Consider the following 57,671-nt stretch of genomic DNA (forward strand, 5'->3'; position numbering starts at 1 on the left):
TGAGGTCGGGTGACCAGGGCCCGGCCCAGGTAAACCCGGCGGAGTTCACCGCCTGAGAGGTCTCTGCCGCCGGGACCGACAGGGGTCCTGGCCGTCGAGAACCTCGTGGACGGTGCGGCACACGATCTGTGGTCCGTCGATGTCGAGCAGGAGTACCACGCGGAGAGACGGCCAAGTGCCAGCGCAATGGCCGGGGCCGGCAGGGGCGGCCCCCGTGATCGCCGACATCCGGAAGGCTGGATGACAGGCGCGGGGACGAGAGGTCGCCTGCGTGCCATCTCTGAACGTCATCTTCTACGTCGACCGCACCGGCATTCCCTTGCGGTATCTGCCGCACGAGTAGACTTGTATCGCCGCGACACGCTGGGGCGCGTTGGTCATCGACGAAGCTGCCCGGCATATGGCATGGTTCACAATAGCACTGACAGTCACATGAAAAGGCTACGTCACTTCGTGTGGGCCGACAGGACGGCGGTTCCACTTGCCTGGGACAGGGTCCGAATGGACGTTCTGGGCCGGTGAGCTGATATTCGCCACGGCGCCTCCCTGTAGTTCGAGCAGGGCGATTGGGTCGTTGGCTGCTTTCCCTCCGCTGCTGTATGGCGGTAGGTTTGGCCGCCGGCCTCGCCACCGCAAATATGAATCAAGTCAGAGGTGTGTCTCCGTATGCAGGCTCATGCGTGCCAGTTGGTCAAGCCGACATCATCTCTCGTCCTTTGCCGAACCATGTCATTTCACGCTTCCTCTTCCCTGCTCGTGAAGCGCGAGGGAGCCATTGGGCCCCACGCGGCCAGTTACTCATGCAGGAGAGGACATGCTACTTGACGAAGCAGTAGGCATCACGGAGACTCGAGCCTTCTGTATTCCATCCGATATCCTCGGACGGAATCCGATAGACACCCATGTGCCGTCGAACGCCGGGTACCTCAGTGGCAAGCGAGTGCTGGTAACAGGCGCAGGTGGCTCAATAGGATCCGAATTGTGCCGGCAGCTTCATCGGCTTGGCCAAAGTCAGCTCGTCATGCTCGATCACGACGATTCGGCGCTGCATGCGGTGAGCCTGTCGATCAGTGGCCGAGGAACGCATGACGGCTCAGGGTTGGTTCTCACAGACATTCGTGACAGCGACAGCCTGATGTCGGTCTTCGTCAAGTATCAACCCCAGGTTGTGTTTCATGTGGCTGCGCTGAAGCATTTGCCCATGCTGGAGCGGTTTCCACACGAGGCGTGGAAGACGAATGTCCTGGGTACGCTCAACGTGCTCGCCGCGGCCGAGGTGGTCGGAGTCGAGCGATTCATTAACATCTCGACCGACAAGGCGGCCAACCCGACGAGTGTCCTTGGTGTTTCCAAGCGACTGGCGGAGAGGCTTACTGCGTGGAAGGCGCGCAACGCTGTTTGCGGCGCACACGTATCGGTACGGTTTGGCAACGTGCTGGGATCCCGGGGGTCAGTTCTTCACGCCTTTACGGCACAGATTTCGGCTGGCGGGCCGGTACGAGTCACGCATCCAGACGTGACTCGGTTCTTGATGACGATCCACGAGGCCTGCCGGCTCGTCATTCACGCGGGCGCGATCGTTCGGAACGGTGAGGGCGTGGCTCTGGTCCTCGATGTAGGCAAACCAGTGCGGATAGCCGATATAGCGCGCCAGATGATCGAAGCCTCGGGAAAACCGATCGAAATCGTCTACACCGGTCTGCAACCTGGTGAGAAGCTCCATGAGGACCTCCTCGGCAAAGACGAGCGCGACGAGCGGCCCTCCCACCCGTTGATCATCCAAGTCGCCGTGCCCCCCATGGCCCCCGATGAGCTCGACCCCATTGCGTGGTACTTGAGCGACGAACTTCCGGAGCTCGTCTGCCATACCTGAGCCGATCTGCAGAGGCGGAATGCCAGGTGGACGGGCCGAAGCCGGAAAGGCGCGCCATGGCGGTGAGATGAGCGGGGGCGGTGGGCGATGAACTGGGGGAACACTCCTGGGACACCGACGTCGAAGGAGACGATGGAGTCCGGCACCACTGGGAAGGCCGTTCGGCGGTCTGCACAGGGGATGCGTTCGAAAGATCGCGAGCCCGGTGGACAGAGGGAACGGCGGGAGGTGAGGCCGGAACCCGCTCATACTGGCCGCATCCACCTTTCAGCTCCACGCATCGGCGATCTCGAGGAGAAGTATGTTCTCGAGGCAATGCGATCGGGATGGGTTGCACCGGCAGGTCCCGATGTGGAGGCCTTCGAGCAAGAGGTCGCGACGTGGGTGGGAGTCCGGCATGGGATTGCCCTCAACTCGGGCACGGCGGCGCTGCACCTCGCGCTGGTGTCGTGGGGCATAGGTCCCGGCGATGTGGTCGTGACTTCCACGATGACGTTCGCCGCGACGGCGAATGCGATCGTCTATACCGGCGCGGAGCCGTACTTCGTTGATTGCGAGGCCGAAAGCGGCAATATCGCTCCTGATCTGCTCGAGACCGCTCTGCGGTCTCTGCGGTCTGCCGGCGAGCGCGTGGTGGCGATCGTCCCGGTGGATTTGTTCGGAAGATGTGCCGACTACGGGGCGGTCGAGGCGCTTGCTGCCGAATATGAGATGCCGGTGTTGGCGGACGCGACCGAAGCACTGGGCTCCTCCTATCGCGGGCGGCAGGCCGGTTCCTTTGGGCACGCGGCTGCACTGTCGTTCAACGGCAACAAGATCATGACGACATCTGCCGGCGGAATGCTCTTGACTGACGATCGGGAAATGGCCGAGCGCGTCCATTACCTGGCATCGCAGGCGCGTCAGCCCGTGCTGCACTACGAACACACCGACGTTGGCTACAACTACCGCCTGTCCAACCTGCTGGCCGCGCTGGGCAGGGCACAGTTGCTGAGACTCGACGAGATGCTGGCCTGGCGTCGGCAGTGGCGAGAGCTGTATCGCGAACTATTCGCGGATCTCGATGGGGTCAGCATCCTTGGCGGTGCCGACGATCGTGCGGACAACTGCTGGCTGACGGCGGTCGTCGTCGACCCCGACCGAGCAGGTTGGGCGGTGGCTGATCTCCTCGGGAGGCTGAAGGCAGATGATATCGAAGCTCGCCCGATGTGGAAGCCGATGCATCTGCAACCGGTCTTTGCGGGGCGAAGAGCTCAGACGGACGGAACCGCGCAGCGGCTCTTCGAAACCGGACTCGTCCTGCCAAGCGGATCGGGAGCCCTGGCGGGGGAGAGGGCGAGGGTTGCCACGTGCATTCGCCGGCTTCTTGCGGAACGCAAGCAGTGAGGCGTTTCCGCGAGTCGTGCCGCGACGCCGTCAAGCGGACGATCGACGTGCTCGTCGCTCTGACGGCCTTGTTGCTCACGGCTCCGCTGCTCTTGCTGACTGCTGTACTGGTCGCCCGATGGCTAGGACGACCAGTGTTGTTCCGGCAAGCACGGTCCGGTCTTGGCGACAGACCATTCACGCTGATCAAGTTCCGTACGATGTGTGATCCTGACCCTGCTCGGGGCCTGGTGTGCGACGCGGACCGGTTGACATCATTCGGCCAGAAGCTGCGTAGGAGCAGCCTGGACGAGCTGCCGAATCTGTGGAACGTGCTCAAGGGCGATATGAGTGTGGTTGGTCCTCGTCCACTGCCCGTTCGCTACCTGGATTTGTATACCCCCGAGCAGGCAAGACGACACGAGGTGCGGCCGGGCCTGACCGGGCTGGCTCAGGTACGGGGCCGGAACTTGCTGTCGTGGGAACAGAAGTTGGCCTACGACGTGGAATATGTGCAGCGCCGCTCCATTGCGATGGACCTGTGGATCATATTCGCAACCGTGGCCGTCATCCTGCGGCGGGACGGCGTTTCGGCCCCGGACGAGGCGACCGTGCCAGAGTTCACAGGCACCGAGGTAACAGGGAGGACGCAGTGAAAAGGCCGTTGGTGGTCGTCGGCGCTGGTGGGCTCGGCAGGCCAACCATCGACGTCGTCGAGGCCGTGAATGCCGCATGTGGGATGACGCGCCACGATCTGCTCGGCGTGGTTGACGACGGACCAAGCGAGGTCAATCTCAAACGGCTGGCACGTCGGCAGATTGCTTGTCTCGGAACGGTCGATGAGTGGCTGGCTCGGGGGCAGGACGCGGACTATGTGCTCGGCATCGGGGCCCCGAGTGTTCGTGCACAGCTTGGCCGGCGATTCGCCGATGCAGGGTATCGTGCCGCGACGCTGGTGCACCCGCGTGCCACGGTGGGCTCCATGGTGTCGATCGCCGAGGGCAGCGTGATCTGCGCTGGTGTGATCATGACCACGAACATCTCGCTCGGTCGACATGTGTGCCTCAACCTCAACGTCACGGTTGGCCACGACTCCTCGATCGAAGATCATGTGGTGGTCAATCCCGCGGCGGCGATCTCCGGGGACTGCCGGATAGGGCAAGGTGCTCTGATCGGGACAGGGGCAGTGGTGCTGCAGGGGCTGACCGTGGGCGAGAGCAGCATCGTGGGGGCGTCGGCCTGCGTTGTCCGCGACGTGCCACCCGGCACCGTCGTGAAAGGGGTACCAGCACGGTGAGGACGAATCTGTGAGCGCGGGTGGTGTAATCGACGTCCCACACTTGGGGGTCGATTTCGCCACCTACTCAAGAAGGAACAGGTAACGGTCCTGCGAACCATCCCTCCAGCACTTCTGAGGGTGGGCGATATCGCAACCCAGGGTGAAGCCCCGCCGGTTATAGAATCCCTCGATACATTTGATCGCTTCGCACCGCGCCTCGGCATGCGTGGCAAACGCCCGGTGATGCACCATCTCCGTCTTCAACTTACCGAAGAACGATTCCGTCATCGCATCCTCGAAAAAACTCCTGGTGCGCCCGATGGATTGCCTGATGTAGTACTTGCCGAGTGTCTCACCGAACTCGATCGACGTGTATTGCTTGGGTTAGAATGAAAGATCGCCCCATCGGACATCTCAATGCGGGCCGCGGCCATATCGATGGCCGCACACACCAAGCTCGCCGGATATCGTGCGTTCAGCGCCCAGCCAATCACGCTCTTGCTGAAACAGTCGATAACCGAAAGCGCACCCTCACCCGTATCGATCTGCGTGATGTCACCGATCATCTTCTGGCCGGGCACGTCAGCGCTGAAGTTGCGTCGTACCAGGTCGGAACCGACGTCGTCGCGGTAGTACGCCGAGTCGGCGAGCTGCGGCAGCACGTCCGCTGCCCGGGAGCGGCCGGCGGTGTGAACAGTGCCGTAGCCAGCACGTTCAGCGAATCGGAGTTAGACGGGGCGTGCACGCCGTCGAAGAACTTGTCCATTCCACCGCGGCGCAGCAGGCCCAGGTCGTCGACGCTGCTGTCGCCGCACGTCATCGCGGCCGCGTTGGGGGCGAACTTCGCCGCCGCGTTCGCCCCTCGCCGTCGGCGAGGGCCACATACTTAGCGACCAGGCCGTCCAGCCTGCTCCGCTCGGCCAAGCGCATCGCTGACACCAGCCCGACATGACCGATCATGTGCTCAACGTCGAAGATCGCATCGGTCTTGCGCGAGGCGTGAAAGAGCAGCACCTGCGAGGTGCCTTTCCGAACCGGATGATTGGATCGTGAAGAACTCCAATCATCCCAGCCCAGAGGGCATCTCGCTGCTCTTCCCGGCACCCGCATCAGGTTTCAAGCCATGGATTCGGGCTCAGCGATCAGAAAGATATAACAAACCTTGCCTTCGGAGTTATCCATTAAAAGTCGAGGATATGGTAATGGCGACCCGACGGTGCTCGCGTTGACCATCGCATATGTAGTGGAGTGTGTCGACAAGGAACTCGGAGCGATTCTGGGCAGACCGGCAGTCGCCTGCAAGAGAGGTCGGTATATCTGTATATCGATATCTACTTCCTTCCAGCAGGCTGAAGTCGGTGCAATGCCGACTGGCGGAGACCGCCAGGAGATGACACTCGTAAGGCCTCTCCTTCGAATTCGACACAGTCGTCTGGTTCCCACTGATGTGCACTATCCCGGTCCGGGTGACCAGCAATCCGCAGTGACCGGCAGCCTGGACTGTGCCGGGCTCCCGATGGCGGACTATTGGCCTGTGAAAGCGATGCGGACAATCTACGGAGATAACTGTGAAGATTGACGTCCTTGCACCATCATGTAATCTATCTACCATTCGAGACGGGCGGGGTGGCATTTTCACTTGGGTGCCGCCCGAGCCCATCGTGGAGATCAATCTCCTGGTGATGCATCCGGGAAAAGTGCGAGGACTGCACTATCACCCGCATTTCGTGGAGTATCTACTGTTCATTGATGGCCAAGGTGCCCTGGTGACCAAGGACGACTTCGACGATCCCGACTGTCCTGAGGAATTCATCCATGTATCGCGTGGGGTGTGCACGCGAACTCCTGCCGGGGTCATGCACACCGTCTATGCCGTCACGACTCTCACCTTCGTCGCGATGCTGACCCGGCAGTGGGACCTGTGTGATCCGCCGTTGGTTCAGGTCGAGCCGTTGCCGCACACCCTCGAAGAGAGGAGGTGAGCCGATGGCACGGATTGCCGTGCTCGGTGCACGCGGCTTCGTAGGCGCGGCGCTCACTACCGCTCTACGTGGCGTCGGCCACGAGGTGGCGGCGGTGACTCGGAGCACCTACGCGGACCATCACCGGACGGGGTCGTACGACGTACTGGTCAACGCCGCCTGCCCGTCGCGACGGTACTGGGCCGAGCACAATCCACTGGACGATCACGACGAGACTGTGCGCAAGACTCAGGAACTCCTCCAAGACTGGAGTTGGACATTGTTTGTCCAGGTCAGCAGCATGTCAGCGAGGGTGCAGCCAGATACCGTCTATGGCCGCAACCGGGCGCTCGCCGAGCAGGCGTGCGAGACGGCGGGGGCACTGATCGTACGACTCGGCCCGATGTACGGCGCCGGGCTTACCAAGGGCTCTCTCATCGACATGCTGCATGACCAGCCGGTGTACGCACGCGGGGATTCGCTGCAAAGCTTCGCTCCGGTGGAGTGGTGTGCGAAGTGGATAGCGGACCACCTCGACCAGAAAGGCGTGTGGGAAATCGGCGCCCGGACCTCGATCACACTGCGCGAGGTCCGGGACGCGATCGGCTCCCGGTCCGTCTTCGCCACGAACAGGCGGGACGATCAGTATCCCGCGCTGAACCCTGCCGAGCCCGACTGGCCAGTGGCCGCCGATGTGGTGCCCTGGCTGCGTGCGAAGCTCACCGGCGGATCCGGAGGCGGCCAGGAGTCAGCATCTTCCGGCCCAACAGGAAGAACAGAAAGCGCACGCTGGTAGCCACCTCGCGCGAGTCCATCTTCGAGGCTCCGAAGGTACGGCCAGGCAGGTGGATCGGGATCTGGCGGATGGGGAAGCGGTTGACATGCAGGACGAAGAGACTCTCGAAGAAGAACGAGTAGCCCTGGGAACGCACCAGAGCGAAAGTCTCCCGCGGGATGTCGCCGAGCCGGTAGAAGCGGAACGCGGTGGTGGCGTCGTACGGCATGCCGAGCAACGCGACCGTGACGGCATGACCCAGATGGGTCAGCATCTTCCGGCCGGCGCTCCAGCCTGGAAGGCTGCCCCGCTTGAGATAGCGCGAGCCGACCACCACGGTTGCGTCCTCGCAAGTAACTTCAAGAAGTTTCGAGAGGTACTCGGGCGGGTGGGCGAAGTCCGCGTCCATCGTGATCAGCCATTCGTATCCACGTTCGTAAGCCCAGGCGATACCGGCCTGGTGCGCGGAGCCGATGCCGGCCTTGCCCTTTCTATGGAGCACCATGATCCGGGGGTGTCGCTCGGCAAGTTTGTCGAGCACGCTGCCGGTGCCGTCGGGAGAGTCGTCGTCCAGGAAGAGCAGATCGCAGTCGAGTCCTTGCTCGAGGATGGCGTTCGTGAGCGGCTCGACGTTCTCTCGCTCGTTATAGGTGGGAATGAAGATCAGGCAGCTTACTGGATTCACCTTCATAGCTCTCACTTTGCCGGGTCTATACAATAAGCATGAATTGTTGGAAAGAAAATGAAAAAGGCTCTGATTACCGGAATTACTGGTCAAGACGGATCATATCTCGCAGAACTACTCGTAGAGCAAGGCTATGAAGTACATGGAATAGTACGGCGTGCGTCAAATTTCAATACCCATAGAATTGATCACATATACCATGATTCGGACAAGAGTCGGATTTTGCGCCTGTACTACGGTGATCTGACCGACTCGAGCAGCCTCAACCGGATCCTGGAACAAGCCGCTCCGGACGAGATATACAACCTAGGCGCTCAATCCCACGTCCATATTTCCTTTCAGATGCCGGACTTCACCACTGAGGCGAATGCAGTAGGCACGCTTCGGATCCTGGATGCCATCAAGGAAGTGGGAATATCGCCGCGTTTCTATCAGGCATCATCCTCCGAGCTCTTCGGCGGGCTGGGCAACACCATGCAATCCGAGAGCACACCCTTCTATCCGCGTTCCCCGTATGCGTGCGCCAAGCTGTACGCGTACTGGATCACCGTGAACTACCGTGAGGCGTACGGATTGTTCGCCTGCAACGGCATCCTGTTCAATCATGAGTCGCCGCGTCGCGGCGAGGTCTTCATCACCCGCAAGGTCAGCCGGGCGGTAGCGAGGGTCACCCGCGGAAAGCAGGACCGGCTCTACGTCGGCAACCTGAACGCGCGCCGCGATTGGGGTTACGCCAAAGAGTACGTCCATGCCATGTGGCTCATGCTCCAGCAACCTGCGCCGGACGACTACGTCGTGGCCACCGGTGAGACCCACTCGGTTCGCGAGCTGTGTGAGGCCGCCTTCGCGCATGTCGGCATCGACCTCGTGTGGAGGGGCGAGGGCGTCGATGAGCGGGGGATCGACCGCCGGACCGGCAAGGTCCTCGTCGAGGTCGATCCGAAATATTTCCGCCCCACCGAAGTGGACTTCCTCGCGGGGGACGCGAGCAAGGCACGCAAGAAGCTCAACTGGGAGCCCAAGACTCGCTTCAACGAGCTGGTCAGTCTGATGGTGGAACACGATTTGAGGCAAGAATGACACACAACGCAATCGATCAGTGCCGCATCTGCGGCAACGGGGAACTGGTGCCGGTACTCGACCTGGGCTGGCAGGCCCTTACCGGGGCTTTTCCCCGCACCAGGGGCGAGCACGTACCGGCGGTTCCCCTCGAATTGATCGTCTGCTCGCCGGCGGGTTGTGGCCTGGTCCAGCTCCGGCACACCACTGACCTCGGACTCATGTATGGCGAGCAATACGGCTACAGGTCCGGCTTGAACCAGTCGATGGTGCAGCACCTGCACCAGAAGGTCGCCGAGATCACCTCGATGGTCGCGCTCGGCTCCGGCGACCTGGTGCTCGACATCGGCAGTAACGACTCCACTCTGCTACGCGCATACCCGGAGGACGGTCCAGAGCTCGTGGGGATCGACCCGACGGGCATCAAATTCCGCCCGTGGTACCCCCCGCATGTGGGGCTGATCACCGAATTCTTCACCAAGGATGTCTTCAACCGCGCGTACGGTTCCCGGCGCGCCAAGGTGGTCACCTCGATCGCGATGTTCTACGACCTGCCGGACCCTCTCCGCTTCATGCGCGATGTGAGAGACGTGCTGGCCGAGGACGGCATTTGGCTGACGGAGCAGAGCTATTTGCCCGCGATGCTGGCGAGTACCGCCTACGACGTGGTGTGCCACGAGCATCTGAACTATTACGCCCTGCGCCAGATCGAGTGGATGGCCGAACGGGCCGGGCTGACGGTGGTGCATGGCGAGATCACCGACATTTACGGGGGAAGCCTCAGCCTCATCCTCACTCCGAGCCCGTCCCGCTATCCAGTGGACGAATCCGGGCTGGCTCGCATTCGCGCGAGCGAGGCCGAACTCGGCCTTGGCACTCTGGCTCCGTACCAGGACTTCGCACGTCGCGCTCGCGACCATCGCGACGTGCTGCGCGACTTCCTCGATGCCTCCCGCAAGGACGACAAGCTGACCCTCGGATACGGCGCATCCACCAAGGGCAACGTAGTTCTGCAGTTCTGCGGTCTGAGCGAGGCGGACCTGCCCTGCATAGCGGAGGTCAACGACGACAAATACGGCCGCTTCACGCCGGGCACCGCAATCCCCATCGTCTCGGAGAGCGAGGCCCGAGCTCGACGCCCCGACCAGTTCCTGGTCCTTCCATGGATCTACCGCGCCAATATCGTCGAGCGGGAGCGTGACTTCTTGGCTAGTGGTGGGCGATTGGTGTTCCCGTTGCCCGAGTTGACGGTGGTGTGATCCATGTCAAGGTCGGTCGTCATCGGAGCAGGAGGGCAAGACGGCACGCTCTTGTGCAAGTTGCTCGCGGCACGCGGCGACGATGTCACTCCGGTCGGCCGTCAGGGCCCCGATATCACCTCCCCGGAGGAGGTGACCGACCTGGTACGCAAGGCACGGCCGGACGAGATTTACCTGCTGGCGGCAGTGCAGCACTCCTCGCAAGGAGTTCCGGGCGACCCCGCCGGGCTCGCCCGGCGATCGTACGAGGTCAACGCCTTGCCTGTGGTGTTCTTCGCCGAGGCGATCCGCCGGCAATCGCCGCACACCCGGCTCTTCTATGCCGCCTCGTCGCACGTGTTCGGCGAGCCGACGCAGCCGATACAGGACGAGTCCACCCCGTTGCGGCCGACATCGGTGTACGGGATCACCAAGGCCGCAGGCCTGCTGCATTGCCGCGCCTACCGGGAGAGCGGGTTGTTCATCTCCGCGGGGATCCTCTATAACCATGAGTCGCCACTGCGGCGCCCAGGGTTCGTGACCCGCAAGATCGTGCAAGCGGCCGCCCGGATCCAGCGCGAGGGCGACGGCCAGGTGACGCTGGGTCGGCTTTCTGCGGTTGTGGACTGGGGGTACGCCCCCGACTATGTGGCAGCGATGGCCGAGATTCTGGCAGCCTCGGAGCCCGGTGACTTCATTGTCGCCTCCGGCCAGGGCCACACGGTGGCTCAGTTCGCCCAGACCGCGTTCGCGCTGGCTGGGCTCGACTGGTCGCGGCACGTGCGCGAAGACCCCAGTGTGCTCACGCGCGGCGGCACAACACTGATCGGCAATCCAGCGAAGCTCCGCCAGGTCACCGGCTGGCGCCCGACCGTCGACTTCACCGGAATGATCCGTAAGCTGCTCGACGCGGAGGGAGTGACTCACGCCTTATCGGACACCTGACCTTAAGCGGGAGCCACCGGCACGTGATGCCGGGACTCCAGGGGCAGGTTCCTGTAGCGGCAGCGATGTTCAATGCCGGAGACGAGAAGGCTCTCCCGTTGTGGATAGCCGGCTTCGGCAAGCGCGAATGGGCGCGTCCATGAAGACAAAAGTTGTGGATCAAATTATGCGTAGTCGTCTCGTGAATCGAGTGCGTCGGGGGAAATCGTCGGGTGACTTGAGAGCCGATAGCTCTGCCATCGCCCCTCCTCAATCACTCCTGCTTACTGCTGTATGTGCACCGATCGTCCTCGTGGTCACCGCCGCCGTGCTGATACGTGTGGCGGTCATGCTTGGTTATCAACGAGCATTCTGGTACGGAGATTCAGCCGACTACGTGCACCATGCACTGCAGATCGTTCCTAACCCCATAAGACCTCTGGGCTATTCAGCCTTCCTTCGGATGCTGTTGCCCTTTCATAGCAATGTTCTCGTAGCAGCGACCCAACATGCCATGGGAATCGGTATCGGCATCTTGGTCTATGTCTTGCTCCGCCGATGGCAGGTGCGCCCGATGCTGGCAGTGGTGGCTGCCCTTCCGGTTCTCTTCGATGCTCGCCAGCTTGGGTTGGAGCATTCCCTGCTCAGCGAAACGCTGTTCACAGGCTGTTTGATCGGTGCTGTCGCCGCCGCCCTTTGGCGGCATCGACCTACAGCGCCAACGGCAGCATTGGCGGGAGTGCTACTCGGCGCCGCTACGCTCACCAGATCGATAGCGCTGCCACTGGTGGCGCTTTACCTGCTGATCCTACTAGTGCAGAGAGCCAGGCTCCGCACGTTGCTTGTGGCCATGGCGAGTTGCCTCGCACCGCTCTTTGCCTATGGTCTGTGGTTTCAGGCACACCACGGTGCGTTCGCCGTCACCACGAGCGACGGGCTAATCCTCTGGTCGCGCACCATGTCGTTCGCCGACTGCGCCAAGATACGTCCCCCGGCCGATCTCGTCCCACTATGCCCACCGGAATCACTCCGCGCCATAGATGCCTGGCCAGGAGTTTACATAACACGTCCTAATGCCTGGTTGTACGCCACGGAAGGCCATCCGTTCAGCCCGGACAACAATTCCCTTGCGCGACAGTTCGCCCTGCGCGCCATCGTTGCTCAGCCTGTGGACTACGCCCTGACAGTGGCACGCGACTTGGCGACCCACATCTTTCTCATGGGGCATCCGCCTGCCGCCTTCCTGACTGCCGGCTCCGGAGGTGAGGGAGTCCCACCGCAGGCTATGGACATTGCGGCAACGTATGGTTATGGGGGTGCGCCCGCCGAGATCCCAGCTTTCACCAGGTTTCTCGAATGGTACGAGCATCGGATCTACCTGTCCGGGCCGGTCCTGCTCGCGTTGATTGCGATACCCGTGGTGTTCGCACTGCGCTACAAACGTCTACCAGTACGGTTGCTACTACCGTGGACGGCGGCAGTTGCACTCGTGGTGCTCGCGACAGGTATGAACCAGGCCGACTACCGCTATGTTCAACCCGCAATCCCCCTAGCGTGCGTGGCAATGGCCTACGCTGTGGCCCGCGCCAAAGCCCTGCGCACCGCGCCAACCAGCCGCACGACGCCTGGCACTCGCACTCATGCAGAGGCCACTTCTTGACCCTCTGCTCTGAACCGTGGGTTCGTGAACCGGTATTTCTGTGTCATAGGCAATGCTCGCTCATGACCCTGTTAGAGAATGGCAAGGACTCTGCCCAGTGGCGGGCGCCTGAACTCATGATGATCGCTAGTAGAGCCAGACTCAGTCTATGTCAATTTCTCAACAAGGATATGCGCGTGGATCGCTGAGGAACATTAGACCGATCTCGCTTCTCGGGCGGAGGCAATATTCCGTCCGCTCGTGGACACGGCGTGCGTTCGCATGGCTGCCGGGAGTGCTAACAGCTGGCTTCACCGCGGCCGTGCTCAATCGTTATGGCGTTTCCGTCTCAGATCTGGCTTTCTACAGCGCGTATCTTATGCTGTGCCTCGCGCTTCCGGGCCTCCTGCTGATCCGTGCTCTCTACAGCGGCACGCGCACCCTGGCAGAGGAGTTGGCGCTGGGCCTGACGCTCGGACTCGCTGTGGAATTGGCGGCCTACATTGCGGCGAGGGCGGCGGGATTCCCGTATCTCGTCCTGGCGTGGCCGATTGCCGCATTCGCCAGCTTCCTCGTCGTGCCCCGGCTCCGTGTGCACTGGAAGGCCAACCCCAGGCCGTCCGCACCAGTTTGGTGGTCATGGGCGCTCGCGCTGATCGTCTGCTATCTGGTCGCCAACAGTGCCCACAACCACTTCAGCGCCGGACCGCTCACCTGGCCTGCACTGACGAAGTATCCTGTCGACGCGCCTTTTCACCTGAGCCTCATCGGTGAATTGAAACATCACATGCCACCGATGGGCGCCGCGGTTGCCGGCGAACCGCTTTCCTACCACTGGTTCGTCTACGCGCACTTGGCCGCCGCCAGCTGGATCAGCGGATTGGAACCGCTGGTACTGCTGCTCCGTCTGGGCATGCTTCCCATGCTGGCCGCGTTCGTCGTCCTGGTCGCGATGCTCGCACGGCGGATAATGGACTCGTGGAAGGGCGCCGTGCTCGCCGTCGCGGTCACGCTCGCCCTGGGTGCCCCCCGCTTGTTTCTCGGTTCGTTCGCGACTTTCACCTGGGGCGGGATCCACGATGCCGCGTGGGGAAGCCCGACGTTCACCTTTGCGGCGCTACTGTTCGCGCCGGTTGTGCTTATCGCGCTCGACCTGCACGGGCCGCACAGGCACGACCCTGCGATATGGCTCCTCCTGGGAGTTTTTCTCATGGCGGTGATGGGTGCCAAAGCCACGTGTCTCCCCATGCTCGTCGCCGGACTGGTGGCGGTGGCAGCAGTGGCGCGGTGGAGACGGCGCCGACTGGTGTGGCCCACGCTCGCCGCGCTCCTCATGGCCGGCGTGTGCCTCCTCTTCGCGCAGTTCATGCTGTTCGGCGGGGCTCGACAGGGGCTGCTCATCGCGCCTTTCTCATACATGGGCACGATTTGGCGAGACCTGACCGACACGCCAGCGGACTCTTATCCGCCTCCGCTGTCTTTGCTCGGGGTCGCAGCGGTATACCTACTGGCGTGGGCTGTCACATGGAGCCCGGTCCTCGGCCTGTTGAGTCGTCCGAGACTGCTCATCCGCACCGATGTGGTGTTCATGCTCGGCATAGCCGCCGCGGGCCTCGGTTCCGTGGTCATGTTCGATCATCCGGGCAGGAGCCAGGTCTACTTCCTGTGGGCGTCCTATCCCTACCTCGCGATCGTGGCCGTGTTCGGGGGCCTCGTCATTCTGCGGCGAGCACGTGTGCCGATCCGCACGGCCCTGTACGCCATGGGGATAGGACTGGTCGGTGCCTACGCCATTCCCATCCTGTGGGGCGTTCGATCGCCGCTCGATCCTGGCCGACTGGCCATCGTCCTCTACTGGCCGTACCTCACGCTGGCGGTTCTCGTCGGAATAGGGGCCACCGTCCTGGTGGCTGCGGGGTGGGGGTTGCGCGGATGGGCTCTGGTGATCTCGGCGATGGCCGCCATCGGTCTGCCTGCTGCCCACCACGCACGTGTTCTCTCCCACTTGTCACGCAGTGGCGAGGAGTCGTCCGCCTCGGCGGCGCAGGCTGCGGCGATTCCGCAAGGCGCGCTCTCAGTGGCACGATGGGTGCGCAGCCACTCGGCGCCTGATGATCTGGTGGCCACGAACGTGCACTGCCGCTGGGGCTTCGAGAAGCCGTGCGACAGCCACCACACCTGGATGTCTGCGCTGGCCGAGCGGCGCATGCTCGTCGAAGGGTGGGCATACACGGCGAAGAATTTGGATCGCTGGAAGCAAGGACAGTTGGCGAAGCACCAGCCCTTCTGGGATCGGGAACGATTCGGGGCGAATGAAGCGGCCTTCCTGGCGCCGTCACAGGCTACGATCCAGCGGTTGCGAGAGCAGTACGGGGTGCGGTGGCTCCTCGTGGACGAACGCCGCCTGCCCCCTTCCTCCCGGCTTGGGGAGTTCGCTGAGCTGAAGTACCGTGCCGGCGACTACGCCGCTTTCCGGCTCCCCGCACCAGCCTGAGTAGTCGTGCGAGCCACGACGTTGCAGTGACATTTCGGTTCACGGCGTTCATCATGGACGCGCTAGACGAGATGAGCCTGACGCAGCCGCACGACTGAGACCAGGTTTGCGGCGATCGGGTCAGAGCCGTTCGACATTGGGCCCCCGGCAGCGGTTGCGCGTGTCGAAGACGAACGGGCTCACGTGCTCGATCATCTCGTAGTCGAAGCAGTCGTGGTCGGTGAGGACGACGACAGCGTCAGCCTGCTCGAATTCGCGGCGACTTGCCTCGATGAGCTTGATGTTCGGCGGGGCCAAGAAGCCTTTCACGTACGGGTCGGCGGCTCGTACTTGGGCGCCCAGCTTGGAGAGCGACCTGGCCACCTCCATCGCGGGGGACTCACGGCAGTCTCCTGCGTTCTTCTTGTAGGCGAGTCCGAGCAGGACCAGCCGGCTGCCCTTGATCGGCTTGGCACGTCTGTTCAGCGCCATGGCCAGCCGCCGTATGACATGCTCCGGCATGCCCCTATTGATGTCGTTGGCCAGCTCAACGAACCGGAAATTGTGTCCCAGGCCGCGCTTGACCGCCCACGACAGGTACGACGGGTCGATCGGCAGGCAGTGCCCGCCGACGCCGGGGCCCGGTGTGAAACGCATGAAACCGAATGGTTTGGTGGAGGCGGCGTCGATCGCCTCCCAGACGTCGATCCCGAGCTGCTGCGCGAAGATGGACAGCTCATTCACCAGGGCGATGTTGACGTGTCTGAAGGTGTTCTCCAAGAGCTTGCACAGCTCGGCCACCTGGGGGGAGGAGACGGGAACGACGTCCCGGACGATCTGCCGGTAGAACGTCTCGATCTTCTTGAGCGAATATTCGTCGATGCCCGATACGACCTTCGGCGTGTTCTCCAGCCGCCACCGTGAGTTCCCCGGGTCGATGCGCTCCGGGCTGTAGCCAAGAAAGAAGCCATCGGGCGCGCGCAGTCCGGAGCCCTTCTCCAGGATCGGGAGAAGATACTCCTCGGTGGTGCCGGGGTAGGTGGTGGACTCCAGGACCACTGTGGATCCTCGCTTGATCAGCGGCGCGATGGAACGACCTGCCGAGGCGATATGACGCAGATCCGGAGCTTCCTCGAGCAGAGGAGTCGGAACAGTGATCAGGCAGATGTCGAAGTCCTTGGCATCGGCGTAGTCGGTGCTGGCCATGTAACGGCCCCAGCGCAGAGCGGCCTTCACCTGGTCGTCAACGATGTCCTCGACATAGGACTCGCCGGCGTTCAACCGCTTGACGCGCCACTCGTCCACGTCGATCCCTACGACGTCGAATCCCGCATCGACGCCACGCATCGCCAGCGGCAGGCCAACGTAACCTTGGCCGACGACCACCAGTTTTTCTCTCATATCGGACCCCCGTCACCTCGAGATGAGATATCACTGACTGTAAGCGCAAGGTGTCCTCATATCGCCCATTTCAGCGCCACCTTTTGCGTGTCGATTCCAAACCGCCCCAACGAGCAGACCAATACGCAGGGGTGGCACAAGTACACGATTCGCGCCTCGCTCGGCGCCAGTGGGGCAATTCGCCCTTGCTGCCTGAGACCGAGTTGGCCAGCGAAGTGAGATCGGGGAGCTGCGGGGATCCCGCTCATACACGGTCCTCAATCGGGGAACCCGTGGAAGACCGATGAGCCCGGGCGAACCGAATGAACTGGGCAAGCGACAGCAACCCATAGGACACGGTCGACGACAACGCGGCTCCGACGGCGCCCCACCGGGGAATGCACACGAGATTGAGAGCAACGTTGATGGCGAGCGCTCCCAGACAAACCCCCGCCATAGACAGTGGCCGTTGGAGCCGTATCAGATATTGCTCCATCAGGCGGACCACGGAGAGTGCGGCTATTCCGGGCGCCAGCACCAGGAGGACTGCGATGCTGCCCCCATACGCGTCGCCGTACATCAGGGGGACGACGATCGGCGAGGCAGCGGCCAGCATTCCTACGCAGGCCAATGAGGACGGCATGGTCCATCGAAGTGCTCGGACAGTGGCGGACCGGGAGTTCGTCATGTCGGGAGCGGCCTGCCGCGGGAGGACGACCTGCATGATGGCGTCCGTGGGTACATTCGCGAGGGACAGGACTGACACCGCCACGGTGTAGATCCCGACCTCTGCCGATGACGTCATGGCGTTGAGCAGGAGGACATCAATCGTCATCAACAGGTGCAGGGAGATCAGCCCGATGTGATAGCGGTACGACATGCTGAGCTGTCGTTGGGCGAGTTCCCGGTCGGCGTGAGCGACGGCGGGGCGGAGCTTCCAGACGTACAGGCCCAGCGGAAGGACCGTGGATGCGCACCACAGAACGATCACGGTCGCGATGGTCACATGACCCGTCGCCGCCAGCACTGCGGTCGGGACGCATTGGGCCAGGGCCGAGAGGAGGACGCCGTGGTTGGAGGTGGCCACATGAGCTTCGAGCAGAAGGACGCGCTGCAAGTTCACCGCGGCAACGCCCAAAGGTGCCGCCACCAGTACAGCCGCCGCGAGGAGCCCTGCTTCATGGGGAAGGATCAACGGTGTCAAGGCGACAGTGCAGATAGCGGCTACGGATCCTGAGACCAGGCCGAGGATGAGGCCGTTCGCGGTAAGGGCGCGGTTCAGCAGGCGGTCGCCCCAGAACGCGATCTGTGAGTGCGGAACCGATAGATGTCCGATGATGATCGCTGTCGTGGCTGTGGTAGTAATCACTGCGTACACACCGCGGCCGTCGGGCTGGAGAGTGCGGGCGAGAATGGCACCAGTCGTCGCGGCCAATACCACCCGGAGGACTTGGGCGGCAGCGGTCAAGGCGACATTTGCTCGGTCGGACGTCACGGCACGGAGCACCTGGGTGCCGTCGTCAGATGGGCGCGGTGCCACAGTTCGAGCTGGAGGAGCGCCCAGATCTGCCGGCTGTGATCGGCGCCCCGCTGATGGCTCTGAAGGAGTTGGAGGACGGCCTCCGGCCGGAAGTAGCCCCGGCTGCGTGCGGAATGGTCGGTAAGGGTGTCGAAGGCGAGTTCTCGCAGCTCACCGCGGAGCCACGTGGCCAGTGGGACACCAAAGCCCTGCTTCGGGCGAGTGACGAGCTTGTCCGGTAGCCATGGCGCTACCGCCCGCCGAAAGATCCGCTTTGTTTCCTTTCCGCAGATCTTGAGCCCTATGGGCAGTCCGGCAGCCCACTCCATCAGCTTGTGATCGAGCAGCGGCGACCGTGCTTCCAGCGAGTGCGCCATTGTGGTGATGTCGACCTTCACGAGAAGGTCCCCGGGAAGGTACGTGCTGACATCGGCTTGCAAGATCCGCCCCAGGCCGGTGTCGGCATTCGAGGCCAGATAAGCGTCGTCGAGGAGACTGAAGCTGTCGATCTCTCTCAACTGTGCCCGAAGAGCATCGGTATAGACCCATGTCTTCTGCTCCGGAGTGAAGTACGACATCATGACCGCGTGGCGCCGGGATTGGGGCTGGGTTACGTACTGGAGAGCCCTTCCCGCCCGCCGCAAGAAGGTGCGTGAGTCCCGTCGGATGAGCATGGTGCCGAGGCGTGACAACCCGGGTGCGAGAAAAGATGGAAAGACCGGGATCTTCGAGAGTCGAGCGGCGAGGACGTAGCGCAGGTAGCCGCCGAAGCACTCGTCGCCGCCGTCGCCGTTCAGAGCGACTGTCACATGCTGCCGGCTGAGCTGGGCGACGTAATAACTCGGGATGGCGGAGGAGTCGGCGAACGGTTCGTCGAAGCACCACGCGATTCGCGGAAGCACGTCGAGAAGGGCGGGCGTGACCACCAGTTCATGGTGGTCGGTGTCGTAGCGCTGGGCCACGAGCCGGGCATGACTGCGCTCGTCGAAGCGAGCGTCCTCGAAGCCGATGCTGAACGTCCTGACGCGCTCACTCGTCTGCATCGCCATCGCCGCCACCACGGCGGACGAGTCGATCCCTCCGGAGAGAAACGCCCCGAGGGGGCGCTCGCTCGTCATGCGGATCCGGGTGGCCTCGAGCAGCAACTCCCGCAGACGATCCTCCTCGTCATACTCGTTGAGGACGGTACGCGGCATCGAATCCAGCTGCCAGTACTGACGTACGGACTCGACTCCCCGTTCCCAGACGAGCAGGTGTCCGGGCGGGAGTTTCCGGACGTTCTGGATGATCGACCAGGGGGCGGGGACGTATTGGTAGGTCAGGTAGTGATGCAGGGCAACCAGGTCCACTTCTCGGGGAATGGTCTGGTCCCGCATGAGCGACTTCAGTTCCGACGCGAAACGGATGGACTGGTGGTCGCGGCACCAGTAAAGAGGCTTCTTCCCCACGCGGTCCCGGGCGAGGAGGAGGCGCTGCCTGGATCGATCCCAGATGGCGAAGGCGAACATCCCCCTGAGCCGATGGACGAGATCGTCACCGTATTCCTCATAGAGATGGACCAGGCATTCCGAGTCGCCCTCAGACTTCAATAGGTGACCGCGGTCCAGGAGATGTCGGCGTAGCTCGGGAAAGTTGTAGATCTCCCCGTTGAAGACCGCGACGACAGAGCCGTCCTCGTTGGAGACGGGTTGCTCCCCGCCGTCGACATCGATGATCGCCAAGCGGCGCATCCCCAGGACAGCGCTGGCCTCGACGTGGTAACCCTCACCATCCGGGCCTCTGTGGCGGATGACCTGACACATGTCCCGTACCAGGTCGGGATCGACGCCGGCTGATGAGATGACGCCCGCTATGCCACACATCGTCTCTCCATTAGCCGCAGATAAAGGTCGACGTGCTGGTCGACCATGGTGTCGAGATCCAGGTTCTTCATCGCCCAGGACCTGGCGGCCATCCCCAGTTCCGCGGCCCACTTCCGGTCCTGCAGCAGGCGATCGAGGGCCGCGGCGAGAGCGTCCGGGTCTCTGGGAGGTACCAGTAGCCCGCGTCCCTCCAGCAGTTCGACGTTTCCTCCCACCGCGGTGGCGACGATGGGCCGGGCCGCGGCCATCGCCTCCATGATCGCGTTGCTCATCCCCTCGTGCAGCGAGGGAAGCGCGACGACGTCCGCGCTGAAGAGATAGGGGGTCACGTCCGATCGGTAGCCGAGCAACTCGACGTGCACCCCCAGGCGGGAGGCGTGCTGGGCGATTTGATCACGCCTGGGACCGCTGCCGACCAGGGCCAACGTAAGCGGTGTCTTTGCCCTGGCGGCTGCTTCGACAAGGTACTCGTGGCCTTTGTCGGGCTTGAGGTTCGCCAGGCAGAGCACGATCGGCCTTGGGGCAGCCAGGCATGTCGTGGTCGGCTGTACGAATGCGGAGCGCGTCAGGCCGTTGTAGATCACGCTGATCTTGTCGTGAGGAACCCCCTCGACCGTCCGCGCATCCTCCGCCACCGCGATCGCGTTGGCGACGATGTGGTGCGTGATCCTGGTGGCCGCCCGCTCCAGTGCGAAGACCCAGCGCCGCCCTCGTTTGAAGTCGCTCAAGCTTCGGCGGCCCGCGACGACCACAGGAACCCGAGCGATGTACGCCGCTGGAGCGCCTAGGACATAGCTGTGATAGAGGAATGCGTGAACGACGTGAGGCTGGATTCTTCGGAACAGGCCGATCAGGCGCCCGAAGGCCATCAGGTTGTGCACAACCGAGTTCCCGCGGCGCAAATGCAGGTGGTGGACGGGAATCCCGGCCGACACCAGGTCGTCCTCCAGCGGTCCGCCCTCGAAGAGGAGGGCAACGTGTACGAGGAAGCCTCGTGAACGTAGCCCCTGAGCGAGCAAAATGACCTGTTTCTCCGTGCCGCCGACTCTCAGCTGGCCCAGGACGAGGAGGACACGCCGATCTCGCAATGTCAGGCTGTCTGCCGCTACCTCACCTTGGTCACAATTCACGCATGAGATCTTACGTTCGGTGTTCGCCGCGCTACCTCATTGAAAGGGGTGTGTCTTTCGGCGATTGCCCTTGCTGGTTAGCTAGATCCTGCCAGGTCGGGTGGATTCGCCGGTGAGGCGGCGGATCATGAGGTCGATCATGGCAATGTGGATCATTGCTTCGGAGCGGACAGGCAGAGCCTCGTAGTCGCGGGCCAGGCGGCGGTGAGACATCAATCAGCCGAGGGTGCGTTCGGTTACCCCGGGCTGGGCAGGGCGGGGCAGCCCCTGGTGGCGATTGCGCCGGACGACAGCCGCCGCGCTCCCCGCCCGGCTGGCCGACCCGCCCGCCGGATCCCGCCACGGCGATTCGGAAAAGAGTCGCACACCGGGCTCGCGGAACCCGGCGCCCCCGCAGCGTCAGGCGACAGCCTGCATCAACCGCGCAGGGACATTACAGGCAAACCGCGGAACCACTCATGCAACACAACCCGCTGACGACTCTAGGCCAAGGAGCTGGTGTCTTCGAATGGCGATCACTGCTGGCCGCTCACGTATTCCGCAAATATATCAGACGTGTTGCCGATCGAATGGTCAACGGGGCAAGGCGAAGACGTATTCGTTGCAGCCCAGGCCGCCACGACAGGTCTTCAGGAACCTTAGTTCGTAGCCTCGTTCGCGCAGAAGATTGAAGATTGCTTCGGGCGTCGCGAACTCGAATGGGAAACCGCCGATCCAGTCCACGAGGTCATGCCGAGACGACATGCCGCGGGGGCGGGCAGTTCGGACGACGGGTTGGCCGCACATCCGCTTCGCGGCGGCGGCCGCGATTCGGCGCGTGTCGAAATACAGACCACCGGCCAGGACGAGTGCGCGCCGTCCGAGTGGTCCTGAACGCACGTAGCGCCGTTTCACTCGCCACCACAGCTGGCTGGCCAGGCCCTGGTCGTTGTAGATGGAGATGAACAGAAATCCCCCGGATGTGACCAGAGTGGACGTGGTGATGATTGCCTGTCGCATCGCGCCGGTGTGGTGCAGAACCCCCCACGAATACACAATGTCGTGCACTCCCAGCCCCGCTACGTAGGCCTCATCGAGTATCGACCCCTGTTCGATTTTCCAGTCACTGTCCGGCGCGAATCTATGTCGCAACTCTGTGGCCGCGGCGACCGACTTCGGGTCGTAGTCAAAGGAATGAACCGTGGCACCAAGCAGGTGTGCGGCCAGTGAGAACAGCCCGCTGCCGCATCCGACATCGAGGAACGAGCGACCGGTAAGGTCGTCCAACCCCAGTGTTTCGGTCAGCGACTTCTTTGCCATCTCGACACGTGATTCATTCACAACGTCGAGGTAGTCCTGCCAGTTGGCACCGAACGCGAAGCGATCCTCGTTCCGCTGCTCAACGGTTTTCTTTGTCATTTTTGCTCCCATCTACATAATGCTGCGGCGGCGAGGTGTCCGGAGTTGTGCGAGGGGAATAGTGCGCACCCATCGCGAGGCGGTGAAAAATGGATAAATCCGCTAGGCGCTAACCTGCTTCATCGGCCTTTCCAGTACGAGAGTTATCGAAGGCGCGTGACGCTTGCCTGCGGTTCGGTGTTCACTGTGGACAGGAGCTGCTGGGAGGTGAGGCTCTTCGGCCGAAGCCTGACACCTTTGGCAGGGTAGATCACGCTCATCGTTGCGTCCTGGATGGGATGTATGGTGGTTCAAAGGAAAAAGGATGAGCTCGACAATTGCCGTCCTATGCATCTTCATGCACATCTTTTGCAGTGGGAACTACTCAACAGGATCTCAGATCGGTCGTGGCCTTTTGCGGCGACACGCCCAGATCGGGCCCTGGCTGTATATATTCGACTGCTTCTGCCGATGCATGAATGCCGTGATTGGCTGACGTTGGCGATTTATTTTCCGCCTCATTAAGAGACCTTGTGGCTACTAGGCACCCGAGCGAAAGCCAGAACGGCACGCTGACAATCGGGTTCGTGAGAACATTGGCGAAGACAAGCACTGTCATGTACGTGATCACGATCCCTCGGAGTATCGCGAACTCGTCGGTCCTTCGGCCTCTGATGCCCAGCCATATCAAGACCAGGAAGACCGCCAAGGTGATGATGCCGGACTCCGCGGCCAGGCGGAGGTAGTCGTTGTGTGTGGCCATGTAGATGCCGAAGTTCAAGGATTCTGCCGCGTGTGAGGCGAACAGGCCATCTCCGATGCCTCTGACGGGATGCTCGGCGATCACCTGAATGGCGAACCCGGCGACGGCTATCCGAGCGGCCGAGTTGTGGCTCAACTCGGGTTCAGAGCGGCCACCCACCACGATATCTGCCAAGCTGTCGATGGTTCCGGGAAGGACGATTGCGATCGCGATGGTGGAGACGGTGAGGAGCGCCTGCGCCAGACGAGAACGAGATTGGACGAAGATGATGAAGATGCCTACTGATGTGGCGAGGAATGCTCCACGGGACTGCGTTTCGAAGATGGCTATGAGACATGCTCCAGCAGGAATGAGCCATGCTGCCTTCCGTCTGGCAATGGCGACGGCTGCGACGCATGGAATCGCGAGCATTGCCCCCAAATAGTTGCAATTTACCCCGAGGCCCTCAAGCCGCCCGGACGCGTAGTCGCCTGCGATCATGACGTATATGGCGGTTATCCCCCCGGCCAACGCGATTACGTTGATGAGCCTCCGGGGTGACGGGGGTGATGCGATTGCTGCTGCGAGCAGACCCAGCCCCGCAAGAATTTCCGCGAGAGCGGGCAGCCGGGAAGCCGGCATGAGCGGTGTCACGGAGGGAAACGCGTAGCTGAAGACGAGTAGGCAGGCCAGCAAGCCGACCCAGTAATGGGGCGGTCGGAGCACGCGGGTTCCTACGGCAACCTGCGCCGCCACGAAGAGCGTGACCGAAACTGCAGCCCAGAGCGCGGGACGCGGACTCCCCGTCAAGGCCGCCCCCAGCTGGCCGATAGGTATCACTAGGAGTGCCGCCGGGAAATGCACTGCGCTGGTTGATCTGCTACTGGTCACGTGACGAAGATCTGTTGCTATCTTGTCCAAAGTGTGCCGCTTCGTGATGAAGAATAACGTTAAAAGAATCGTGTAGCGATAGCATCAATACTGTGCCGGTTTGCGTACGACGCCATGAGTCATCATCGGCTGTTGGGCCGTATCGACGAAGCGTAATCACGGATGGAGATTTTGTCCGGCATCAGAGCGTTGGAAGCCCTGGGGTGTCACATCTGGCCGCATCCGTTCATCCTTCAAGGAGGGCCGCCTTGAGACGGCAATCCCCCTGGCAGTTCGATCTCGCAGTGAGGGTTGCGGCGACGCGCAGCAGCGAGCCCAGCGTGCAGCCATATGGCTGGGGCGGGCTCAGCCCGTCGAGCCGGTCCGGTCTCCGGGACTCGAAGATATCGGCGCAACGCTTGGGCCTCTACCGATCTTGGCCAGCGGCGCACAGACCTCATCTGCAAGTCCGCCCTTCAGGCAGGCGGCCCATTTGCGGTGTTCTCGAGCAGCAGAGATGGAGACGATCTCTGGCCATGTACAGGTAGGGAATGAGGAAACATTTCGCCGCCATAGCGACGTGATGAGTGGAGTGCCGCGAACGCCGGGTTAGCTTCTCCAACGTCGGCCAGGACAGTTGGTGAGGAGCCCGCATGAAACCGGACGGCCGGATCCGTGTCATGGAGGTCATTGCTCGGTTGAACGTGGGTGGCCCCGCCACACAGGTGACGGGACTGTGTGAGCGTCTGAACCAGGCCGAGTTCGACCATCGGCTCTACACGGGGCATGTGGACGCCGAAGAGGGGGATCACCTCGATCTGAAGGCTTCGGCGGTGCGGGTTCGCCGAGTGGTGGGTCTGGGCCGCGCGGTCAAGCCCTTGGACGACTATCGCGCTCTCCGTGGGTTGATGGCCGCCATGCGTGACTTCCGGCCACACGTTGTTCACACGCGGACGGCCAAGGCCGGCGCTCTAGGGCGGCTGGCGTCGCTCCTGTCCGGTGTCGGCGCTGCCCGGGTGCATGTGTTTCACGGGCATCTTCTCCACGGCTATTTCTCACCAGTGAAGCGCTTTCTCTACGTGCGCTCAGAACGGTTCCTCGCTTCCAGGTCCGATCGGCTGGTGACCGTCGGATCGCGGGTTCGCGATGATCTACTCGCGGCAGGGATCGGCCGTCCCGAGCAGTACGTGGTGATCAGGCCGGGCGTTCAGCTCGGTCCCGTCCCCGATCGCACGACGGCTCGTCGCGCTCTAGGCCTGCCACCAGGCGCCCCGGTCGTTGCCTATGTGGGGCGACTGACCCAGATCAAGCGGCCCGACCGATTCGTCGCGGCAGCCAGAGCTGTGCTCCGGCGGGTGCCTGACTGTCATTTCGTGATCTGTGGTGGAGGCGAACTCCAGGAGCAGCTTGAACGCAGCATCCAATCCGTGCGGCGGTCCTTCCATCTGCTCGGTTGGAGAAAGGATGTGGAAACGGTCTACTCCGCCGCCGACGTGGTGCTGCTGACATCCGACAACGAGGGCACGCCGCTCACCCTTATCGAGGCGGGAATGGCCGGCACACCCACCGTCTCCACGCGGGTGGGAAGTGTCGCGGAGATCGTTAAAGACGGCCAGACCGGCCTGTTGGCCTCGACTGACGCGGACCAGTTGGCCGAAAAGACAGTGAGGCTGCTCTCCGACCCCTCGCTTGCCCGTCGGATGGGTGAGGCTGCCCGTGACTGGACGAATACCTCCTTCTCAGTGGAACGCCTCGTCGCGGATACCGAAGCCCTTTATCGATCGCTGGTCCAGGAGCGCGGGACCGACTCGTCGCGGCCTGAGCACGAGGGAGTGAGCAGATGAAAGTGCTGGTAACCGGCGGCGCAGGCTTTATCGGCGCGAACCTGTGCCGCGCGCTTGCGGTGCGGCAGGAAGTCGAGAAGATCACCGTCCTGGACGACCTGAGCAGTGGAAATCTCGTCAACCTCGACGGCGTCGAGGTGGATTTCGTGAAGGGCAGCATCCTGGAGGATGATCTACTGACCGATCTCGTCGCCGACACAGGTGCGGTCGTCCATCTGGCCGCCCGGCCCTCGGTGCCTCGATCGCTGGCAGATCCCATGGCCTCGCACACCGTGAACGCCACAGGCACCGTCAAAGTTCTCGAGGCATGCCGTCGGGCCAAACCTCACCTGGTCCTCGCGTCGTCGTCCTCCGTCTACGGAGACTCCCAGGAACCGCACAAACATGAGGACCTTCCTCCCCGGCCGCTCAGCCCCTATGGCGCCAGCAAGCTGGCGACCGAGGCCTATGCGCTGGCGTACGCGGAGAGCTTCGGCCTGCCTGTCCTGGCCTTCAGGTTCTTCAACGTGTACGGTCCGCTGCAGCCGGCCGATCATGCCTACGCGGCCGTCGTTCCTACGTTCGCGTCGATGGCCCTGCGCGGCTGTCCGGTGCCCATCTACGGCGATGGGTACCAGGCGCGCGACTTCACCTATGTGGGGTCGGTGGCGGAGGTACTCGTGGAGGCGATCATCCGCAGGGTCACGAACGCCAAGCCGGTGAACCTCGCATTCGGCACCCGCGTGACCCTGCGGCACCTCAAGGACGTCCTGAGCGAGGTTCTCGGTCGGCCGGTCGAAGCGACCTTCCTGCCTCCCCGGATCGGCGACATCCGGGAATCACAGGCCTCGCCCCATCTGTTGGGCCGGCTGTTCCCGTCAGTGCGTCCAGTCGGACTTGACGAAGGAATCCGTATGACGGTGGCCTGGTTCGAGAACGCCGCGCTCCCTAGCCCCGGTGCCCATGCCTGCTCGCCGCTTCCCCCCGGAAGTAAGACCTCTCCACATATGTGACAAGGGGAATCCTGTGAGCAAAGCATCAAAGAGCACCTACCTGATAACAGGCGGCAGTGGATTCGTCGGGTCGCATCTGGCCGATGCGTTGCTCGCCCGCGGTGACTCAGTCGTGGTGCTGGACAACCTGTCGACCGGGCGGCTGGAGAACCTCCGGCCGCATACCAACCTTCGCTTTGTGCATGGGTCCGTTCTGGACGAGCTCATGGTCGACGAACTGACTCGCCAGTGCGACGTTGTGGTCCATCTCGCGGCGGCGGTCGGCGTCAAGCTGATCGTCGAGCAGCCGCTGCGGTGCTTGACGACCAACATCCGCGGCTCGGAGATCGTCATGGAGGCCGCGCATCGCTACCGGAAAAAGATCCTGATCACCAGCACCAGCGAGATCTACGGCAAGAACTCCTCAGGGCCGCTGCGGGAGGACGCGGACCGCATCCTCGGCAACCCGTCCGTCGTTAGGTGGGCCTACAGCACGGCGAAGGCCGTTGACGAGATCCTGGCCAATGCCTATTACCGGGAGCGGGGCCTTCCGACGATCGTGGTGAGGCTGTTCAACACCGTGGGGCCGCGGCAGAGCCCGGCTTACGGCATGGTCATCCCGCGCCTCGTACGGCAGGCGATCAGCGGCGCTCCCCTCACGATCTTCGGTGATGGGAGCCAGACCCGTTGCTTCGCGCACGTCACGGATGTTGTCGACGCGTTGCTCATGCTCCTGGATCTCGAGGCGGCGGTAGGCGAGACCTTCAACATCGGCTCGGAGGAGGAGGTGAGCATCCTGGAGCTGGCAAAGCTGATCATCCGGCACACCGGATCCACATCCGGGCTCGAACTCATCCCGTATCACGAGGCGTATGTACAGGGCTTCGAGGACATGACGCGCAGGGTGCCCGACACCACCAAGCTTCATGAGCTCACCGGCTGGGTTCCACGGCATACTCTGGACGAGATCCTCACCGAGGTCGTCAGGGAGGCCCGCGGAGACCTCGTGGCGTCCGTCCGATGAACGCCACGACCGCCTACGTCACTGGTGCAGTCGCGTTTCTGATCAGTCTTATAGCCGTCGTGCCGCTGAAGCGCTGGGCGTTGCGCTGGGGCCTGACCGATCGCCCCAGTGCGAACAAAGCGCACGCTCGCCCGACCCCCTATCTCGGTGGCATTGCGATCAAGCTGGGCACGCTCGTCCCCGCGGTCACGGCACTCGGCTTTGCCGATCAGCGGATCACCGCCGTGCTGCTGGCCGCTACGACGATGGCCTTGGTCGGCCTAATCGACGACGTCAGGCCGTTGCAGCCATTCACCAAGTTGACCGTGGGGACCGTTGCGGCCAGCGGAGTCGTCTCCTCTGGCGTCCACATCACGCTGATCGGCGGATGGCTGGACGGTTGTCTCACGGTCCTGTGGATCGTCGTGATGGCCAACTCCTTCAACCTGCTGGACAACATGGACGGTGCGCTCGGAACGGTCACCACGGTCACTGCGGCCTTCCTCGCGGGAACGGCCTTCGTGTCGGGTGAGCCGTCGCTGACGCTCTTGCTGATCGCGCTCGCCTGCGCCAGCTTCGGCTTCCTGCCGCACAACTGGGCGCCAGCAAAGATATTCATGGGCGACTCCGGATCCCTGTTCGTCGGATTCGTGCTCTCCTGCTCCACCGTTCTCCTGGTGTCAGGGCAAGACCCGGATGCAATGATCGCTGGGCTGCTCCTGCCGACCTTTGTGGCGGCTGTCGACACGGGCGTCGTGTTCTACTCGCGGCTACGGGTTGGACGCTCTCCTTTGGCGGGTGGCACCGATCACGTTTCCCACAGGCTTCGCCGGATGGGCCTCGGGACTCGCGCGGTCGCTGTGGTGCTCGGCCTGACGGCGGCATTGGCCGGCGGCTGCTGCCTGGCGATGGCCCTGCAGCGGATATCCCCGCCGGTCACGGCGATGATCACGGCTGTAGCCGCCATCCTCCTCATCAATGTGCTACAGGGTGTAAGCGTGTACGCGCCGATAGAGCGCCCTGTGCCCGGAATCCGTGAAAGTCAGGGTTGATCCAGTGGACCTGGTGTATTGTCTGAGGCTTTTGTGTCGTAACTGGTTGCTCCTCCTCGTTTCGCTGGTCATCGGTGTGACATCAGCGGTGTTGGTTACCGCGAACACGCCGCCGAAGTACGCCGCGACGATCACCATGATGGCCAAGAGTGCAAAGATCACCATGCTGCTCAAGGGTGAAAAGATCGATACTTTCGATGTGTACCAGCCGATCTCGCTGCAGCAGGTGAAGTCCTATGCCAACCTGCTGTCCAGTCGACACGTGATCGGCCAGGTCGTAGACAGCGAGGCCGAGATCGGAGCCCTTCAGCAGAAAATCACAGCGCAAGCCATTCCGGATACCATGCTCATACAGGCGACAGTCACCGATGGCGACCCGGCCCGGGCCAAGCACCTCGCCGATTCCCTTGGTGCCAGGTTCGCCGAAATGGTAGAAGAAATGGAGCGACCGACGCCCCACGGCCCTTCCAGCGTTAATGTGCTGGTGGTCGATCAGTCGGCGGTGCCAAATGGACCGATCAGTCCCCGGCCGCTGGTGAATGTCGCGTTCGGAGCGCTGATCGCACTTTTCGTCGGCCTTGGAACAATTCTCCTCCGTGATCGCTTGGACACCGCTATCAAGACCTCCGAGATGCTTCAGCGGTTGTCTCAGAGCTACACGCTTGGAATCATCGGTTACGAGAAGGAGGCACAGCGTCGCCCTCTGATCGTCCGCGACGGGGGGAGTTCGTTGAGGTCTGAGGCGTATCGCTCGCTACGCACAAATCTGCAGTTCATCGGTATCGACCGGCAACCCAAGTCGCTTGTGATGACCAGTTGTCTCCCGCGTGAGGGGACGTCCTCGACCTCATCCAATCTCGCGATCGCCCTCGCGCAGGCGGGACGACGGGTGATTTTGATCGATGGCAACCTTCGCCACCCGTGCATTCCGGATTACTTCGGCATCGAAAGCGCAGTGGGTCTGACGGATGTGCTCATTGGCAAGGCGCAGCTGGGTGACGCGGTCCAACGATGGGGGGAGCTGGATCTGCACATACTGCCGAGTGGCCGGATCCCGCCTAATCCTAGCGAACTCCTCGGTTCGCCTGGCATGGGGGAGGTGCTCGAGGAACTCATGAAGAGCTACGACATGGTGATCATCGACGCGCCACCGCTGCTGAGCGTCACCGACGCGGCAACGCTTGCGGCCGCCTGCGATGGCGCGCTGCTCGTCGTACGGTACGGCAAGACCCGGCAGGAGCATGTCATCCGCGCCAAGGAGCTGCTGTCATCGGTTAACGCCCACATGGTAGGGACTGTCCTGAACGCTGTGCCGGCCAAGGCCAGTCGCCGTGGCGACGGCTATGAGACAGAGCTCGAGGCCAAGAGTGAAGCCGCGGTGCCGGTGTCCGCGTGAGCAACTGGAGCGGGGCGGCGAGCGATTCGGCGATCTTCTACTCCACCCGCACAGCTCGCGCCTCCTCGACAAGAGCGTGGGCGCGCCGTGCGGCATCATCGTGGCCGTTGATGGTCGCCGCCGGCACTGCTCAGGTCAAGCTGCCGAACTCGACGATGGTGAAGGCCCACGTGGCGGTCGGCATGTCGCTGGCCGTCGTTTGGGACCACCGAGCTGGCCAGTCGGGGACCAGGAAGCCCTTGACTCAAGCACGAATTGAAACAAATTCGCGCCGTGCTGGACACGCTCCCGGAGGGTCGGCCGCGCCCGGCCATCCGAATCATGGTGCCCGCCGCAAGAGCGGCCAAGCACTTCGGATCGGATGGCGTCGTGCTCGCCGTACTCATGAAGGTGGTAGGGCCAGGTAGGCCGCGAAAGGAACTCGATTCCTGCTGATGATCCTGTTCCAGGCGATCCTGATCAACCGCGAAGGGCCCACTCACCGGCAAGGCCATGGCCTTACAACGGTGGCGAGTGGCATCGCAGGTGTCGCGTCACCGATTCGGCGACCGTTGAGATCGCCGCCGTGGCGGAGCAGCCCTAGTCGCGCGCTCGGTCATCCGCAGGCCCGGCTTCGCGTGCCTGCGTGCGCCGGTGACGATCCCGTCCTCGATGAACTGCCCATGAGTCAGGCGGCAAGGGGCCGTTCGCGGCACGCTGATCTTCACCCCCTTATCGCGTGTCCTGGGCGGCGGACGATCCTGCCGGGCAGCCCGTGCGGTCCTCGGTGATGCGAATTTGCTGGGGACGCACCAGCGGTTGCACGGGAACCACCGGTGGCTTCGCCGAGTAGTGCTCCAGCAGGTCGAACTCCAGCGTCCTTGACTGCCTGGGGGCGAACTCCACCACGGCGTTGTAGACGGGGTGGGATCGTTCGATCTGCCCGACGATGGGAGCCGGCTTGCCGTCGATCCTCATGGCGTCCATCTTCGCCCCGACCCCGGTATAGAACGACACCCATAGCAGGTTGGACCCGTTGGATGCGGTAGCGCGTTGATCCTCGGGGAGATCGAGCCGGGCGGCGACATATGTAGGCAGATTCACCGGCGGCACGTTGTTGGTGAGCTTGATCCGCACCTTGGTGGCACGCATCCCGTCGCTCCGGCACGGGCCCAGCTCATAGTGGAGCGAGCGCTCCAGGTAGTAGTCGAGCTTGGTGCCGGCGGAATTGATGACCATGAGCCCGGCGAACGGACCCGGCTTCTGGGGGAGTACGCCGCCGAGCGGGGTCGCCGCCAAGCGTCGCTGTTCGGATACCTTGCGGCTCCAGATCTGGATTCTCCGCTCCTCCACCATCTGCGAAAGCGCGGATATCAGGGCAAGGGGGTCCGGGTGGGAGCTGGTGATCGCCTTGCTCACAGCGCTGGCGATCGTAATGAGGAATTTCTTGCGCTCTACGGCATCCGCGTACCGTGCATATGCTTCCCGCTCAGTGAGGTCGACCACGTTCTCTGCGGTCACCTTCTCACCGTTGGACAGCGCGACGGGTCCGATCACCTTCAGCAGGTAGGAGAGAGCGACTGGATCGGTCGCGATCGCGCCGTTCAGTCGCTCGCCGGTCTGACGTTCCCACAGCGCCGCCCACGTCTTCGCGGCATACGGGAAGTGCGGGGAGAGATTGGAATTGGACAGCAGGGAGACCGCAGTGCGACCGTAACGCGCGCGGAAGGCGGGACCATAGTCGGTGACCTGAACAGAACCTGACTCTAGACCGTTATTGGGCGAGAGCCGCTCGATGCTGAGATGGCCACGGTCGGCTTTCAGGATGCCGAACGCGCCGACCAACCCCCCGGTTCCCCGTGCCTCGGCGTTGGTCTGGAACGCCAGGAAGTAGCGGCGTGGTCCGTGATAGCCCAGCATCTCAGGTAGCAGAGCGGCAGTTTCGTTCACGGCGGGGTCGTTGGCCACAGCCAGCCAGCCCCGCAGTTTGTCCATTTCGTCCAGCGCCGTGGCACGTGCCTGGTCCAGCTCGTCCAGACCGGTGTCGGCCGGGGTGGCCGCCAGGCGCGATCGGATCAGCTCGATGCGGCCGGCGGCGTCGCGCAGCACCGGCGTCGCCGATTTCAGACTGGCCGGGAGCGTTTCCACGTTGTCCATGGAAAGCCCCTTCACCGTGATCAGCTTCGCGACGACGCCGTGGACATCCCTCAGCACGCCGGTCAGATCAGCGGCGGCCGCGGCGAGCCCGCGGACCGTCGTCGCGCCGTCTTCCACCGGAGGGATACGACCGATCAGCGACCAGCCCTCACCGTTGGTGATCCGGCGGGCTTCTTCAGCATGTCGTTGCGCGTCAGCGAGCGACCCGGCTGCTCCAGCCGGGTCGCTCGCGCGCAGCCGCACCAGTGCGTCCTCGGTCGCTTGCAGGTGATCCCGCACGCTCAGACCAAGGTGTGCCGACCAACCCGCGGCCAGCGTGATGCCTGCCGTCGGGCATAGCAGGCCTATGGCGATGAGGCGGCGCTTCCTACTACGCACTGGTAGCTCGGTTCCTACTCCGCACCGACGGTTCGGCGACGCCGAACGACCATCGCTGTGCCAACGGCGCCGGCGAGCAGCAGGCCCGCACCCGTTGCGGCCAGGGCCTCCACGGGTGCCCCGGTCACCGGCAGCTGCTCCACCTCCACCTCGTTGACGTGGTGCTTGTGTTCGTGACTGCGGTGGCGCTGCTTGACGTCGGCCTCTACGGTTGAGTCGTTCCTCTGCTTCTGCTGCCCCGCTTGCTTCTGGTCCTGGTCCTGGTCCTGCGTCTGGAATTGGGTCTGCGTGGGGGTCGGCGGGTACGGGTCTGCGTACACGGCCGTCGCCGACCCGATGGTCCCCAATGCGAGTCCACTCCCGAGCACTGCCGCGAGCAAAATAGGTCTCGTGATCTTGTGCGCCATTTCGGTCCCCCGTAACGGTTCCTCGGCTGTTCGAACAGTTCGCCCGGAATGTCGGCGAGATGTTCACTACGAAACCGTTATATGCGGCGAGCCGGTAGATATGCGTTTCGCCGGTTCGTCCTTACCGAATGCTCACTGATCGTTCTCTCTGTGTTGACGATCCGTCGTGACAGTGGCGGCGTAAGGGAATGTATGGAGAATGTCCGAATTTGGGAGCGAAAAGCATGACGTCGGGGGGCAATTGCCTCATTAAAACTCGGGGTCCAGCAGGGTGCCGGAGAGTACGGTCACGGCGTGGCCCGCCAGGTGGACGCGGTCGCCGTCGACCGTTACCTGGACGAGACCGCCCCTGGTCGAGAGCTGTGCCCCCACCATCTCCGTCCGGCCGAGCTGCTCCCCCCAGTACGGGGCCAGGGCGCAGTGCGCCGAGCCCGTTACCGGGTCCTCGGGCACGCCGACGTTGGGTGCGAAGAAACGGGAGACGAAATCCGTCTTTGTGCCGCGTGCGGTGACGATGACGCCTCTCGCGTCCAGCGCCGTCAGTGCGGCGATATCGGGGGATAGGGACCGTACTGTTTCCGCCGACTCCATCTCGACAAGCAGGTCGAGATGGCTTTTTCCGGCCCGCACCGGAGTGGCACCGAGCGCTTTCTCCAGGCCGTCGGGAACGGGGATGGGGCGCACCGGCTTGGCCGGGAAATCCATGGTGATCCTGCCGTCGGGCAAGCGATTCACGGTAAGCGTGCCGCTGGCCGTCTGGAATTCGAGCCGGCCCGTCGCCGCGCCCGTCGAATAGAGCACGTGAGCCGTCGCGAGCGTGGCATGACCACAGAGCGTGACCTCGACCGACGGGGTGAACCAGCGGAGCGAATCGCCGAGCAGGAAGGCAGTCTCGGAGAGGTTCAGTTCGGCGGCTACGCTCTGCATCCAACTGTCAGTAACCGGAGAGTCCAGCAGGCAGACAGCGGCGGGATTACCCTGGAAAGCTGTGTCGGTGAAGGCGTCGACGGTGAAGAGGCGCATGGGGGCGATGCTATCCGGGGGGCGGATATCGAGCTGCAAGCGAGCTGCAAGCCGTACAAAATGGAATTAGGCCTGGGCGTGTCGCGTGGCGAATGCGTAATCGTCGGTTACCGTCCAATGTGTAGGGACGTGCCGATTACGGTGAGTTCCTGAGGAAAGGACAAGCCGATGGGGGCAGTGCGCAAGGTGGTGAGCTACCTTGGCCTGAGCGGGGTCGATCACTACGACGAGGGCTATGACGACGACGAGCAGTACGAGGACGAGTACGTCCCCGCGACCGAGCGGGCCGCCAAGCGATGGCGCGCGAACGTCGACTCCTCACGCATCGTGATGGTTCAGCCGCTCAAGTACAACGACGCACCGTTGATCGGTCAGCACTTCCGTGACGGCCAGACGGTGATCATGGATGTCTCTGGCATGGCGATGCCCGAGGCGACGAGGATGGTTGACTTCGCCGCCGGGCTGGCCTTTGGGTGCGAAGGGCGGATCGAGCGCATCGCCGACCGTGTCTTCCTGCTCGCACCGGCTCATGTAGAGATCGAAACGACCTAAGCAGCGCGCGGGCCGCGACGGATCAGCCGGGTCAGCTCGGCTGCGTCGTCGGCGGCCTGTTCCGCGCGTGCGTCCGCTTCGCGGGCGTACGCGTGCAGCGCCCACACCGCCCCCTCGGCCAGCTCCTTCAGCTCGCTGACCTGGGTCGCCACGTATTGGGCGTCGGATTCGACGAGCTTGCGGCGCTGCCAGAGCTGCCAGCCGGCCAGGCCGATCATGGCCACACCCGCCGCCGCGAGCAGGCTGCTGGCGAACACCGCGCCGACGAGGGCCGCGACACCGGCCACGATCAGCACCATCGCGGCCCATGGGCGGGGGCGCGGCACGAAACCGTCGGTGACGATGGCGGTTTCGGCCGCGGCCAGCGATGACGGCTCGGGACCATCGGGCCGCAGGTGGATGCGGTGGCCGAGCAGCGGCACGGTGAGCGTGTCGGGCGGCTCCAGGCGACTGTCGGCCTCCAGCTCCTCGGCCACTCCGCGCAGGATCGGCGCCGCCACGTGCAGGGCGATCGCCGCCAGGTGCGGGTCGGCGCCCGGGCGCAGGTCATCGAGCAAGTACGTGCCCAGCGAGGCCATCGGGCCGGCCGGGCCGCCCAGGCCGATCAGCGAGCGCAGCACGGCGAGCGGCTCGTCCTCGGCCCATGTCGCAGCCGGGCTGGCCGTGCTGTTGTCGAGCGGCGCGGCGGGGCGGTGCTCCGACTGCCGGGCCGAGGTGATCTCCGCGCACCGCTCGCGCAGTCTGGCCAGCCGGTCGGCCGCCATCGCTGGTCTGGCGAGCTCGGGGATCTCCGCCATCTCAGGAAAGTCGATCAGCGACGGCGGCACCACGACCGACGGTTCGCCCGGTATGAGCGCTTGCACCCACTGCTCGGGGTCGGTGTGCTCGGACACGGCCAGGGCGTCGAGCTTGCGCAGGACGAAGATCTTGCCGGCGGGGCCGTACGCGCCTCTGGCGGCGGCCAGCCACAGCGAGCGCTGACCGTGGGTGACCGGCTGGTCGAGCGACAGTTCGCCGAAGGCGGTGCCCAGCCAGGAGGCGTGAATGCGGCTGCCCTGACCGGAGACGGCCAGGGCCAGGCACAGGAAGAGGGCGGTCCGCTGCTGGTCACGGCCGGCCGCCCGGCTCAGCGGCTCGAGCGGGTCCTCGCCGGCGAGTATGGCGACCAGGGCTTCGACGGCCGGGGGCAGCCAGTAGCCGGATATGTCGCTGAAGCCCGGAGCGGCGGGAGGCGCGGCGCCCTTGGCGGCGAGGTGCGCCAGCAGCGCCTCGGCGTAGCGATGCAACTCCGTCGCTGCTTGGGGGCTCGCTGTCAGGTCCGTGCTCAAGGCAGAAAACTCCCCCATTTCGGCCTCAGTTCATGACCGCGTAAAGCCTAGCCGCTGGGGCGCGCCAACCCGGTGGAGGCGCGCCCACGACGGAACGGGACCTTTGAGCCAACTGCCTGTTTACATGCGCTCCGGGACGGGGACTCCCAGAAGGTTGAGCCCGGTCTCCAGCACGCGCAGTGTCAGCGCGCAAAGGGCCAGGCGGGAGGCCCGGGTGTCCGGGTCGACGCCTTCTTTGAGCACCGGGCACTGCTCGAAGAAGTCGGTGAAGGCCGCGGCGGTGGCGTAGATGAACGCGCACAGCCGATGCGGCTCGCTCGTCGCGGTCGTCTGCTCCACCACCGCGCCGAATCCGAGCAGTTGGAGGGCCAGGGCGCGCTCGGCCGCCTCGGTGAGCACGATGGGCCCGGTGGCCGTGGCGGGGTCCACGTCGCCCCTGCGGAAGATGGAGCGGATCCGCGCCTGGGCGTACTGCAGGTAGGGGGCGGTGTTGCCGTTGAAAGCGAGCATGCGGTCGAAGTCGAGGACGTACTCGCTGTCGTGGCTGACCGACAAGTCGGCATATTTCACTGCGCCGATGCCGACCGCGTGCGCGATCTCCCGCTGCATCGCGTCGTCGTAACCCCGGTCGGCGATCGCGGCCGTGGCCCGGTCGATGGCCTCCTGGAGCAGGTCCATCAGCTTGACGGACTCGCCGGAGCGGGTCTTGAACCGGCGCCCGTCCTTGCCCAGCATCATGCCGATCTGGATGTGCTCCGCCGAGACCGCCTCAGGCAGCCAGCCCGCCATCCGCGCCGCGGCGAACACCATCCGGAAGTGCAGCGCCTGTTCGGAGCCCACGACGTAGAGGATGCGGTCGGCCTTGAGGTCGTGGACGCGGTAGCGGATGGCCGCCATGTCCGTGGTCGCGTAGCCGTAGCCGCCGTCGCTCTTTCTGATGATGAGCGGCAGCGGCTTGTCGTCGGAGCCGGTGAAGCCGGGCGGGAACACGCACAGCGCGCCCTCGCTGACCACCGCGGAGCCCGACGACTCCAGGTCGGCGCAGGCCTTTTCGAGCATCGCGTTGTACATGCTCTCGCCGGCGATGTCGTCGTCGGTCAGCGTGACGCCGAGCAGCTGGTAGACCTTGTTGAAGTAGCGGATGGTCGCGTCCATGAAGACGTGCCAGAGCCGTATCGTGGTGGGGTCGCCGCCCTGGAGCGTGGTCACCCGCGCGCGGGCGCGCTGCTTGAACTCCGGGTCGTTGTCGAACTTGGTCCGCGCCGCCTGGTAGAACTCCGTGCCCATGCCGGCTTCGAGCTGCGCGACCGCGGTCTCCTCGCCGATGTCCAGCAGGTGCTCGATGAGCATGCCGAACGGCGTGCCCCAGTCGCCCAGGTGGTTTTGCCTGATCACGGTGTTGCCGAGGTGCTCGTGCAGCCGGACCAGCGAGTCGCCGACGATCGTCGTGCGCAGGTGACCGACGTGCATCTCCTTGGCCGCGTTGGGGGCGGAATAGTCGATCACCACGGTCTGCGACGGCGCGATCGTGCCGACGCCGAGCCGCGGGTCGGCCAGCATCCGCCGGGCCTCGGACTCGATCCACGAGTCGTCGAGGGTGATGTTGAGGAAGCCGGGGCCGCTGACCTCCACAGTGCCGGGGAAGTCCGACAGCTCCGTCTTGATCGCCTCGGCGACCTCCCGCGGGGACCGTCGCAGCCGCTTGGCCAGGCTCATCGCGACGTTCGCCTGGAAGTCGGCGAACTGGGAGGGCCGGATCAGCGGGTCTGCGTCGGCGTGCTCCGCGCCGAACGCGTTAGCCAGCGCCTGCTGGACGCGCGAGGTGAGCGCTATCTGCGGGTCGGTCATGTTCTAAGCGTACCGGCGACCTTCACCGCGATGCTGATCGCCGCGGCCGCTGCGACCGCGATGCCGACGGCGATCAGCTCGTTGCGGATGCCGCCCGGTTCGAGCGCGAAGAACGCCCTGACGAACGGCAGCGTCAGCCCGATCCCGAACGCCACCGCCATGGACCCGACCAGGGCCACCCGCCACCAGTTGAGCGGTCTGGCGATCAGCACGAGCACCCACCACGTGGTGAGGAACAGCGCGATCACCGCCGCCGTCTGGTCCTGGACGAGGGTGGAGGTCTTGCTGTGCGCGGCCCAGAACGACAGCAGCACCGCGACCGCGCACAGCACCCCGGCGGGGACGGCGAAACGCAGCACCCGGGGCACGAACCCCGGCCGGGATCGCTCCAGCGTGGGTGCGAGCGCGAGGAACAACGCCGGGATGCCGATGGTCAGGGCGTTCACCAGGGTCGAGTGGCGCGGCGCGAACGGGAACATCACCCCGGCCACCCCCACGACCATCGACAGCACGATCGCGTAGAAGGTCTTGGTGAGGAACAGGTTGGCGACCCGCTCGATGTTGGCCAGCACCCGCCGGCCCTCGCCCACGACGTGCGGCAGCGTCGCGAACTTGTCGTCCAGCAGCACCACCTGCGCGACCGCCTTGGTCGCCGGGCTGCCCGCGCCCATCGCGATGCCCAGGTCGGCGTCCTTGAGCGCGAGCACGTCGTTGACGCCGTCGCCGGTCATGGCCACGGTGTGTCCGCGGGCCTGCAGGGCGGTGACGAACTGGCGCTTCTGCTGGGGACTGACGCGGCCGAAGACGGCGTGGGAGTCCAGCAGTTCGCCGAGCTTGTCCTGGTCGTCTTCGGGGAGGATCCTGGCGTCGATCGAGCGGTGGCCGTCGGGGATCCCCAGGCTGGTGGCGATCGCGGAGACCGCCTCGGGGTTGTCGCCGGAGATCACCTTGACCGTCACGCCCTGCTTGGCGAAGTAGCGCAGGGTCTCCTGGGCGTCGGGTCTGATGCGCTGCTTGAGTGTGACCAGCGCGACCGGCTCTAAGGCCGCGTGGCCGGGGTCGGTGGCCGCGTGGCCGTGGTCCGTGGTGGACGGGCGGCCGGGTGTGCTGCCGTTGGCCGTCGCGGGGAGGGTGTCGGCGCGGCAGAGGGCCAGGACGCGGGCGCCGGTGGCGGCCAGCTCTGCGGCCCTGTCGTAGCCGTCGCCGCCGTCGAGCAGTACGTCCGGCGCCCCCAGCACCCAGGTGCCGTGCTCGCCGAAGTCGGCCCCGCTCCACTTGCGCGCCGAGGAGAACGGCACGGTCTCGCGGGCGGCCCAGCCGTCCCCGGCGGCGGGGTAGCGTGCCCGGATGGCCTGGGCGGTGGCGTTCGGCTGGTCGTCGAGGTTGGCCAGCGCGGCCAGCGCCGCGTCGACGGGCCGGTCGTCGCGCAGCGGCAGCACCTCGTCGAGTTCCATGCCGCCGGCGGTGAGCGTGCCTGTCTTGTCCAGGCAGAGCACGTCCACCCTGGCCAGGCCTTCGATCGCGGGCAGCTCCTGGACCAGGCACTTGCGCCGGCCCAGGCGGATGACGCCGACCGCGAACGCGATCGAGGTCATCAGCACCAGGCCCTCGGGGATCATGGTGACGATGCCCGCGACCGCGCCGGTGATCGCGGTGCCGAAGTCGACCGAGTTGCTGACCTGGCTGTAGATCAGCAGGGCACCGATCGGGATGACGAGCCAGGTGATGTATTTGATGAAGTTCGCCACGCCGGCGCGGAGCTCGGAATGCGCGAGGTGGAACTTGCTGGCCTCTTCCGCCAGTTTGACCGCGTACGCGTCGGTGCCGACCTTCGTGGCCACGAACGCGCCCGCGCCCGCCACCGCGAAGCTGCCCGACAGGACCTGGTCGCCCACCCGCTTGTGCACGGGGTCCGCCTCGCCGGTCAGCAGGGACTCGTCCACCTCCAGCCCGTCGGACTGGACCACCTCGCCGTCGACCAGCAGGCGGTCACCGGAGCCGAGCAGGATCAGATCGCCCAGCACCACCTGGCGAGGCGGGATCTCCTGCTCTCTGCCGTCGCGCCGGACCCTGACGGGCGCCTCGTTGATCACCGCGAGCTTGTCGAGCGTACGTTTGGCGCGCACCTCCTGAACGATGCCGATCAACGCGTTGGCCACGATCACCAGCCCGAACAGGCTGTCCTGCCACTCGCCGAAGATCAGGATCAGCGCCCAGAGCACGCCGATGACGAAGTTGAACAGCGTGAGGACGTTCGCCCTGATGATCGCGCTCAGCGACCTGCTCGACCGGCGCGGAACGTCGTTGGTCTTCGCCCTTGCCACCTCAGCCAAGGTGAGCCCGTCCACATAAGCCCCCGTTTCTGTGGATCGGTGTCACAGACTAAGGGCTCACCACAGTCTGTGGGAGCGTTGTGTGGCCGCCATTCTGTCCCCGATTCCGGACACGATCCCTCCCGCGGACAGATCGGCCGCGAGCTTGCAGGCCGCGCTGATCGCCGGCGCCCTGGAGGCGCCGTGGGCGATGACGACGGTGCCGTTCAGGCCGAGCAGCACGGCCCCGCCGTACGCCTCCGCGTCGAGCCGGCGGCGCAGCTCCCGGATGCGCGAGCGCTGCAGGACGGCGCCCAGCCGGGCCATCCTGCTGTCGTCGATGGTCCGCCTGAGCTCGGCGAGCGCGTAGCGCACCGTGCCTTCCATGGTCTTCAGCGCCACGTTGCCGGTGAACCCGTCGGTGACGATCACGTCCACCTTGCCGGTCAGCAGGTCGTGGCCCTCGACGTTGCCGGTGAACTGGATGCCGGGGGAGCCCTGCAACAGCTCGTAGGCGCGTTTGACGAGCTTGTTGCCCTTCTCGGCCTCGCTGCCGATCGTGAGCAGGCCGACTCTCGGGTCCGCGACGTCGTAGGCCTGCTGGGCGTAGGCCGTACCCAGATGGGCGAACTGCACCAGCATCTCCGGCTTGGCGTCGGCGTTCGCGCCCGCGTCCAGGAGCAGGGTCGGCTTGGGCTGTGTGGGGAGGGCGACCGCTATCGCCGGTCTGAGCACGCCTTGTTGCGCCTTGAGGCGGAGCCTGCCGGTGGCCACGATGCCTGCCGTGGAGCCCGCGGACACGATCGCGCTCGCGTCGCCGCGGCGTACGAGGTGGCAGGCGACCGCGATGCTGGAACGCGGGCGGCGCAGGCTGGCCAGCGCGCCCTCGTCCATCGACAGCGCCTCCTCGGCCCGTACGATCGGGATCTCCTTGGTGGCGTCATGGTCGGCGAGCGCCTCGTAGAGCACGCGGGGGGAGCCGACGAGCACGATGGGCAGGCCGCGCTCACGAACGGCGTGCACGGCTCCCGCCACGATCTCGTGCGGTGCGTGGTCGCCGCCCATGGCGTCGAGCGCGATGGGCCTGCTGCTGGACAATGATCACCTCGTACGGCATCGAGCCCGCCGTCACGGCTTGGCCGGAACGCGGGCTCGGCATGTCCGCATCGTAGGCAAGGCAGGTGCCAGGTTAACCGGCGGGTAGGCCCTCTTGGTTCCCGCCAGCGTGGCTTCCACTCCCGGCCCGCTGCATCGCGCACCGGGACGGGCGTCTGCCGGGCGGAATCCGGTGCGATCTCAGGGCTCGTTGCCGGCGGGAGGGCTGTACTGTCAGTGGAGGTTCCAGTCGTCCATTCCGCGGGACACGATCACCTTTGAGAACTTCGACTTGCCCGTCACCCTGATCAGCGGCCCGTCCGCTTGGGAGCCGCCCGTCACATTGCGCTTGCCGAAGACCGAGCCCCCTTCGTCGATCACATGGGCGTTGTCGGGAACCCGCACGATCAGCTTGCTGAACTGCGTGTCCGTCTCGATGGTGATCTCGCGCCCCGGCAGCACGGCCTCCGACAGGTCGATGATGAGGGCCCCGAAGCGCGCGGACAGCTTGGTGTGCCGGGAGGCCACCCAGCGCCCCTTGCGGACGATCTTACTGAAGTTCGAACTGATCACCTGCCGCTCAATGGTGGCGGGCACGTTGGATACCGACATCTCGGGCAGGTCCCGAGTGAGGGGGACGAGTTCGCCGACCGTCTTCGCCGTATAGGCGACCTCGAGGCGGTCCGCGTGTTCGACGCTGGTGAGTCTTCCCGTGGCGAGAGCCTCGCCGAGCACCGCGGCCACGCGGTCGCGGTCGGCGTCTGAGGCGCGCAGGTCCAGATCATCGGTCACGATAAATGAGTGTATGCCGAAACGCGATATGTCGCGAGTGTCGGTGAACCTGAGGGAAAACTTGGAGCCGAGTGGAACCAGTGACGCGGGTGGACGCGTCCGGGTATTAAGAACCGTAGACGCGCGACAGGGTCGTGAGGTTTACACCCGATCGAACAAAAAAGATGGGAAAGGCCTAGTGATCTTGAACCAGGCAGGCACACGGCGCTTCAAGGCGTACACGTCCAAGCACCTCGACGAGCTCCTGCAGCGTGCGGGGCTCGGCGACGAGGAGCGGCTGAAGGTCCGTGCCGTCGCCACGGTGCTGCCGTTCCGGACGAACGCCTACGTCGTGGATGAACTCATAGATTGGTCGGCTGCGCCCGACGACCCCATATACCGGCTGGTCTTCCCTCAGGAGGACATGCTTCCCGCCACCGACGTCGCCAGGCTGGCCGACCTGCTGAAGGCGGAGGCGCCGAACGCCGAGATCCAGGCCGAGGCCAACCGAGTGCGTGCTCAGCTCAACCCGCATCCAGCGGGCCAGAAGGAGCTCAACGTCCCGAAGATCGGCGACGAGTCGGTGCCGGGCATGCAGCACAAATATCACGAAACCGTGCTGTTCTTTCCCAAGCAGGGCCAGACCTGTCATGCCTACTGCACGTACTGCTTCAGATGGGCGCAGTTCGTCGGCGACGCGGACCTGAAGTTCGCCTCCGACGACATCGGCCAGATGGTTTCCTATATTCGCCAGCATCCCGAGGTCACCAGCGTCCTGATCACCGGTGGCGACGCCATGATCATGGGTGAGCCGGTCATCAGGCGATATATCGAGCCGCTCCTGGGTCTCGAGCAGCTCGAGTCCATCAGGATCGGCACCAAGGCGCTGGCCTACTGGCCGCAGCGCTTCACCACCGACCCCGACGCGGACGCCACGCTCGGGCTCTTCGAGGAGGTGGTGAACGCCGGCAAGAACCTCGCGTTCATGGCCCACTTCACGCACCCGCGCGAGCTGGAGTCGCCGCTGGTCGAGTCGGCCGTCAAGCGCATCATCGGCAGCGGCGCCACGATCAGGACCCAGGCGCCGCTGATCAGGTCCATCAACGACGATCCCGCCGTGTGGTCCTCCATGTGGCGGCAGCAGCACCGGATGGGGATGATCCCCTACTACATGTTCGTTGAACGCGACACCGGGCCGCAGGACTATTTCGCGGTGCCACTGGCTCGGGCGTACGAGATCTTCAGGGACGCCTACTCGTCCGTCTCCGGCCTCTGCCGGACCGTCCGCGGTCCGTCGATGTCGGCCACGCCGGGCAAGGTGTGCGTCGACGGGGTCACCGAAATCGCGGGGGAGCAGGTCTTCATGCTCCACTTCATCCAGGCCCGCGACCCCGCGCTGGTGGGCCGGCCGTTCTTCGCACGCTACGACCCGACGGCCGTGTGGCTGACGGATCTGCGTCCGGCCTTCGCCGACCGTTTTCCGTTCGAGCCGGCCGAAGCACTGCTCCCGGTCTGATCCGTCGCGCGCGTCCAACGCGACCTGGAAAATCCACGCTCCCGGCCCGTGACATTTGATTTCACGATCTCTTTGTCACGGGCCGGCGGGCTGCTCGGGGGCGGCCGCGTACGCACCATGAAGCATCAGCGCAATATCAGAAACAAGACCCTCCTATTTCCCGTTTTGTCTTCCGCGCAACGCCTCCCCTCGCTCGGTAACCGGGCTGCAAACCCCTGCTACATGGGAATTCATGCGCCTGCGGCCGATCACGGTGAGTGGTAGAACTGCTTGCGTAGCTCAGCCGTGACGGCACGCTTCGTGTGGTGCCCATAGCGCGTACGCCACGGCATACGGGGGTTATCGATTCGCATTTCCACCGCTTTCGAGAGCGATCGATCACGAGCCGGGAAGGCAATCATGAATCGAGTAGTCAAGACGGCGGTCGCCGTCACAGCATTCGGCTTGGCGGCGGCTTTGGCCGTGCCGGCTCAAGCGGAAGTTCAATACGACACCGCCAGGTACGAAGGCCCGGGCGGGGGCACCAACGAGGGAAGCACCCAGATCGGCGGCCTGTTCGGCGCCGGCCTGCTGAACGGCCTGTTCGGCGGCATCGCCGCAAGCAAGCTGGGCGGTGCCATAGCCGGCCAGCAGCCGGCCGAGGCCGCGCGGGGTCTCACCGAGGCCGAGCTGGACGCGCTTTCCGAGAACCAGCGGCAGCCGGGCTCGACCACCACGCCCAACGCCGCCGAGGACGTCACCAGGACCGGCGGGCCGCTGCCCGAGCTGTCGCCGATCGTCGGCGGCTTCGGGTTCGGCGGGGGCGGCCTGACCGAGTCGCTGCCCGTGCTGTCGGGCGCGGCGCGCGTGGCGCAGCCGGCGACGCCGTCGGTCAAGGCCGGCAAGCGGGGACGGAACGAGGCCGCCGCCGACGCCACGACCATGCGCGGCGCCGCCAAGGGCGTCGAGTCCCTGTCGGCTGACACCGTCGTGGCCGGCCTCGCCCAAGCGGCCGGCCGCGCCCTGCCGCACGCCTCGCGCGGCGAGCTGTCCCCGCTGGTCGGGCAGGTGGCCCCCGCCGAGATGGCGCCGGTCGTCGAGGCGCTGCCGGGCAGCGTCCAGGCCGCCTCTTTTGACGAGCTCACCCCGCTCGTCAAGGGCACCGCCAGCTTCGTCTCGGCCAACGGGACCAAGGCCACCGGCTCCTACAGCGACGTGATCGCCGCTCTTGGCTGGACCACCGAGGGGCTGACAAGCTCGGTGCGGGGCTCCTGGGTTCGCGACTAGGACGCGAACCCGGCGCGATCGAACGTGGCTCGCCGGACGGTTCGCGGGCGTCATAGGTGCCGACGTCCCAGCCGTGATGGAGAGGCGACCGTGTTCGCGCGCCCTGGATGTCCCCTGACGGCGTGTTCCCCGTGGTAGGGATCCCACGCGAGGGACGCCGTCGCACCGACGCGGCAGGGCCGGAGCGCTCACAGGTGCCGGGCGCCCAGGCACTGGCGCGTGGGGCGCGCTCGCATACGCCGCCATCGCAGGGCAGTGGCAGCGAGCGCCCCCATTAAAATCGCCATATTTTACGCGGTGCCGTGGCTGGCCACCCGCCGCACTTCGGCTGATGGCCCTCCAGGAAACGGCCTCTGACCCGGGTGAAGTGCCCATTTTTTACGCGGTGCCGTGGCTGGCCACCCGCCGCACTCCGGCTGATGGCCCTCCAGGGAAACGGCCTCTGACCCTTCACCGGCTGAGCGCCGTTACGGTGCCGGAGGTTCTCGGCCCTCTAAGGCTGACATGTCGGCCGTGGGCGTGAGGTCAACGTGTTGTCCATGCGTGCATGACGCCCGTCCGGGCCGATCGGACGCCTCTCAGGGGAGGCGGACGCCGGTGCGGCGGGCTATTTGGGCTTGCAGTCTGGCCATCTGCCAGTGCAGCTCGATGAGCTGCTCAGCGAGCTGCATCCGTGGAATCTCGGACACGTCCTCGGTGTCCAGGTGGTCGATCGCGGCCGACAGCTCTCCCATCGCGCTCCCCCACTCCATCACCGTTCCTCGGCTCGAATTGACGTTCGAATCCTATCGCAACGGCCTACTCGCTGTCAGTCATTCGCCACAGGGGTCGCCGGCGTTTCGCACACGGGATCGAATGCTGCGCGGAAGAAGGCCGACCAAAACCACGGACCGGGCCAGCGTGGGCTCGCGTAACGGCGCTCAGCCGGTGAAGGGTCAGAGGCCGTTTCTGGAGGGCCGGCAGCCGTCTACGGCGGGTGGTAGGCCGCGGCAACGCGTAACAGATGGGCACTTCGCCCCGGTCAGAGGCCGTTTCCCTGGAGGGCCATCAGCCGTCTACGGCGGGTGGTAGGCCACGGCACCGCGTAACAGATGGGCACTTCGCCCGGGTCGGAGGCCGCTTCCTGGAGGGCTGTCGGCGCCGCTAAAGTATAAGGATCTTGCTGAATCAGCCCTTGTTGTAGGCGGCGATGACTTCCTTCGGGTCGCCGTCCATTTTGATCTTGCCCTTGTGCAGCCAGATCACCCGGTTGCAGGTCTCCTCGATGACCCTGAGGTCGTGGGCCACGAGGAAGACGGTGCCGGCCGATTCGCGGATCTCGCGGATGCGCTGCTCGCTCTTCTTGCGGAACTCGCGGTCGCCGGTGGCCAGGGCCTCGTCGATGAGCAGGACGTCGTGGGTCTTGGCGGAGGAGATGGCGAAACGCAGGCGGGCGCCCATGCCGGAGGAGTAGGTGGACATGGGCAGCTGGACGAACTCATCGATGCCGGAGAAGTCGACGATCTCCTGGTATTTCTCCCGGACCTCGGCCGGCGTCATGCCCATGGCGTAGCAGCCGAGGACGATGTTGCGCTCACCCGTCAGCTCCCGCATGAGCGCCGCGTTGACGCCGAGCAGCGAGGGCTGGCCGTCGGTGTAGACGGCGCCCTGGTGCGGCGGCAGCAGGCCCGCGATGGCCCGCAGCAGCGTGGACTTGCCCGAGCCGTTGCGGCCCACGATGCCGATGGCGTCGCCGTGGTAGGCCACGAACGTCACGCCCTTGACGGCGTGGACCTCTTTCATCTGCGGACGGCCCTGGCGCTTCAGAATGCGCGTGAGGGCGTTGACCGCGTTGCCCTTCTCGGCTTCCGAGGCCGCGCCGAAGACGCGGTAGACGATGTGGAGGTCGTCGACGATGACGGTCGGAGTGCCCGTGGGGACGTCCAGTGGCCGCTTGCTCGATGGCTCCGGGTTGGGATGCACGCGCACATCCTTGCCGGGTACGGCGGGCTTCTCGCCGTTCACCTGTGACAGCTCCTTGGTCAACTCAGCCACGCCCGTACCTCTCCTCGGCCCGCCAGAAGTACCAGAAGCCGAATCCGAGAGCAAACACCGCCCAGAATACGCAAGACATCCAGACCATCGGCGGGGCGGGATGCTTCTCGATGAGGATGTCACGCATCCACTCGATGTAGGAGGCCGCCGGGTTGAGGTACATCACGTTGGCGACCCACTGGGGGAGCCCCGCACTCTCGACGACCTTCTCCTGGATGGAGAAGAACACGCCCGAGGCGTAGAGCCAGGTGCGCGTGATGAACGGCAGCAGCTGGTTGAGGTCGCGCATGGAGGCGCCCATCCGGGCCATCACCAGGCCCGCGCCGACGTTGAACAGCGTCTGCAGGAGCAGGACCACCGGCATCATCAGCCACATCAAGGTGGGGACTTCGCCGGTGAAGAGCACGATCACCACCAGGACACCCATGGAGATGACCAGCTGCTGGAGCTCCTGGATGGTGTAGGCCAGTGGCAGCGCCGCCCGGGGGAAGTGCAGGGCCCGGATCATCGACAGGTTGCCCGAGATCGACTTCGCGCCCGCGGTGACCGTCCGCTGCGTGTAGGTGAAGACGAACATCCCGGTCAGCAGGAACGCGACGTAGTTGTGGACGTTGCCCTTGCCGCCCAGGATGAGGCCGAACATCACGTAGTAGATCGCGGCGTTGAGCAGGGGAGTCAGCACCTGCCACAGCTGCCCGAGCGCCGAGCTGGAGTATTTCGAGACGTTGCGGGAGGTCGCGTACGTCAGGATGAAGTGTCGCCGCTCCCATAGCTGGCGCATGTAGACAGGGAACCTCGGCCGCGCGATGGCACGGCGAAGTCCGTATCTCTTGGCGAGCTTGGCCAGCGGCTCCTGCCCGCTTCGGCCGCCCGCCTGGGCGTCCGCGACAGCGGATTCCGGCTGGCTCATGGCATGGACTCTATTGGATCCCGGTCGGTGGGGTGCCTGCCGCAGGGCTCTGCGACAGTCAGTTGGACGGTGTCTCGGGGCGCCGGGTTCCAAGGCGCCGTCAAGACCTGCTCAACCGTAGCCCAGCTAGGCGCGCTGTGGTGGCAAGGGCACGAGCACTCTCCTGTAGGGGGTACTTTTCATCGACTGTTCAGACTATGGATCGCCCATTGGGGCGGGGGTTTGAACTGTTTGCCACTTACCGGGCTCTACGTCTATGACGCTGGATTGGCACACGTGTGACCGAACTGCAACGCGCCAGAGACACCCCGGTGGCAAGTAGTAAGAGATAGTCGCGATCGACTGGCAGGGCGACGGCTGGTTTGACTATGTCAGCCAAATCCGGGGGGGATACCAGGACTCCCCCGTCAGGCTGCTCCTATCTTTGCAGCTCAGCGCTTACGCCCACCTGTAGAGGGAGGAATTCTTTCACCATGCGTGTTACTAAGGGCGCACAGACCGTCGCCGGTATCGCGCTGCTCGCCCTCGCGGTTGCCGCGTGTGGCGGCGGTGCCTCGGAAACTGGCGGCACTGCCGCGGGCGGCGGAGAAACGCCGGTCCGCATGGAGCTCGGTGAGCCCCAGGAGCTTTTGGTCCCGTCCAACACCACTGAGTCCGAAGGTGCTGAGACCCTCGCCGCTCTGTTCGAGCCGCTCGTCAACTACGACGAGAACAAGAACGCCGTTGAGGCCGCGGCAGAGTCGATCACGAGTGACGACCAGAAGGTCTGGACGATCAAGCTGAAGCCCAACTACACCTGGCACAACGGTGAGCCGCTGATCGCGCAGAACTACGTGGACGCGTGGAACTACGCCGCCAACCAGGAGAACGCGCAGAGCGCCGGCTACTTCTTCAGCCGCGTCGACGGCTACGCCGACCTCAACCCGGGCGCGGGCAAGCCGGTCGCCTCGAAGACCATGAAGGGCCTCAAGGCCGTCGACGACACGACGCTGCAGGTCACCCTCACGGCGCCGTTCTCGCAGTTCAAGGTCATGCTCGGCTACACCGCGTTCTACCCGCTGCCCAAGGCCGCCTTCGGCCCCGACGGCAAGGTGACGCAGGCGTACGGTGAGCAGCCCATCGGCCAGGGTCTGTTCAAGATGGACAAGCCCTACAAGAAGGGCACCGACCAGACCATCGACATGTCGGTGTACGACAAGTACCCGGCTCAGAAGCCGAAGGGCTGGACCAAGCTCCAGTTCAAGCTCTACACCGACTCGGACGTCGCGTTCAACGACCTCCAGGCCAACAACCTCGACATCCACGACTCGCTCAGCCCGGCCGCGATCTCCACGGCCAAGGCCACCCTGGGCGAGCGCTACCAGGACCAGCCGGACGCCGGCGTCGGCTACATCGGCGTTCCGCTCAAGTACAACCCCGAGCTGAACAACGTCGACATCCGCAAGGCCATCTCGATGGCCATCGACAGGAAGACCATCGCCGAGACGGTCTTCTCGGGCACCCGGTCGCCGGCCGACGACTTCATCAACCCGGCTATCGCGGGCTACCGCGCGGGCGCCTGCAAGGCGTGCACGTACAACCCGGCCGAGGCCAAGAAGCTGTACGACGCCGCCGGCGGCCCCAAGACGCTCGAGCTCGGCTACAACGCCGACGGCGGCCACAAGGAGTGGATGGAGGCTGTGGCCAACAACCTCCGTTCCAACCTGGGCATCGACGCCACCGTCAAGCCGTTCGAGAAGTTCAAGGCCATCCTCGACGAGTTGGACGCCAAGAAGTACAAGGGCCTGTTCCGCATGGGCTGGGCCATCGACTACCCGTCGGCGGAGAACTACCTGTCGCCGATCTTCAGCACCGGCGCCGCGGTGACCGGTTCGAACTACGGTGGCTACTCCAACAAGAAGTTCGACGACCTGATCGCCAAGGGTGACCAGGCTGCGACCGTCGAAGAGGGCCTCAAGTTCTACCAGCAGGCCGATGACATCCTCAACGAGGAACTGCCGTACATCCCGGTGTACTTCTACCGGAACAACTCCGGCTACTCGACCAAGGTCAAGAACGTCAAGATCAACCTGCTCAACCAGGTCGAGTGGGCTGACGTCGAGAAGGTCTGACGGTTTGTTCGCAGGGGCGGGCGCGGCGCGCCCGCCCCTGCAGGGCCAGCGAAAAGGCGGCTCTTCGGCCGGGAACCCATATGGTCGAGGAGTGGCCTTCTTCGCATGTACGGGAGGCTTAAATGGGCCGTTACATCATCAGGCGTCTGCTCCAGTCGATCCCCGTGTTGTTGGGTGCCACTCTGCTGATCTTCACCGTCGTCTTCGCGCTGCCCGGTGATCCCATCGCAGCGCTGGCCGGCGAGAAGCGGGCGGACCCCAACATCGTCGCGATCCTTCGCGAGCAGTACCATCTCAACGATCCGCTGTTGCTCCAATACTGGCACTACATCAGCGGAGTGCTTTTCCGCGCGGACTTGGGCGTCACTTTCGCGGACGTGCCCGTGTCCCAGATCCTGGCGGGCAAGTTCCAGGTCACGCTGAACCTCGCGATCACCGCACTGATCATCGAGGCGCTCGTCGGCGTCGGCCTCGGTCTGTGGGCGGCGCTGCGCCGCGGCGGGGCGACCGACACGATGATCCTCGCCTCGACGCTGCTGCTGATCTCGGTGCCGACCCTGGTGTCCGGCTTCATCCTGCAGTTCATGCTTGGCGTGAAGCTCAAGCAGTGGACGGGACTCGACGTCTTCCCGATCGCGGGCATCTCCGACGGCCTGCGCAGCTATCTGCTGCCGGGCTTCGTGCTCGCGGGCGTGTCGATCGCCTATCTCACCCGTCTCACGAGGACCAGCCTGGCAGAGACGCTACGGGCCGACTTCATCAGAACGGCCACCGCGAAGGGCCTCTCCCGGCGACGAGTCGTCGGGCGGCACGCCCTGCGCAACGCGCTGATCCCGCTCATCACGTTCCTGGGCGCCGACCTGGGCAACCTCATGGGCGGCGCGGTGATCACGGAGAGGATCTTCAACTTGCCGGGCGTCGGCCTTCAGCTCTTCGACTCGGTGTATCTCCGTGAGCAGTCCATGGTCGTCGGTATCGTGACAATCCTGGTGCTGATTTACATCCTGGCCAACCTGGCCGTCGACCTGATGTACGCAGTGCTCGACCCGAGGATCCGCTATGAGTAACATTCTGCCGGGCGGGCCCGCCGTCGCCCCCGAGGAGAGCCCGGCTCCCCAGTTGCCGGAGGTCAAGGCGAGCAAGCCGGCCAGCCTGTGGTCGGACGCCTGGCACGACCTGCGACGCAAGCCCATCTTCATCATCTCGTGCTGCATCATCGCGGTGCTCGCGGTGATGGCGATCTGGCCGTCTCTCTTCAGCTCGGTGGACCCGTTCAACGCCAGGACCTGCGAGCTGGCCACCGCACGGCAGCTGCCCAGCGCCGGGCACCCGTTCGGCCGCGACAACCTGGGCTGCGACATGTACGCCCGCACGATCTACGGCGCGGCCAACTCGCTGGTGATCGGCATCAGCACCTCGGTCTTCGCCGCGACCATCGGCGGTCTGCTGGGGCTCATCGCCGGCTTCTTCGGTGGCGTCACCGACACCGTGGCCTCGCGCATCACCGAGATCTTCTTCGCCATCCCCAGCATCCTGGGCGCGCTGCTCATCGGCTCGACCTTCCGCGACAGCGGGCTGGGCATCTGGCTGGTGGTCTTCGCGCTGACCCTCCTCGGCTGGCCCATGACGTTCCGGATCATGCGGGCGGCGGTCATCACCGCCAAGTCGCAAGACTTCGTCGTCGCGGCCAGGGCGCTGGGCGCGGGGCCCGTGCGCATCATGTTCAGGCACCTGCTGCCCAATGCGCTGGCCCCGGTGATCGTCGTCGCGACGATCAACCTCGGCGGGTTCATCGCGGCCGAGGCCGCGCTGTCGTACCTCGGAGTGGGCGTGCAGCCGCCGGAGATCTCCTGGGGTCTGATGATCGCGGACGCGCAGCGTCGCTTCCTCGAGGCGCCGTTGCCGCTGATCTTCCCCGCCGTGTTCCTGAGCGTCACCGTGCTCGCGTTCATCATGCTGGGCGACGCCGTACGCGACGCGCTCGATCCGAAGCTCAGGTAGAAGGGGGGACCAAGTGAAGAACACAGCGACGGATGTGTTGCCGTCCGAGGGAGGGATCGGCAACGAACCGCTGCTCGCGGTCGACAACCTGCACGTGGAATTCCGCACGCGTGCGGGCGTCGTACGGGCGGTCAACGGCGTGAGCTACACGGTCGGCCCCGGCGAGACGCTCGCGGTGCTGGGCGAGTCGGGATCGGGCAAGTCCGTGACCGCGCAGGCGATCATGGGCATCCTGGACATGCCGCCCGCGGTCATCCCGAAGGGCGAGATCCGCTTCAAGGGCACCAACCTGCTCAAGCTCTCAGAAAACGCCCGCACGCAGGTGCGCGGCCAGCGCATCGCCATGATCTTCCAGGACGCGCTCTCCGCGCTCAACCCGGTCTTCACCGTGGGCTGGCAGATCAGCGAGATGTTCCGGGTGCACCGGGGCATGTCCAAGGGCGATGCCATGAAGAAGGCCGTCGAGCTGATGGACAGGGTCCGCATCCCGGCCGCCAAGCAGCGCGTCAACGACTACCCGCACCAGTTCTCCGGCGGCATGCGGCAGCGCATCATGATCGCGATGTCGATCGCGCTGGACCCCGAGGTGCTGATCGCCGACGAGCCGACCACGGCGCTCGACGTGACCGTCCAGGCGCAGATCATGGAGCTGCTGGCCGAGCTGCAGCGCGAGAGCCAGATGGGTCTGATCCTGATCACGCACGACCTGGGCGTGGTCGCGGACGTGGCCGACAAGATCGCCGTTATGTACGCGGGCCGCATCGTGGAGAACGCCCCCGTGCACGACATCTACCGCGCGCCCGCGCACCCGTACACGAAGGGCCTGCTGGAGTCGATCCCCAGGGTGGACCAGAAGGGCCAGGACCTGTACGCCATCAAGGGCCTGCCACCCAACCTGCTCGATCTGCCGACCGGTTGCTCGTTCCACCCCCGGTGCCCCTACCGGCAGGACAACTGCGTGACCGACGTCCCCCCGCTTCACGAGATCAGCCGCACGCGAGGCAGCGCCTGCCACTACTGGAGGGAGGTCCTCGATGGCGACCGGTAATGAGCGCATCCTGGAGGTGCGCGACCTGGTCAAGCACTTCCCGCTGACCCAGGGCATCGTGCTCAAGAGGCAGATCGGCGCGATCAAGGCCGTCGACGGCATCTCGTTCGACCTGCACAAGGGCGAGACGCTGGGCATCGTGGGCGAGTCGGGCTGTGGCAAGTCCACCCTGGCCAAGGTCCTGATGGCGCTGGAGCGGCCCACCTCCGGCTCGGTGCTGATCAACGGCCGGGACATCGGCAAGGCCAGGGGCGCCGAGCTCAAGCGGATGCGGCGCAACATCCAGATGGTGATGCAGGACCCGTACACCTCGCTGAACCCCCGCATGACCGTCGGGGACATCATCGGCGAGCCGTACGAGATCCACACCGAGGTCGCGCCCAAGGGCGACCGCCGCAAGAAGGTGCAGGACCTGCTGGAGGTCGTCGGGCTCAACCCGGACCACATCAACCGCTACCCGCACCAGTTCTCCGGCGGACAGCGCCAGCGCATCGGCATCGCCCGAGGGCTGGCGCTCCAGCCGGAGATCATCGTCTGCGACGAGCCGGTCTCCGCGCTCGACGTGTCGATCCAGGCGCAGGTGATCAACCTGCTGGAGCGGCTGCAGAACGAGTTCAACCTGGCGTACATCTTCATCGCCCATGACCTGTCCGTCGTCCGGCACATCTCGGACCGGGTCGGGGTGATGTACCTGGGCAAGTTCGTGGAGCTGGGCAAGGACACCGAGATCTACGACAAGCCCGCGCATCCGTACACGCAGGCGCTGCTGTCGGCGGTGCCCGTTCCCGATCCTGAGGGACGGGAGCAGCGGGAACGGATCATCCTCCAGGGCGACCCGCCGTCCCCCGCCAACCCGCCGTCGGGGTGCCGGTTCCGTACGCGGTGCTGGAAGGCGCAGGAGATCTGTGCCGAGGAGGAGCCGTTGCTGCAGATCCGGCCGGGGACGGGGCACGAGAGCGCGTGCCACTTCGCCGAGACGCACGACGTGGTGCACATCGGCTGATTCCCATTCGCGTCGCGCCCAGGGCCCTCCGAAAGTTTCTCTCGGAGGGCCCTGGCGCGGTCAGATGGTGGCGATAACGGCGGAGCCGTGGCCGAAAAGGCCCTGGTTGGCGGCGAGGGCGACACGGGCGCCCGCCACCTGCCTGGCCCCCGCCCGGCCCCGCAGTTGCGTGGCCAGCTCGCAGAGTTGGGCGACGGCCTGGGCCGGGATGGCCTCGCCGAAGGACGCCAGACCGCCCGAAGGGTTGACCGGGACGCGGCCCCCCAGCGCGCTCTCGCCGTCGCGCAGCAGTTTCTCCGCCTCGCCCGGCGGGCACAGCCCGATGTCCTCCATCCAGTCCAGCTCCAGCGCCGTCGACAGGTCGTACACCTCCGCCAGCGACAGCTCCTCGGGCCCCAGCCCGGCCTCCTCGTAGGCGGCGTGCGCGATCGCCGCTCTGAAGGGCCTCTCAGGCGGCGGTACGGCGGCGCACGAGTCGGTGGCGAAGTTCGGCAACTCCAGGATCGCGTTGGGAAAGGTCGGGGTGACGGTGGACACGGCCGCCAGGCGTACGAAGCCGGCGCCGCGCCGCCGGGCGTACTCCTCCGAGGCCAGCACCACCGCCGCGCCCCCGTCGGAGGTGGCGCAGATGTCCATGAGCCGCAGCGGGTCGGCCACCATGGGGGAGGCCAGCACCTCCTCGGCCGTGACGGGCTTGCGGTAGCGGGCCATGGGGTTGAGCGACCCGGCCAGCGCGTTCTTGACCTTGACGGCGGCGAAGTCCTGGGACGTGGAGCCGTACAGGGCCATGCGCCTGCGCGCGTAAAGGCCGAAATAGGCCGGATTGGTGGCACCCAGCAGGCGGAAGCGCAGCCAGTCAGGATCGTCCGGGCGATCGCCGCCCACCGGTTTGAAGAACCCCTTCGGCGTCGAGTCCGCCCCCACCACCAGCGCGACGTCGCACAGGCCGGCCAGGATCCGGGTGCGGGCGATGTCGAGGGCCTGGGCCCCCGACGCGCACGCCGCGTAGCAGGAGGCGATCCTGGCCCCCGACCACCCGAGCGCCTGCGCGTAGGAGGCGCCGGCGACGAAGCCCGGGTAGCCGTTCCTGATGGTGTCCGCGCCCACCACGTACTGGACGTCGGTCCAGGCGATCCCGGCGTCGCGCAGTGCCGCGCGGGCCGCCGCGACGCCGTACTCCAGGAAGGGCTTGCCCCATTTGCCCCACGGATGCAGGCCCGTGCCCAGCACGACCACGCTCACGATGCCCGCCTCCACATCCACACCAGCGGCCCGTCGGCCAGTGGCCCGCTGGTGAGCTCCAGTTCCATGCCGATCCGGAGCTCGTCCACCGTGAGCCCCATGACCTGCCCGAGCACCACGATCCCCGCCCCGTCGAGCTCGACCGCGGCCAGCGTCACCGGCTCGTACGGCTCCGCCGCCACGAACGGCGGAGGCGGCGGATAACAGGCGTTCGTGTACGACCAGACGCGCCCGCGCCGGGGCAGCCTGGCCACCTCCATCTCCTCGCCCTCGCAACGCGGATTGGGACAGAACCCGCGCCGCGGTGGGAAGCAGACGGTGCCGCAGGCCGTGCACCTGGTGCCCAGCAGGCAGACGCCGTCGGCGTCGATGGCGAACCAGCCGTCGATCGCGTACGTCATGCGAGGAGTATCACACAAGCGCTTGCTAGGTTAAATCCCTGCCGCGCCGCTGTCGCGTCATGACCACCCGTACCGACATGACCGCCACCAGCGCCAGCAGGCCCGCCACCACGTGGGCCCGCGACGAGGGCTCCGGTCCGGCGCCGAAATACGGCCCGGGGCGGGGGAGCGGGGCCGCGGGGGCGTCCAGCCGGTCGGCCGCGCGCAGTGCCAGCAGCGCGTTGGCCACGCCGTGCCCGTATGCGCGGCTGTATCCGGCCGCCGGCCGCTTCCTGGCGCCGAGCTCGATGGCCGTCCGCACGTGGTACGGCGACATGCCGGGATGCGCCGACTTGATCAGCGCCGCGATGCCCGCCACCATGGCCGCCGCCGAGCTGGTGCCCTCGCCCACCACGTACGCGTCGTCGCCGTCGGCCGTGACGATCTCCGTGCCCGGCGCGACCACGGACAGGTAGTCCTGCCTGTTGGAGAACCTCGCCACCCGCAGCCGCCGGTCCACGGCCCCCACGGCGATCACCCCGGGATAGGCGGCGGGGAAGTTCTTCCTGTTGCCCGCGTCGCCGTCGTTGCCGGACGAGGCCACCAGCACCGCGCCCTTGCCGATCGCGTACTGGACGGCCTCCTCCTCGTCCGCCGAGCCCTCCCACGCGCCGCTGCCGCCGCCCAGCGACATGCTGATGACGTCGGCGCCGTGGTCGGCCGCGTAGCGGATGCCCTTGGCCAGCGCGTTGCCGCCGCCGGAGCGCTGCTGCGCGCGCAGCGGGTCGCCGTTCTCCAGCGTGACCCTGATGGACAGTACCTTGGCCGCGGGCGCCACCCCGATGACGCCGCCCTTGTGGCCGTCGCCGTGCCCGCGCCCGGCGATCAGGCTGGCCATGGCCGTCCCGTGCCGCCCCCAGAGGCCCGCGCTCCGGGCGGCACCGGTCAGGTCGGGACCCTGGCTCACCACGCCCGCCAGGTCCTGGTGGCGGCCGTTGACGCCGGTGTCCAGGACGGCGACCAGCACGCCCGCGCCCTTGCTCTCCCGCCACGCCTCGGGCAGCCGCAGCGCGCCGAGCTGCCACTGGCCGGCGCGCACGACCTCGCCGACGTCGTCGGAGGCGACCGGCGCGGCGACGCCGACCACCAGGGTGGCCATCAGGAGGGGGACGAGGACCCGGTTCATCGGGTCAGCGTCCGGTGCAGCGCCGTCGCGAGCTGCCGTGCGATGCCGCGCAGCCGCGGCACGGTCCGGTCGCCCGGCCGGTACGACCTGCCGTCCGCGTACCCGGCGGCCGTCGCCACCAGATAGCGCTCCCACGATCCCATCAGCACCCCGGTGAAGTACTGACGCTCCCCGAACCGCTCGGCGGGCCCACCGGGGAACGCCACGGGCCGCACGCTCGCCGGCCGCCCGGCGTCATAGCGTCCGGACCCCGGTTCGTCGAGCACGGCGATCCCCACGGTGGCGACGAAGGTGTGGGTGCTGTCGGCGTACGTGGCACGTAACGCGGTACGGCACCCGCGCGGAACCGCGCCCGGCTGGAACGCCACCCGGCAGGGCGCCTCGGGTGCGACCCCGGCCAGCACGTACGTGACCCGCGCCCCCGAGGGGCTGACGCCGGCCATCGTGCCGGGGAAGAGCTTCGCCACCGGCCACGCGTGCCAGCGCTCGGACACGGGCGGCTCCGCCGGGGGCCAGAGAGCGGACATTATGGAGAGCAGGACCACGGACAGCTGGTACACGTCAACCTCGAACGGGAGAGGAGGGACGCCCGTTTGACCCCGCATTCTGACACGTGACCGCCGCTCCATTCCGACGCTTCGGTAAACAGACCGATACGCGGAGTAATTCCGATCTGTGGCATTCCTCCTATGGAGTCGGCGCAAGTC

The 57,671-nt window shown here is 65.2% G+C and carries 49 protein-coding genes (1 of these 49 running past the window's edge); 24 read left to right on the forward strand and 25 right to left on the reverse strand.

Features of this window, described 5'->3' with window-relative positions; all coding sequences use genetic code 11:
* Positions 1-814: 814 nt before the first annotated feature.
* From ACTMTI_RS35175 to ACTMTI_RS35190, 4 genes are all read left to right on the forward strand, one after another.
* The gene (locus tag ACTMTI_RS35175) at positions 815-1,873 is read left to right on the forward strand and encodes a polysaccharide biosynthesis protein (RefSeq protein WP_441124994.1); all 1,059 of its coding nucleotides are present in this window, start codon (positions 815-817) and stop codon (positions 1,871-1,873) included.
* A gap of 180 nt (positions 1,874-2,053) precedes the next feature.
* Positions 2,054-3,259: a DegT/DnrJ/EryC1/StrS family aminotransferase gene (locus tag ACTMTI_RS35180; protein WP_441125208.1), complete on the forward strand. Its 1,206-nt coding sequence runs from the start codon at positions 2,054-2,056 to the stop codon at positions 3,257-3,259.
* Positions 3,256-3,894 carry a sugar transferase gene (locus tag ACTMTI_RS35185; RefSeq protein ID WP_441124995.1) on the forward strand — a complete coding sequence of 213 codons (639 nt, stop codon included), beginning with the start codon at positions 3,256-3,258 and terminating at the stop codon, positions 3,892-3,894. Before ACTMTI_RS35180 ends, ACTMTI_RS35185 begins: the two co-directional genes overlap by 4 nt.
* On the forward strand, positions 3,891-4,535 hold the full coding sequence (locus tag ACTMTI_RS35190) for an acetyltransferase (protein ID WP_441124996.1): 645 nt from the start codon (positions 3,891-3,893) through the stop codon (positions 4,533-4,535). The genes ACTMTI_RS35185 and ACTMTI_RS35190 overlap by 4 nt, the downstream gene beginning before the upstream one ends.
* A gap of 63 nt (positions 4,536-4,598) precedes the next feature.
* On the opposite strand, the gene ACTMTI_RS35195 is transcribed toward ACTMTI_RS35190, so the two are convergent.
* Positions 4,599-4,805, reverse strand: a complete 207-nt coding sequence (locus tag ACTMTI_RS35195) for an IS3 family transposase (protein WP_441124997.1) — start codon at positions 4,803-4,805, stop codon at positions 4,599-4,601.
* Positions 4,802-5,179 (reverse strand): hypothetical protein, encoded by a 378-nt coding sequence (locus tag ACTMTI_RS35200; RefSeq protein ID WP_441124998.1) that lies wholly within the window; start codon positions 5,177-5,179, stop codon positions 4,802-4,804. Before ACTMTI_RS35200 ends, ACTMTI_RS35195 begins: the two co-directional genes overlap by 4 nt.
* 906 nt (positions 5,180-6,085) lie before the next feature.
* Between ACTMTI_RS35200 and ACTMTI_RS35205 the strand changes: the two genes are divergently transcribed.
* Together ACTMTI_RS35205 and ACTMTI_RS35210 are read left to right on the forward strand one after the other, a co-directional pair.
* Positions 6,086-6,499, forward strand: coding sequence for a cupin domain-containing protein (locus ACTMTI_RS35205; protein WP_441124999.1), 414 nt, complete (start codon positions 6,086-6,088; stop codon positions 6,497-6,499).
* Positions 6,500-6,503: 4 nt separating this feature from the next.
* The gene (locus ACTMTI_RS35210; RefSeq protein WP_441125000.1) at positions 6,504-7,274 is read left to right on the forward strand and encodes an NAD-dependent epimerase/dehydratase family protein; all 771 of its coding nucleotides are present in this window, start codon (positions 6,504-6,506) and stop codon (positions 7,272-7,274) included.
* Here ACTMTI_RS35210 and ACTMTI_RS35215 read toward each other — a convergent pair.
* Entirely contained in the window at positions 7,198-7,944 is a 747-nt protein-coding gene (locus ACTMTI_RS35215) for a glycosyltransferase (protein WP_441125001.1), read from the reverse strand. The two genes, ACTMTI_RS35210 and ACTMTI_RS35215, sit on opposite strands and share 77 nt — an antisense overlap.
* Before the next feature lie 51 nt (positions 7,945-7,995).
* Between ACTMTI_RS35215 and gmd the strand changes: the two genes are divergently transcribed.
* The 5 genes from gmd to ACTMTI_RS35240 all read left to right on the forward strand — a co-directional run bounded on the left by gmd (position 7,996) and on the right by ACTMTI_RS35240 (position 15,292).
* The gene (gmd, locus tag ACTMTI_RS35220; protein ID WP_441125002.1) at positions 7,996-9,018 is read left to right on the forward strand and encodes a GDP-mannose 4,6-dehydratase; all 1,023 of its coding nucleotides are present in this window, start codon (positions 7,996-7,998) and stop codon (positions 9,016-9,018) included.
* Positions 9,015-10,256, forward strand: a complete 1,242-nt coding sequence (locus tag ACTMTI_RS35225) for a class I SAM-dependent methyltransferase (RefSeq protein WP_441125003.1) — start codon at positions 9,015-9,017, stop codon at positions 10,254-10,256. The genes gmd and ACTMTI_RS35225 overlap by 4 nt, the downstream gene beginning before the upstream one ends.
* 3 nt (positions 10,257-10,259) lie before the next feature.
* Positions 10,260-11,180 (forward strand): GDP-mannose 4,6-dehydratase, encoded by a 921-nt coding sequence (locus tag ACTMTI_RS35230; protein WP_441125004.1) that lies wholly within the window; start codon positions 10,260-10,262, stop codon positions 11,178-11,180.
* Between the two features lie 139 nt (positions 11,181-11,319).
* Positions 11,320-12,819, forward strand: a complete 1,500-nt coding sequence (locus ACTMTI_RS35235) for a hypothetical protein (protein WP_441125005.1) — start codon at positions 11,320-11,322, stop codon at positions 12,817-12,819.
* A 301-nt stretch (positions 12,820-13,120) separates the two neighbouring features.
* A complete protein-coding gene (locus ACTMTI_RS35240; protein ID WP_441125006.1) occupies positions 13,121-15,292 on the forward strand; it encodes a hypothetical protein in 2,172 nt (723 codons plus the stop codon).
* A gap of 120 nt (positions 15,293-15,412) precedes the next feature.
* Here ACTMTI_RS35240 and ACTMTI_RS35245 read toward each other — a convergent pair whose 3' ends face one another.
* From ACTMTI_RS35245 to ACTMTI_RS35270, 6 genes are all read right to left on the reverse strand, one after another.
* Positions 15,413-16,672, reverse strand: a complete 1,260-nt coding sequence (locus tag ACTMTI_RS35245) for a nucleotide sugar dehydrogenase (protein WP_441125007.1) — start codon at positions 16,670-16,672, stop codon at positions 15,413-15,415.
* Between the two features lie 244 nt (positions 16,673-16,916).
* A complete protein-coding gene (locus ACTMTI_RS35250) occupies positions 16,917-18,146 on the reverse strand; it encodes a lipopolysaccharide biosynthesis protein (RefSeq protein ID WP_441125009.1) in 1,230 nt (409 codons plus the stop codon).
* Positions 18,143-20,032, reverse strand: coding sequence for an asparagine synthase (glutamine-hydrolyzing) (gene asnB, locus ACTMTI_RS35255; RefSeq protein ID WP_441125010.1), 1,890 nt, complete (start codon positions 20,030-20,032; stop codon positions 18,143-18,145). The genes ACTMTI_RS35250 and asnB overlap by 4 nt, the downstream gene beginning before the upstream one ends.
* The gene (locus ACTMTI_RS35260; RefSeq protein WP_441125011.1) at positions 20,020-21,162 is read right to left on the reverse strand and encodes a glycosyltransferase; all 1,143 of its coding nucleotides are present in this window, start codon (positions 21,160-21,162) and stop codon (positions 20,020-20,022) included. Before ACTMTI_RS35260 ends, asnB begins: the two co-directional genes overlap by 13 nt.
* 573 nt (positions 21,163-21,735) lie before the next feature.
* On the reverse strand, positions 21,736-22,560 hold the full coding sequence (locus ACTMTI_RS35265; protein ID WP_441125012.1) for a class I SAM-dependent methyltransferase: 825 nt from the start codon (positions 22,558-22,560) through the stop codon (positions 21,736-21,738).
* A gap of 364 nt (positions 22,561-22,924) precedes the next feature.
* Positions 22,925-23,782 (reverse strand): O-antigen ligase family protein, encoded by an 858-nt coding sequence (locus ACTMTI_RS35270; protein WP_441125013.1) that lies wholly within the window; start codon positions 23,780-23,782, stop codon positions 22,925-22,927.
* Positions 23,783-24,804: 1,022 nt separating this feature from the next.
* On the opposite strand from ACTMTI_RS35270, the gene ACTMTI_RS35275 reads away from it, so the two are divergent.
* Genes ACTMTI_RS35275 through ACTMTI_RS35295 form a run of 5 tightly spaced genes read left to right on the forward strand, consistent with a single transcriptional unit; the run spans position 24,805 to position 30,417 of the window.
* Positions 24,805-25,995, forward strand: a complete 1,191-nt coding sequence (locus ACTMTI_RS35275; protein ID WP_441125014.1) for a glycosyltransferase — start codon at positions 24,805-24,807, stop codon at positions 25,993-25,995.
* A complete protein-coding gene (locus ACTMTI_RS35280; protein ID WP_441125015.1) occupies positions 25,992-26,987 on the forward strand; it encodes an NAD-dependent epimerase/dehydratase family protein in 996 nt (331 codons plus the stop codon). The genes ACTMTI_RS35275 and ACTMTI_RS35280 overlap by 4 nt, the downstream gene beginning before the upstream one ends.
* A gap of 13 nt (positions 26,988-27,000) precedes the next feature.
* Complete coding sequence (locus ACTMTI_RS35285; RefSeq protein ID WP_441125016.1) at positions 27,001-27,990, forward strand: NAD-dependent epimerase/dehydratase family protein; 990 nt, start codon at positions 27,001-27,003, stop codon at positions 27,988-27,990.
* On the forward strand, positions 27,987-29,021 hold the full coding sequence (locus tag ACTMTI_RS35290) for a glycosyltransferase family 4 protein (protein WP_441125017.1): 1,035 nt from the start codon (positions 27,987-27,989) through the stop codon (positions 29,019-29,021). Before ACTMTI_RS35285 ends, ACTMTI_RS35290 begins: the two co-directional genes overlap by 4 nt.
* Before the next feature lie 4 nt (positions 29,022-29,025).
* Positions 29,026-30,417, forward strand: coding sequence for a polysaccharide biosynthesis tyrosine autokinase (locus ACTMTI_RS35295; RefSeq protein ID WP_441125018.1), 1,392 nt, complete (start codon positions 29,026-29,028; stop codon positions 30,415-30,417).
* Between the two features lie 711 nt (positions 30,418-31,128).
* Here the strand turns inward: ACTMTI_RS35295 and ACTMTI_RS35300 are convergent.
* From ACTMTI_RS35300 to ACTMTI_RS35310, 3 genes are all read right to left on the reverse strand, one after another.
* Positions 31,129-32,832, reverse strand: coding sequence for a DUF4012 domain-containing protein (locus ACTMTI_RS35300; protein WP_441125019.1), 1,704 nt, complete (start codon positions 32,830-32,832; stop codon positions 31,129-31,131).
* 113 nt (positions 32,833-32,945) lie between these two features.
* A complete protein-coding gene (locus ACTMTI_RS35305; RefSeq protein ID WP_441125020.1) occupies positions 32,946-33,338 on the reverse strand; it encodes a hypothetical protein in 393 nt (130 codons plus the stop codon).
* 249 nt (positions 33,339-33,587) lie between these two features.
* Positions 33,588-34,361 (reverse strand): PhzF family phenazine biosynthesis protein, encoded by a 774-nt coding sequence (locus tag ACTMTI_RS35310; protein ID WP_441125021.1) that lies wholly within the window; start codon positions 34,359-34,361, stop codon positions 33,588-33,590.
* 168 nt (positions 34,362-34,529) lie between these two features.
* Here ACTMTI_RS35310 and ACTMTI_RS35315 point away from each other — a divergent pair, with 168 nt between their 5' ends.
* On the forward strand, positions 34,530-34,913 hold the full coding sequence (locus ACTMTI_RS35315) for a cell division protein SepF (RefSeq protein WP_441125022.1): 384 nt from the start codon (positions 34,530-34,532) through the stop codon (positions 34,911-34,913).
* On the opposite strand, the gene ACTMTI_RS35320 is transcribed toward ACTMTI_RS35315, so the two are convergent.
* From ACTMTI_RS35320 to ACTMTI_RS35340, 5 genes are all read right to left on the reverse strand, one after another.
* Positions 34,910-36,241 (reverse strand): hypothetical protein, encoded by a 1,332-nt coding sequence (locus ACTMTI_RS35320; RefSeq protein ID WP_441125023.1) that lies wholly within the window; start codon positions 36,239-36,241, stop codon positions 34,910-34,912. The two genes, ACTMTI_RS35315 and ACTMTI_RS35320, sit on opposite strands and share 4 nt — an antisense overlap.
* 120 nt (positions 36,242-36,361) lie before the next feature.
* Positions 36,362-38,089 (reverse strand): arginine--tRNA ligase, encoded by a 1,728-nt coding sequence (gene argS / locus ACTMTI_RS35325; protein WP_441125024.1) that lies wholly within the window; start codon positions 38,087-38,089, stop codon positions 36,362-36,364.
* Positions 38,086-40,413 carry an HAD-IC family P-type ATPase gene (locus ACTMTI_RS35330; protein WP_441125025.1) on the reverse strand — a complete coding sequence of 776 codons (2,328 nt, stop codon included), beginning with the start codon at positions 40,411-40,413 and terminating at the stop codon, positions 38,086-38,088. Before ACTMTI_RS35330 ends, argS begins: the two co-directional genes overlap by 4 nt.
* Before the next feature lie 66 nt (positions 40,414-40,479).
* Positions 40,480-41,499 (reverse strand): phosphate acyltransferase PlsX, encoded by a 1,020-nt coding sequence (gene plsX / locus ACTMTI_RS35335; RefSeq protein WP_441125026.1) that lies wholly within the window; start codon positions 41,497-41,499, stop codon positions 40,480-40,482.
* A gap of 231 nt (positions 41,500-41,730) precedes the next feature.
* On the reverse strand, positions 41,731-42,288 hold the full coding sequence (locus ACTMTI_RS35340; RefSeq protein ID WP_441125027.1) for a DUF1707 SHOCT-like domain-containing protein: 558 nt from the start codon (positions 42,286-42,288) through the stop codon (positions 41,731-41,733).
* Between the two features lie 178 nt (positions 42,289-42,466).
* Between ACTMTI_RS35340 and ACTMTI_RS35345 the strand changes: the two genes are divergently transcribed.
* Positions 42,467-43,783 (forward strand): KamA family radical SAM protein, encoded by a 1,317-nt coding sequence (locus tag ACTMTI_RS35345; protein WP_441125028.1) that lies wholly within the window; start codon positions 42,467-42,469, stop codon positions 43,781-43,783.
* Between the two features lie 399 nt (positions 43,784-44,182).
* Positions 44,183-45,049 (forward strand): hypothetical protein, encoded by an 867-nt coding sequence (locus tag ACTMTI_RS35350; RefSeq protein ID WP_441125029.1) that lies wholly within the window; start codon positions 44,183-44,185, stop codon positions 45,047-45,049.
* A gap of 578 nt (positions 45,050-45,627) precedes the next feature.
* On the opposite strand, the gene ACTMTI_RS35355 is transcribed toward ACTMTI_RS35350, so the two are convergent.
* The 3 genes from ACTMTI_RS35355 to ACTMTI_RS35365 form a co-directional block, all read right to left on the reverse strand.
* A complete protein-coding gene (locus ACTMTI_RS35355) occupies positions 45,628-45,801 on the reverse strand; it encodes a hypothetical protein (protein ID WP_441125030.1) in 174 nt (57 codons plus the stop codon).
* A 415-nt stretch (positions 45,802-46,216) separates the two neighbouring features.
* On the reverse strand, positions 46,217-47,083 hold the full coding sequence (locus tag ACTMTI_RS35360; RefSeq protein ID WP_441125031.1) for an ABC transporter ATP-binding protein: 867 nt from the start codon (positions 47,081-47,083) through the stop codon (positions 46,217-46,219).
* Positions 47,076-47,993 carry an ABC transporter permease gene (locus tag ACTMTI_RS35365; protein ID WP_441125032.1) on the reverse strand — a complete coding sequence of 306 codons (918 nt, stop codon included), beginning with the start codon at positions 47,991-47,993 and terminating at the stop codon, positions 47,076-47,078. The genes ACTMTI_RS35360 and ACTMTI_RS35365 overlap by 8 nt, the downstream gene beginning before the upstream one ends.
* Before the next feature lie 473 nt (positions 47,994-48,466).
* Here ACTMTI_RS35365 and ACTMTI_RS35370 point away from each other — a divergent pair, with 473 nt between their 5' ends.
* The 5 genes from ACTMTI_RS35370 (at position 48,467) to ACTMTI_RS35390 (ending at position 54,156) form a co-directional block, all read left to right on the forward strand.
* Positions 48,467-50,104 (forward strand): peptide ABC transporter substrate-binding protein, encoded by a 1,638-nt coding sequence (locus tag ACTMTI_RS35370; RefSeq protein ID WP_441125033.1) that lies wholly within the window; start codon positions 48,467-48,469, stop codon positions 50,102-50,104.
* A gap of 122 nt (positions 50,105-50,226) precedes the next feature.
* Positions 50,227-51,171, forward strand: a complete 945-nt coding sequence (locus tag ACTMTI_RS35375; RefSeq protein WP_441125034.1) for an ABC transporter permease — start codon at positions 50,227-50,229, stop codon at positions 51,169-51,171.
* Positions 51,164-52,105, forward strand: a complete 942-nt coding sequence (locus tag ACTMTI_RS35380) for an ABC transporter permease (protein ID WP_441125035.1) — start codon at positions 51,164-51,166, stop codon at positions 52,103-52,105. The genes ACTMTI_RS35375 and ACTMTI_RS35380 overlap by 8 nt, the downstream gene beginning before the upstream one ends.
* 13 nt (positions 52,106-52,118) lie before the next feature.
* A complete protein-coding gene (locus ACTMTI_RS35385; RefSeq protein WP_441125036.1) occupies positions 52,119-53,153 on the forward strand; it encodes an ABC transporter ATP-binding protein in 1,035 nt (344 codons plus the stop codon).
* On the forward strand, positions 53,140-54,156 hold the full coding sequence (locus tag ACTMTI_RS35390; RefSeq protein WP_441125037.1) for an ABC transporter ATP-binding protein: 1,017 nt from the start codon (positions 53,140-53,142) through the stop codon (positions 54,154-54,156). The genes ACTMTI_RS35385 and ACTMTI_RS35390 overlap by 14 nt, the downstream gene beginning before the upstream one ends.
* 60 nt (positions 54,157-54,216) lie before the next feature.
* Here the strand turns inward: ACTMTI_RS35390 and ACTMTI_RS35395 are convergent, their stop codons facing one another.
* From ACTMTI_RS35395 to ACTMTI_RS35415, 5 genes are all read right to left on the reverse strand, one after another.
* Positions 54,217-55,398 carry a lipid-transfer protein gene (locus ACTMTI_RS35395; RefSeq protein ID WP_441125038.1) on the reverse strand — a complete coding sequence of 394 codons (1,182 nt, stop codon included), beginning with the start codon at positions 55,396-55,398 and terminating at the stop codon, positions 54,217-54,219.
* Positions 55,395-55,799 carry a Zn-ribbon domain-containing OB-fold protein gene (locus ACTMTI_RS35400; protein ID WP_441125039.1) on the reverse strand — a complete coding sequence of 135 codons (405 nt, stop codon included), beginning with the start codon at positions 55,797-55,799 and terminating at the stop codon, positions 55,395-55,397. The genes ACTMTI_RS35395 and ACTMTI_RS35400 overlap by 4 nt, the downstream gene beginning before the upstream one ends.
* A gap of 25 nt (positions 55,800-55,824) precedes the next feature.
* Positions 55,825-56,964: a S8 family serine peptidase gene (locus ACTMTI_RS35405; protein ID WP_441125040.1), complete on the reverse strand. Its 1,140-nt coding sequence runs from the start codon at positions 56,962-56,964 to the stop codon at positions 55,825-55,827.
* Positions 56,961-57,458, reverse strand: a complete 498-nt coding sequence (locus tag ACTMTI_RS35410) for a hypothetical protein (protein WP_441125041.1) — start codon at positions 57,456-57,458, stop codon at positions 56,961-56,963. The genes ACTMTI_RS35405 and ACTMTI_RS35410 overlap by 4 nt, the downstream gene beginning before the upstream one ends.
* A 193-nt stretch (positions 57,459-57,651) precedes the next feature.
* Positions 57,652-57,671, reverse strand: the final stretch of a protein-coding gene (locus ACTMTI_RS35415) for an SAM hydrolase/SAM-dependent halogenase family protein (RefSeq protein WP_441125042.1). 787 nt of this gene lie beyond the right edge of the window; the window shows 20 of its 807 coding nt (coding positions 788-807); its start codon lies beyond the right edge, outside the window; the stop codon is at positions 57,652-57,654.

The sequence above is a fragment of the Nonomuraea sp. H19 genome (assembly GCF_052068215.1).
GTDB lineage: Bacteria > Actinomycetota > Actinomycetes > Streptosporangiales > Streptosporangiaceae > Nonomuraea.

Coding starts and splice junctions, on each gene's coding strand:
- ACTMTI_RS35175 (WP_441124994.1), top strand. CDS start 815: ATGCTACTTGACGAAGCAGTAGGCATCACGGAGACTCGAGCCTTCTGT.
- ACTMTI_RS35180 (WP_441125208.1), top strand. CDS start 2,054: ATGCGTTCGAAAGATCGCGAGCCCGGTGGACAGAGGGAACGGCGGGAG.
- ACTMTI_RS35195 (WP_441124997.1), bottom strand. CDS start 4,805: ATGACGGAATCGTTCTTCGGTAAGTTGAAGACGGAGATGGTGCATCAC.
- ACTMTI_RS35210 (WP_441125000.1), top strand. CDS start 6,504: ATGGCACGGATTGCCGTGCTCGGTGCACGCGGCTTCGTAGGCGCGGCG.
- ACTMTI_RS35215 (WP_441125001.1), bottom strand. CDS start 7,944: ATGAAGGTGAATCCAGTAAGCTGCCTGATCTTCATTCCCACCTATAAC.
- gmd (WP_441125002.1), top strand. CDS start 7,996: ATGAAAAAGGCTCTGATTACCGGAATTACTGGTCAAGACGGATCATAT.
- ACTMTI_RS35225 (WP_441125003.1), top strand. CDS start 9,015: ATGACACACAACGCAATCGATCAGTGCCGCATCTGCGGCAACGGGGAA.
- ACTMTI_RS35230 (WP_441125004.1), top strand. CDS start 10,260: ATGTCAAGGTCGGTCGTCATCGGAGCAGGAGGGCAAGACGGCACGCTC.
- ACTMTI_RS35235 (WP_441125005.1), top strand. CDS start 11,320: ATGAAGACAAAAGTTGTGGATCAAATTATGCGTAGTCGTCTCGTGAAT.
- ACTMTI_RS35245 (WP_441125007.1), bottom strand. CDS start 16,672: ATGAGAGAAAAACTGGTGGTCGTCGGCCAAGGTTACGTTGGCCTGCCG.
- asnB (WP_441125010.1), bottom strand. CDS start 20,032: ATGTGTGGCATAGCGGGCGTCATCTCATCAGCCGGCGTCGATCCCGAC.
- ACTMTI_RS35265 (WP_441125012.1), bottom strand. CDS start 22,560: ATGACAAAGAAAACCGTTGAGCAGCGGAACGAGGATCGCTTCGCGTTC.
- ACTMTI_RS35270 (WP_441125013.1), bottom strand. CDS start 23,782: ATGATCGCAGGCGACTACGCGTCCGGGCGGCTTGAGGGCCTCGGGGTA.
- ACTMTI_RS35275 (WP_441125014.1), top strand. CDS start 24,805: ATGAAACCGGACGGCCGGATCCGTGTCATGGAGGTCATTGCTCGGTTG.
- ACTMTI_RS35280 (WP_441125015.1), top strand. CDS start 25,992: ATGAAAGTGCTGGTAACCGGCGGCGCAGGCTTTATCGGCGCGAACCTG.
- ACTMTI_RS35290 (WP_441125017.1), top strand. CDS start 27,987: ATGAACGCCACGACCGCCTACGTCACTGGTGCAGTCGCGTTTCTGATC.
- ACTMTI_RS35305 (WP_441125020.1), bottom strand. CDS start 33,338: ATGGCGCACAAGATCACGAGACCTATTTTGCTCGCGGCAGTGCTCGGG.
- ACTMTI_RS35310 (WP_441125021.1), bottom strand. CDS start 34,361: ATGCGCCTCTTCACCGTCGACGCCTTCACCGACACAGCTTTCCAGGGT.
- ACTMTI_RS35315 (WP_441125022.1), top strand. CDS start 34,530: ATGGGGGCAGTGCGCAAGGTGGTGAGCTACCTTGGCCTGAGCGGGGTC.
- argS (WP_441125024.1), bottom strand. CDS start 38,089: ATGACCGACCCGCAGATAGCGCTCACCTCGCGCGTCCAGCAGGCGCTG.
- ACTMTI_RS35350 (WP_441125029.1), top strand. CDS start 44,183: ATGAATCGAGTAGTCAAGACGGCGGTCGCCGTCACAGCATTCGGCTTG.
- ACTMTI_RS35355 (WP_441125030.1), bottom strand. CDS start 45,801: ATGGAGTGGGGGAGCGCGATGGGAGAGCTGTCGGCCGCGATCGACCAC.
- ACTMTI_RS35365 (WP_441125032.1), bottom strand. CDS start 47,993: ATGAGCCAGCCGGAATCCGCTGTCGCGGACGCCCAGGCGGGCGGCCGA.
- ACTMTI_RS35370 (WP_441125033.1), top strand. CDS start 48,467: ATGCGTGTTACTAAGGGCGCACAGACCGTCGCCGGTATCGCGCTGCTC.
- ACTMTI_RS35375 (WP_441125034.1), top strand. CDS start 50,227: ATGGGCCGTTACATCATCAGGCGTCTGCTCCAGTCGATCCCCGTGTTG.
- ACTMTI_RS35380 (WP_441125035.1), top strand. CDS start 51,164: ATGAGTAACATTCTGCCGGGCGGGCCCGCCGTCGCCCCCGAGGAGAGC.
- ACTMTI_RS35390 (WP_441125037.1), top strand. CDS start 53,140: ATGGCGACCGGTAATGAGCGCATCCTGGAGGTGCGCGACCTGGTCAAG.
- ACTMTI_RS35400 (WP_441125039.1), bottom strand. CDS start 55,799: ATGACGTACGCGATCGACGGCTGGTTCGCCATCGACGCCGACGGCGTC.
- ACTMTI_RS35405 (WP_441125040.1), bottom strand. CDS start 56,964: ATGAACCGGGTCCTCGTCCCCCTCCTGATGGCCACCCTGGTGGTCGGC.